Annotated in this window: 52 protein-coding genes (2 of these 52 only partly in view); 14 read left to right on the forward strand and 38 right to left on the reverse strand. The window is 60.1% G+C overall.

From position 1 onward, the window contains the following. Positions 1-917, forward strand: the 3' portion of a protein-coding gene (locus CKW38_RS11730) for a DUF2868 domain-containing protein (RefSeq protein WP_095112812.1). The gene continues 457 nt to the left of window position 1, outside the view; only the last 917 of its 1374 coding nucleotides appear in the window; its start codon lies off the left edge, out of view; the stop codon is at positions 915-917. Next, a complete protein-coding gene (locus CKW38_RS11735) occupies positions 910-2295 on the forward strand; it encodes a GTPase/DUF3482 domain-containing protein (RefSeq protein WP_095112813.1) in 1386 nt (461 codons plus the stop codon). The genes CKW38_RS11730 and CKW38_RS11735 overlap by 8 nt, the downstream gene beginning before the upstream one ends. A gap of 173 nt (positions 2296-2468) precedes the next feature. On the opposite strand, the gene CKW38_RS11740 is transcribed toward CKW38_RS11735, so the two are convergent. The 7 genes from CKW38_RS11740 to CKW38_RS11770 form a co-directional block, all read right to left on the reverse strand. Continuing rightward, entirely contained in the window at positions 2469-3029 is a 561-nt protein-coding gene (locus tag CKW38_RS11740) for a phosphonate degradation HD-domain oxygenase (protein WP_095112814.1), read from the reverse strand. Further along, positions 3026-4162, reverse strand: coding sequence for a TIGR03364 family FAD-dependent oxidoreductase (locus tag CKW38_RS11745; RefSeq protein ID WP_095112815.1), 1137 nt, complete (start codon positions 4160-4162; stop codon positions 3026-3028). Before CKW38_RS11745 ends, CKW38_RS11740 begins: the two co-directional genes overlap by 4 nt. A 142-nt stretch (positions 4163-4304) precedes the next feature. Next, on the reverse strand, positions 4305-5330 hold the full coding sequence (locus CKW38_RS11750; protein ID WP_095112816.1) for a putative 2-aminoethylphosphonate ABC transporter substrate-binding protein: 1026 nt from the start codon (positions 5328-5330) through the stop codon (positions 4305-4307). Between the two features lie 26 nt (positions 5331-5356). Beyond that, positions 5357-7081, reverse strand: a complete 1725-nt coding sequence (locus tag CKW38_RS11755; RefSeq protein WP_007912990.1) for a putative 2-aminoethylphosphonate ABC transporter permease subunit — start codon at positions 7079-7081, stop codon at positions 5357-5359. Further along, positions 7081-8157 (reverse strand): putative 2-aminoethylphosphonate ABC transporter ATP-binding protein, encoded by a 1077-nt coding sequence (locus CKW38_RS11760; RefSeq protein ID WP_095112817.1) that lies wholly within the window; start codon positions 8155-8157, stop codon positions 7081-7083. The genes CKW38_RS11755 and CKW38_RS11760 overlap by 1 nt, the downstream gene beginning before the upstream one ends. Before the next feature lie 221 nt (positions 8158-8378). Next, a complete protein-coding gene (locus CKW38_RS11765; RefSeq protein ID WP_064116303.1) occupies positions 8379-9242 on the reverse strand; it encodes a LysR family transcriptional regulator in 864 nt (287 codons plus the stop codon). 16 nt (positions 9243-9258) lie between these two features. Next, a complete protein-coding gene (locus CKW38_RS11770; protein ID WP_095112818.1) occupies positions 9259-11568 on the reverse strand; it encodes a heavy metal translocating P-type ATPase in 2310 nt (769 codons plus the stop codon). An 84-nt stretch (positions 11569-11652) separates the two neighbouring features. Between CKW38_RS11770 and cadR the strand changes: the two genes are divergently transcribed. After that, entirely contained in the window at positions 11653-12102 is a 450-nt protein-coding gene (cadR, locus tag CKW38_RS11775) for a Cd(II)/Pb(II)-responsive transcriptional regulator (protein ID WP_007912999.1), read from the forward strand. A gap of 118 nt (positions 12103-12220) precedes the next feature. On the opposite strand, the gene CKW38_RS11780 is transcribed toward cadR, so the two are convergent. From CKW38_RS11780 to CKW38_RS11790, 3 genes are all read right to left on the reverse strand, one after another. Next, positions 12221-13192 carry a thymidylate synthase gene (locus CKW38_RS11780; RefSeq protein WP_095112819.1) on the reverse strand — a complete coding sequence of 324 codons (972 nt, stop codon included), beginning with the start codon at positions 13190-13192 and terminating at the stop codon, positions 12221-12223. Between the two features lie 50 nt (positions 13193-13242). Continuing rightward, a complete protein-coding gene (gene lgt, locus CKW38_RS11785) occupies positions 13243-14058 on the reverse strand; it encodes a prolipoprotein diacylglyceryl transferase (RefSeq protein WP_007913003.1) in 816 nt (271 codons plus the stop codon). A 79-nt stretch (positions 14059-14137) separates the two neighbouring features. Further along, positions 14138-14920 (reverse strand): sulfite exporter TauE/SafE family protein, encoded by a 783-nt coding sequence (locus CKW38_RS11790; protein WP_007913005.1) that lies wholly within the window; start codon positions 14918-14920, stop codon positions 14138-14140. A 132-nt stretch (positions 14921-15052) separates the two neighbouring features. Here CKW38_RS11790 and CKW38_RS11795 point away from each other — a divergent pair, with 132 nt between their 5' ends. Continuing rightward, positions 15053-15799, forward strand: a complete 747-nt coding sequence (locus CKW38_RS11795) for an NRDE family protein (protein ID WP_095112820.1) — start codon at positions 15053-15055, stop codon at positions 15797-15799. 276 nt (positions 15800-16075) lie between these two features. On the opposite strand, the gene ptsP is transcribed toward CKW38_RS11795, so the two are convergent. Both ptsP and CKW38_RS11805 read right to left on the reverse strand, forming a co-directional pair. After that, positions 16076-18355 (reverse strand): phosphoenolpyruvate--protein phosphotransferase, encoded by a 2280-nt coding sequence (gene ptsP, locus CKW38_RS11800; RefSeq protein ID WP_007913900.1) that lies wholly within the window; start codon positions 18353-18355, stop codon positions 16076-16078. Between the two features lie 22 nt (positions 18356-18377). Beyond that, a complete protein-coding gene (locus CKW38_RS11805) occupies positions 18378-18857 on the reverse strand; it encodes an RNA pyrophosphohydrolase (protein ID WP_003229203.1) in 480 nt (159 codons plus the stop codon). Between the two features lie 143 nt (positions 18858-19000). Here CKW38_RS11805 and CKW38_RS11810 point away from each other — a divergent pair, with 143 nt between their 5' ends. Next, a complete protein-coding gene (locus CKW38_RS11810; RefSeq protein WP_095112821.1) occupies positions 19001-19657 on the forward strand; it encodes an HAD family phosphatase in 657 nt (218 codons plus the stop codon). 120 nt (positions 19658-19777) lie between these two features. On the opposite strand, the gene CKW38_RS11815 is transcribed toward CKW38_RS11810, so the two are convergent. Beyond that, a complete protein-coding gene (locus CKW38_RS11815) occupies positions 19778-20191 on the reverse strand; it encodes a DUF2269 family protein (protein ID WP_095112822.1) in 414 nt (137 codons plus the stop codon). Between the two features lie 40 nt (positions 20192-20231). Then, positions 20232-21746 carry a threonine ammonia-lyase, biosynthetic gene (ilvA, locus tag CKW38_RS11820; protein WP_007913893.1) on the reverse strand — a complete coding sequence of 505 codons (1515 nt, stop codon included), beginning with the start codon at positions 21744-21746 and terminating at the stop codon, positions 20232-20234. A 147-nt stretch (positions 21747-21893) separates the two neighbouring features. On the opposite strand from ilvA, the gene rpiA reads away from it, so the two are divergent. After that, the gene (rpiA, locus tag CKW38_RS11825) at positions 21894-22568 is read left to right on the forward strand and encodes a ribose-5-phosphate isomerase RpiA (RefSeq protein ID WP_007913886.1); all 675 of its coding nucleotides are present in this window, start codon (positions 21894-21896) and stop codon (positions 22566-22568) included. Positions 22569-22715: 147 nt separating this feature from the next. Here rpiA and CKW38_RS11830 read toward each other — a convergent pair whose 3' ends face one another. The 4 genes from CKW38_RS11830 to CKW38_RS11845 all read right to left on the reverse strand — a co-directional run bounded on the left by CKW38_RS11830 (position 22716) and on the right by CKW38_RS11845 (position 27159). After that, positions 22716-23633 (reverse strand): SdiA-regulated domain-containing protein, encoded by a 918-nt coding sequence (locus tag CKW38_RS11830; protein WP_095112823.1) that lies wholly within the window; start codon positions 23631-23633, stop codon positions 22716-22718. A 242-nt stretch (positions 23634-23875) separates the two neighbouring features. Then, the gene (locus tag CKW38_RS11835) at positions 23876-24799 is read right to left on the reverse strand and encodes an SdiA-regulated domain-containing protein (RefSeq protein WP_095112824.1); all 924 of its coding nucleotides are present in this window, start codon (positions 24797-24799) and stop codon (positions 23876-23878) included. A gap of 258 nt (positions 24800-25057) precedes the next feature. After that, entirely contained in the window at positions 25058-25723 is a 666-nt protein-coding gene (locus CKW38_RS11840; RefSeq protein WP_007913879.1) for a fumarylacetoacetate hydrolase family protein, read from the reverse strand. A gap of 41 nt (positions 25724-25764) precedes the next feature. Further along, on the reverse strand, positions 25765-27159 hold the full coding sequence (locus CKW38_RS11845; protein ID WP_042704915.1) for an FAD-binding oxidoreductase: 1395 nt from the start codon (positions 27157-27159) through the stop codon (positions 25765-25767). Positions 27160-27363: 204 nt separating this feature from the next. On the opposite strand from CKW38_RS11845, the gene serA reads away from it, so the two are divergent. Then, positions 27364-28593 carry a phosphoglycerate dehydrogenase gene (gene serA, locus CKW38_RS11855; protein ID WP_008085296.1) on the forward strand — a complete coding sequence of 410 codons (1230 nt, stop codon included), beginning with the start codon at positions 27364-27366 and terminating at the stop codon, positions 28591-28593. A gap of 62 nt (positions 28594-28655) precedes the next feature. On the opposite strand, the gene CKW38_RS11860 is transcribed toward serA, so the two are convergent. Then, the gene (locus CKW38_RS11860) at positions 28656-29081 is read right to left on the reverse strand and encodes a DUF4399 domain-containing protein (protein ID WP_095112825.1); all 426 of its coding nucleotides are present in this window, start codon (positions 29079-29081) and stop codon (positions 28656-28658) included. Between the two features lie 135 nt (positions 29082-29216). Here CKW38_RS11860 and CKW38_RS11865 point away from each other — a divergent pair, with 135 nt between their 5' ends. Beyond that, entirely contained in the window at positions 29217-29780 is a 564-nt protein-coding gene (locus tag CKW38_RS11865) for a transporter substrate-binding domain-containing protein (RefSeq protein WP_007913873.1), read from the forward strand. A 270-nt stretch (positions 29781-30050) separates the two neighbouring features. Here CKW38_RS11865 and CKW38_RS11870 read toward each other — a convergent pair whose 3' ends face one another. Together CKW38_RS11870 and CKW38_RS11875 are read right to left on the reverse strand one after the other, a co-directional pair. Next, positions 30051-30536, reverse strand: a complete 486-nt coding sequence (locus CKW38_RS11870; protein ID WP_095112826.1) for a DUF523 domain-containing protein — start codon at positions 30534-30536, stop codon at positions 30051-30053. A gap of 1 nt (position 30537) precedes the next feature. After that, the gene (locus CKW38_RS11875) at positions 30538-31170 is read right to left on the reverse strand and encodes a 2OG-Fe(II) oxygenase (protein ID WP_007913869.1); all 633 of its coding nucleotides are present in this window, start codon (positions 31168-31170) and stop codon (positions 30538-30540) included. A gap of 108 nt (positions 31171-31278) precedes the next feature. Here CKW38_RS11875 and CKW38_RS11880 point away from each other — a divergent pair, with 108 nt between their 5' ends. Next, positions 31279-32010 carry a DUF2059 domain-containing protein gene (locus CKW38_RS11880; RefSeq protein ID WP_007913867.1) on the forward strand — a complete coding sequence of 244 codons (732 nt, stop codon included), beginning with the start codon at positions 31279-31281 and terminating at the stop codon, positions 32008-32010. 42 nt (positions 32011-32052) lie between these two features. Here the strand turns inward: CKW38_RS11880 and CKW38_RS11885 are convergent, their stop codons facing one another. Continuing rightward, positions 32053-33000, reverse strand: coding sequence for an alpha/beta hydrolase (locus CKW38_RS11885; protein WP_007913866.1), 948 nt, complete (start codon positions 32998-33000; stop codon positions 32053-32055). A gap of 99 nt (positions 33001-33099) precedes the next feature. Here CKW38_RS11885 and CKW38_RS11890 point away from each other — a divergent pair, with 99 nt between their 5' ends. Then, positions 33100-33678, forward strand: a complete 579-nt coding sequence (locus CKW38_RS11890; RefSeq protein ID WP_095112827.1) for a DUF6436 domain-containing protein — start codon at positions 33100-33102, stop codon at positions 33676-33678. 101 nt (positions 33679-33779) lie between these two features. Then, positions 33780-36188 (forward strand): penicillin acylase family protein, encoded by a 2409-nt coding sequence (locus CKW38_RS11895; RefSeq protein WP_095112828.1) that lies wholly within the window; start codon positions 33780-33782, stop codon positions 36186-36188. Positions 36189-36404: 216 nt separating this feature from the next. Here CKW38_RS11895 and CKW38_RS11900 read toward each other — a convergent pair whose 3' ends face one another. After that, complete coding sequence (locus CKW38_RS11900; RefSeq protein WP_095112829.1) at positions 36405-37370, reverse strand: GlxA family transcriptional regulator; 966 nt, start codon at positions 37368-37370, stop codon at positions 36405-36407. 224 nt (positions 37371-37594) lie between these two features. Here CKW38_RS11900 and CKW38_RS11905 point away from each other — a divergent pair, with 224 nt between their 5' ends. Continuing rightward, positions 37595-38236 (forward strand): HD domain-containing protein, encoded by a 642-nt coding sequence (locus CKW38_RS11905; protein WP_095112830.1) that lies wholly within the window; start codon positions 37595-37597, stop codon positions 38234-38236. A gap of 140 nt (positions 38237-38376) precedes the next feature. Here the strand turns inward: CKW38_RS11905 and CKW38_RS11910 are convergent, their stop codons facing one another. The 7 genes from CKW38_RS11910 to CKW38_RS11940 all read right to left on the reverse strand — a co-directional run bounded on the left by CKW38_RS11910 (position 38377) and on the right by CKW38_RS11940 (position 46740). After that, the gene (locus CKW38_RS11910) at positions 38377-39267 is read right to left on the reverse strand and encodes an ABC transporter permease subunit (RefSeq protein WP_007913861.1); all 891 of its coding nucleotides are present in this window, start codon (positions 39265-39267) and stop codon (positions 38377-38379) included. Beyond that, a complete protein-coding gene (locus CKW38_RS11915; protein WP_176091783.1) occupies positions 39264-40145 on the reverse strand; it encodes an ABC transporter permease subunit in 882 nt (293 codons plus the stop codon). The genes CKW38_RS11910 and CKW38_RS11915 overlap by 4 nt, the downstream gene beginning before the upstream one ends. A 35-nt stretch (positions 40146-40180) precedes the next feature. After that, on the reverse strand, positions 40181-41323 hold the full coding sequence (locus CKW38_RS11920) for an ABC transporter ATP-binding protein (protein ID WP_007913856.1): 1143 nt from the start codon (positions 41321-41323) through the stop codon (positions 40181-40183). A 66-nt stretch (positions 41324-41389) separates the two neighbouring features. Next, a complete protein-coding gene (locus tag CKW38_RS11925; protein ID WP_095112831.1) occupies positions 41390-42487 on the reverse strand; it encodes a polyamine ABC transporter substrate-binding protein in 1098 nt (365 codons plus the stop codon). A 188-nt stretch (positions 42488-42675) separates the two neighbouring features. After that, positions 42676-43788, reverse strand: a complete 1113-nt coding sequence (locus CKW38_RS11930) for a polyamine ABC transporter substrate-binding protein (protein WP_095112832.1) — start codon at positions 43786-43788, stop codon at positions 42676-42678. 172 nt (positions 43789-43960) lie between these two features. Next, a complete protein-coding gene (locus CKW38_RS11935; protein ID WP_007913848.1) occupies positions 43961-45325 on the reverse strand; it encodes an aspartate aminotransferase family protein in 1365 nt (454 codons plus the stop codon). Positions 45326-45381: 56 nt separating this feature from the next. Next, positions 45382-46740: a glutamine synthetase family protein gene (locus CKW38_RS11940; protein ID WP_007913846.1), complete on the reverse strand. Its 1359-nt coding sequence runs from the start codon at positions 46738-46740 to the stop codon at positions 45382-45384. A gap of 729 nt (positions 46741-47469) precedes the next feature. Here CKW38_RS11940 and CKW38_RS11950 point away from each other — a divergent pair. Continuing rightward, complete coding sequence (locus CKW38_RS11950) at positions 47470-48846, forward strand: glutamine synthetase family protein (protein WP_007913842.1); 1377 nt, start codon at positions 47470-47472, stop codon at positions 48844-48846. 228 nt (positions 48847-49074) lie between these two features. Continuing rightward, complete coding sequence (locus CKW38_RS11955; RefSeq protein ID WP_007913840.1) at positions 49075-49701, forward strand: TetR/AcrR family transcriptional regulator; 627 nt, start codon at positions 49075-49077, stop codon at positions 49699-49701. Positions 49702-49868: 167 nt separating this feature from the next. Here CKW38_RS11955 and CKW38_RS11960 read toward each other — a convergent pair whose 3' ends face one another. The 8 genes from CKW38_RS11960 to CKW38_RS11995 form a co-directional block, all read right to left on the reverse strand. Then, the gene (locus tag CKW38_RS11960; protein ID WP_003229256.1) at positions 49869-50084 is read right to left on the reverse strand and encodes a molybdopterin-binding protein; all 216 of its coding nucleotides are present in this window, start codon (positions 50082-50084) and stop codon (positions 49869-49871) included. Positions 50085-50111: 27 nt separating this feature from the next. Beyond that, a complete protein-coding gene (ssuB, locus tag CKW38_RS11965) occupies positions 50112-50918 on the reverse strand; it encodes an aliphatic sulfonates ABC transporter ATP-binding protein (protein ID WP_095112834.1) in 807 nt (268 codons plus the stop codon). Further along, on the reverse strand, positions 50915-51697 hold the full coding sequence (gene ssuC, locus CKW38_RS11970; RefSeq protein WP_003229260.1) for an aliphatic sulfonate ABC transporter permease SsuC: 783 nt from the start codon (positions 51695-51697) through the stop codon (positions 50915-50917). Before ssuC ends, ssuB begins: the two co-directional genes overlap by 4 nt. Before the next feature lie 8 nt (positions 51698-51705). Then, positions 51706-52854, reverse strand: coding sequence for an FMNH2-dependent alkanesulfonate monooxygenase (gene ssuD, locus CKW38_RS11975; protein WP_007939251.1), 1149 nt, complete (start codon positions 52852-52854; stop codon positions 51706-51708). A gap of 25 nt (positions 52855-52879) precedes the next feature. Next, positions 52880-53845 carry a sulfonate ABC transporter substrate-binding protein gene (locus CKW38_RS11980; protein WP_007913834.1) on the reverse strand — a complete coding sequence of 322 codons (966 nt, stop codon included), beginning with the start codon at positions 53843-53845 and terminating at the stop codon, positions 52880-52882. Between the two features lie 90 nt (positions 53846-53935). Next, positions 53936-54529 carry an NADPH-dependent FMN reductase gene (gene ssuE / locus CKW38_RS11985; RefSeq protein ID WP_034151973.1) on the reverse strand — a complete coding sequence of 198 codons (594 nt, stop codon included), beginning with the start codon at positions 54527-54529 and terminating at the stop codon, positions 53936-53938. 334 nt (positions 54530-54863) lie between these two features. Then, on the reverse strand, positions 54864-55502 hold the full coding sequence (locus CKW38_RS11990; protein WP_007913831.1) for a peroxiredoxin: 639 nt from the start codon (positions 55500-55502) through the stop codon (positions 54864-54866). A gap of 297 nt (positions 55503-55799) precedes the next feature. Further along, positions 55800-56868, reverse strand: the 3' portion of a protein-coding gene (locus CKW38_RS11995) for an OprD family porin (protein ID WP_007913829.1). The gene runs 275 nt beyond the window's last position; 1069 of the gene's 1344 nt are visible here — the last part of the coding sequence; the start codon falls outside the window, past its right edge; its stop codon occupies positions 55800-55802.

Below are 56868 nucleotides of genomic sequence, written 5' to 3' on the forward strand. Positions count from 1 at the left end.
CGCCGGCACTGCTCTTGATGCTGCAACGCAAGAAGCTCAATCGCTGGGCGCTCGGTACGCTGGTCAACGGTTTGTGGCTGCTGGCGATGTTCAGCGCATTGATTCTGCTGCTGACGCTGATGGCGACCCGGCGCTACGGCTTCGTCTGGGAAACCACGCTTCTCAGCGCCGACACCTTTATCCACGTCACCCACGCGCTCGGTTATCTGCCATCGCTGCTCGGCTTCAACGTGCCAACGGTGGAGATGATCCGCGCCAGCGGCGACGGCGCGCTCGATATTGAAAGCGCTCGACAGGCCTGGGCAACCTGGCTGGTCGGCGTGTTGGTGGTCTACGGCGTGCTGCCGCGCCTGCTGCTGACGCTGTTGTGTTTCTGGCGCTGGAACAGCGGTAAAACCGCGCTGCGTCTGGACTTGAACCTGCCCGGCTACGCGCAATTGCGTGAACGTCTGATGCCAACCAGCGAGCGCCTCGGCGTCAATGATCCGGAGCCTGCGCAAATGCATCGCGTCGAAAGTGGCGTCGGCGAACTCGCCAGCGAAGGTGCGTTGCTGGTCGCCATCGAACTCGACGAACAACGCCCATGGCCGCCCGCGCTGCCGAAAAATGTCAGCAACGCCGGCATCCTCGACAGCCGCGAGTCACGGCACAAACTCCTCGAACAATTGAGCCGCTTTCCGCCAGCACGCCTGGCGATTGCCTGCGATCCACGGCGCTCGCCGGATCGTGGCAGCCTCGCGCTAATCGCCGAGCTGGCGCGCAGCGCTGGCGAAACCCGCGTGTGGCTGCTGCAAGCGCCGCCCGGCGAAGCACTGGACGCCGAACGTCTCGGCGATTGGCACGTTGCACTGCAACAACTTGAGCTGCCGTTCGCCGATTGCGCGCCGTTGAACTGGCTGGAGACTGGCCATGACTGATGCCTGGAAAGCGCCGCTGAAGCTCGCAGTGGTCGGCCACACCAACGTCGGCAAGACCTCACTGTTACGCACGCTGACCCGCGATGTCGGCTTCGGCGAAGTCTCCCATCGCCCGAGCACCACGCGGCATGTCGAAGGCGCGCGGTTGTCGGTGGACGGCGAGCCGCTGCTCGACCTCTACGACACGCCCGGCCTGGAAGACGCCATCGCCCTGCTGGATTTTCTCGAACGCCTGGAACGTCCCGGCGAACGTCTCGATGGCCCGGCGCGATTGGCGCGGTTTCTCGATGGCAGCGAGGCGCGCCAGCGTTTCGAACAGGAAGCCAAAGTGCTGCGGCAATTGCTCGCCTCCGACGCCGGTTTGTATGTGATCGACGCCCGCGAGCCGGTACTGGCCAAGTACCGCGACGAACTGGAAGTGCTCGCCAGTTGCGGCAAGCCGCTGCTGCCGGTGCTGAATTTCGTCAGCAGCGCCAATCATCGCGAGCCGGACTGGCGTGAGGCGTTGGCAAGGCTCGGACTGCACGCGCTGGTACGTTTTGACAGCGTTGCGCCGCCCGAGGATGGCGAGCGCCGGTTGTACGAAAGCCTTGCGCTGCTGCTGGAGAATGCCCGGCCGCAACTGGAGCGATTGATTGCCGATCAGCAGGCTCAGCGCCTCGCCCGTCAGCAAAGTGCGGCGCGGTTGATTGCTGAATTGTTGATCGACTGCGCCGCGTGCCGACGCAGTGTGGTCAGTGAAGCTGCGCAGGAACAGCAAGCCATCAGCGAGCTGCGCAAGGCTGTGCGCCAGCGCGAGCAGAAGTGTGTCGAGGCGTTGTTAAAACTGTATGCGTTTCGTCCGCAGGACGCGGCGTCGAGTGATTTGCCGTTGCTCGATGGACGTTGGGGCGATGACTTGTTCAACCCTGAGACCTTGAAGCAACTCGGCGTACGGGTGGGCGGCGGGATTGCTGCAGGTGCGGCGGCAGGAGCTGGTGTGGATTTGCTGGTTGGCGGGATTACCCTTGGTGCGGCGGCGTTGGCGGGGGCGATTGCCGGTGGTGCGCTGCAAACGGCGCGCAGTTATGGCAGTCGCTTGCTGGGCAAGATCAAGGGGCAGCGCGAACTGACGGTGGATGACGGTGTGTTGCGGCTGTTGGCGTTGCGCCAGCGGCAGTTGGTGTTGGCGCTGGATCAACGTGGGCATGCGGCGATGGATGCGGTTCAGGTGGCGACTCCGCAGGATAAGACCTGGCGCGAGGGCAAGTTGCCCGAGGCGCTGAACAAGGCACGGGCGCATCCGCAGTGGTCGTCGTTGAATCCGCAGGCGAAGTTGAATCAGGCGGAAAGGCAGGAGCAGATTGAGGCGTTGGTTGCTCGGGTGCTTGAGCTTTAGATCGCTACCCCCTCACCCCAGCCCTCTCCCCAAAGGGGTAGAGGGGGAAAGGGAGCAGATCTCCAGGCTTTTCAAACCTGAGTTCGACTGGATATCTCAGGTCGATGTATCACCTGAGAACAACACCGTAGGCTCCCTCTCCCTCCGGGAGAGGGCTGGGGTGAGGGCGACAATCACACAGCAGACAACAATCTCGCAGCCTTACGCTTCAAAACCCCAAGATCAATCACCGGCACCGCCCTCTCCTTGGCCAACTCATCCCACTGCCGCATCCGCAAACTCACCGCACACAACGGATCACGCTCAAACGCATCCGCCTCAGCCGCGGTCATCACCCCGCCCTGATACTCCAGCGTCCGCCGACTCGCCTCACTCAAGCGCTCGAAATATCCCGGCTCACGCAACGTCAGATACCGCTTAGCCTGCACGTGATACTCCACCAGCCGCGCCATGCGCTCGCTGAAACCGGCCTCACGCAAATAATCCGCGCCCAGCCGTTCATGACTGACCACGCCATAACCGCCCATATTCTCCGCGCCCTCGGCACACAAATGGCCGATGTCATGAAAGAACGCCGCCAGCACCACTTCGTCATCGAAGCCTTCGGCGATCGCCAGTTCGGCGGTCTGGGACATGTGTTCGATCTGCGACACCGGTTCGCCGATGTAATCACTGGTGCCAAAGCGTTCGTACAGCCCGAATACCCGCGCGACGACTTGCTCGTGAGCTGTCATTCAATTTCCTCCAGCAACTGCGCAACATTGCGCTCGGCCAGCGCCGGGCCGACGCTCATGCCGACACCGGTGTGCATCAGCGCCACACTCAATCCCGCTGCCGGGCGCAGCAACGAAAACGGCCCCGGCCCCCGGGAACCATAGACGCCCTGCCAGCGCTCGACCACTTGCACCTTGCATCCCAGCGTCTGCTCGGCGAGTTCAAGCATCCAGTTATCCACTTGCTCGGCGTTGAACGGTGAAGGGTCGCTGCCGTAATGGTGCGAGTCGCCGATGATCAGCTCGCCGTACGGCGTCGGGCTGATCAGCAGGTGAATGCCGTTGTCGTGCAGGTGCGGTTGCTCACGCAGGATCTGCGCCTGCACCGCCGCCGCTTCCGGCAGATCGGCGAAAGCGCCGTAGTGCACGCAACTCAAACCGGTGAGCAAGGCGTGTTGCAGATTGAGATCGACCTGCGGTTTGGCGCGGAGCATTTGCAGACGGCAGATTTGCGGATTGAGCGCAGCGATCGGCTCGGCCAGCAGGGTTTGATAATCGTGGCCGGAGCAGACGATGATCTGCTTCGCCGTGAAGCTGCCGGCGGTGCTGTGCAGGTGGCCGGGTTCGACGTCGCGCACCAACGTGGAAAAATGAAAATCCACGCCAAGGTCGCGGCGCAGATAATCGATCAGTGCCGGAATCGCTTCTCGCGAATACAGCTGTTGATCGTCCATGCCGTGCAACGCGGCGCGGTGGTGGCGGAACTGGCCGTGATACAGATCGCGCAAGGCAGCGCCGCGCAGCAACTGGATGTTGTAACCGTGTTCCACGGCGCGACCGTTGCAGAAGGCTTCGAGCAGATGTTCTTCGGCTTCAGTGCGGGCGAACAGATAGGAACCGTTGCGCTTGATTTGCAAACCGGCGAGCTGCGCCCAATCACCCCAGATCTCGCGGCTGGCCTTGGCCAGTTCGAGCATGGTGCCCGGAGGCTGGCCGGTGACCAGGGCCTGGCCGAAGTTGCGCACCGAGGCGCCGAGGGGCGTGGCTGTGCGTTCAAAAACGGCGACTTTTAGGCCGCGTTTGGCGGCGGCATAGGCGTGCGATAGGCCGAGAATGCCAGCGCCTACGATGAGCAGGTCTTTGTGTTGTGTCATTTAGAGGTGCTCTGAAAGAGAGGCCGTCATCGCTGGCAAGCCAGCTCCCACAGGTATCGAGGTGTTCCCAAAATTCGTGTTCACCGCAAAACCCTGTGGGAGCTCGCTTGCCAGCGATGAGGCCCGGTCAGACTACGAAGATTTACTTGGCCGCAACTTTCTCGGACTTGCCGTCATAACGTTTGCGCCACTCGGTCAAAATCTCGTCGCGATTCTTCGAGGCCCAGGCAAAGTCGTTCTTGATCAGGCGCTGCTCGTAATCCGCCGGCAATTCGGTCTGCGGCTTGGCGATACCCGGTTGCGCGAGGACAGCGAAGTTCTCCTTGTACAGATCCATCGCCTCAGCACTCGCCGAGAAGTCCGCCAGTTTCTTCGCCGCGTCTTCATGCGGCGTGCCTTTGATCACCGCAGTCGCTTCGATCTCCCAGCCCAGACCTTCTTTCGGCAGGATGATGTCAAGTGGCGCACCCTGACGCTTCAGCTGTACCGCCGGATATTCAAAGGAAATCCCGATCGGGAACTCGCCCGCCGCCGCCAGTTTGCAAGGCTTGGAACCGGAGTGAACGTACTGGCCGATGTTCTGGTGCAGACCGTCCATATACTCCCAGCCCTGCTTCTCGCCGAAGGTTTGCAGCCAGGCACTGACGTCGAGGAAACCGGTGCCGGACGACGCCGGATTCGGCATGACGATCTTGCCCTTGTACTCAGGTTTGGTCAGGTCCTGCCAGCTCACTGGCTTGCTCAGGCCCTGCTTCTCGGCTTCGACGGTGTTGAAGCAAATGGTCGCGGCCCAGACGTCCATACCGACCCAGGCTGGCGGGTTGGCAGCGTCGCGGTAATTCGCGCCGATCTTGCCGAGGTCCTTCGGCGCGTAGCTTTGCAGCATGCCTTGCTGGTCGAGGATTGCCAGGCTCGAAGCGGCCAGGCCCCACACCGCGTCAGCCTGTGGACGGGCCTTTTCGGCGAGCAGTTTGGCGGTGATGATCCCGGTGGAATCACGCACCCATTTGATTTCGACGTCCGGGTTGGCCTTTTCGAAGGCTTCTTTGTAGGACTTCAGCTGCTCGGCTTCGAGGGCGGTGTATACCGTCAACTCGGTTTTTGCCGCGAAGGCATTCAGGCTGAAAGTAGCGAGCACAGCAGCGGCCAGGGCCATAGGCTTGAACATGATCGTTTTCCTGTAAGTGAGTTGAATCAGTGACCGGGCGCGGTTTGCCGCCAGGCTTGAGAACGGCGCAGCAAGCCGCGCGAAGCCCACGCCAGCAGCAAGGACACACCCGCCGAGGTGAACAGAATCAGGGTCGACATCGCTGCCGCGCCGCCGACGTTGCCGGCGTCATCCATGTTCAGCACCGCCACCGCCGCGAGGATGGTGTCGGGGCTGTAGAGGAAGATCGCCGCGGAAACGGTGGTCATCGCCGAGACGAACAGGTAGCGCACAATGTCGAGCAGCGCCGGCAGGCAGATCGGCACGGTGACACGCAGGTAATGCCGATACAGCGGCGCCTTCAGCGACAGTGCAGCCGCTTCGAACTCGGCGTCGAGTTGGCGCAACGCGGTGGTTGCAGTCATTTGTGCAGTGGTCAGGTAGTGCGCAATGGTGCAGACGATCAGCAGCGTCATCGTCCCGTACAGCACGTGCAGCGGGTTGCCAGTGAGGTTGAAGAAGAAGACGTAACCCAAGCCGAGCACCAGCCCCGGCACCGCCATCGGCACAAAACTGAGCATGCGCAACGCCAGGTTGAGGCCGCGTTGGCTGCGGGTTTTCTCCATCAGGTAAGCGCCGGTAAAGATCAGCACGCTGCCGATCAGTGCCGTGCCCAACGCCATTTTCAAACTGTTGCTGTAGGCCAGCCAGCCACCGCCAGCGGTTTCGTTGAACTGGTAATGATTGAGCGACAGCGAAAGGTTGTACGGCCAGAACTTTACCAAGGAGGAGAACACCGCCATGCCGAACACCAGAATCAACGCGGCGCTGATCAGCAAGACAATCGCCAGATAGCAGCCATCGCGCAACTTCGACGGCGCCGGTTTGAACACCTGAGCGCGACCGCTCATGGAATCGCCGTGACGCCGACGCAACCAGGCATCGACACCGAAGCTGAACAGCGCCGGCAGCAACAGCACCATGCCGATCAACGCGCCGCGACCGAATTGTTGTTGGCCGACCACGGCTTTGTAGGCCTCCAGCGCCAGCACTTGATAGTCGCCACCGACCACCACCGGCACACCGAAATCGGTGATGGTCAGGGTAAACACCAGACAGAACGCGGCAAACACAGCCTGACGCGTCGCTGGCCAGGTGATGCTGCGAAACGCCTTGGCCGGACTGGCGCCCATGCTCGACGCCGCATCGAACAGTCGCGCATCGGCCAACGACAACGCCGAGAGCAAAATCATCAACGCATGGGGAAAGGTGTAAATCACCTCACCCAGCACAATCCCCCAGAACCCGTAGATGTTGTCCGAGAGCAACCCGCGCAACATGCCCTGGTTGCCGAACAGATAGACCAGCGCAATGCCCGGCAACATCGACGGCGCCATCAGCGGCAGCAGGGAAATCCCGCGCCAGATGCCCTTGGCCGGAATCATCGTGCGTTGCAGCGCGTAGGCAAACAGGTAGGCCAGCGGTACGACGATGGCCGCGACGCTGAGGGAAACTTTCAGGCTGTTGCCGAGCAGCCAGTGGAAATTCTCGCTGGTCACCAACTCCTTCGCCGCGACCCAGCCACCGCCCTGCCCGGCCTCACTGCTGAAGCCACGCCAGAAGATCGCCAGCAACGGCAGCAATACCGCGACGCCGAGTAACAGCAGCAAGAGCACTTTGCCGCCGACGACAAAAATGCGATCGCCGATCTCGGCTTTCGAAGTCTGGCGCACCTGCTTGTGCGGTAGCGGCAGCGCGAGGTTGCTGTTCATCAGGCAAACACCTGCAGGCTGCGCGGCGGCAAGGCGACCATGATTTGCTGGGCGCCGAGGCGCGGCATGGCTTCCGGGGCGAGTTCGGCGAGCAAGGCGTGGCCGGGCAACTGATCGAGTTCGAAGCTCATGCGGCAGCGATTGCCGAGAAAGGTGATCTCGCGGACTTTGGCCGGGAACAGGTTCTCTTCGTGCACCGGTGGATTGACGTTGATCGCTTCCGGGCGGCAAAACAAACGGCCCGAGGCGCGCTGAATGCTGCCATCGCTGAGGCGCAGGTTCATCCCGCCGACCTGCGCGTGAGTGTCGCTGCTGCGTTGGAACGGCAACCAGTTGCCTTGGCCGACAAACTCGGCCACGAACGGCGTGGCCGGGCGGTTGTAGATTTCCTGCGGGGTGGCGTACTGCTCGACGCGGCCGTTGTTCATCACGGCGATACGGTCGGCCATCAGCATGGCTTCGTCCTGATTGTGCGTGACCATCAGTGTGGTGATGCCGAGGTTGCGCTGCAGTTGGCGCAGTTCAGTACACAGATGCTCGCGGACGCGGGCGTCGAGGGCCGACATCGGTTCGTCGAGCAACAGCAGCGACGGTGCCGGCGCCAAGGCCCGAGCTAGAGCAACGCGCTGTTGCTGGCCGCCGGACAACTGGCCGGGGTACTTTTTCTCGCTGCCGGTGAGGCCGACCAGTTCCAGCATCTGCCCGACGCGGCGGCGCACTTCATCGCGACCGCTGCCGGCAAGGCCGTAGGCAATATTCGCCTCGACGGTCAGATTGGGGAACAGTGCGTAGGACTGGAACAGAATCCCGTAGTCGCGGGCTTGCGGGGCCAGGTGCGAGACGTCGCGCTCGCCGAGGTACAGCTCGCCGCTGTCCTGTTTTTCCAGACCGGCGATGCAGCGCAGCAAGGTGGTTTTGCCGCAGCCCGACGGGCCGAGCAGGCACACCAGTTCACCGGCGGCGACGTCGAGGGAGACGTTATCCAGCGCAGTGAACGCGCCGAAGCGTTTCTGCACGCCGCGCACTTTCATGGGTGCGCCGGGGTTGGTCAGGGCAGTTGCGATGGCAGGATTCATGGACAGACCTCATCAAGCAGATGGGGCCAATCCTAGAGTTGTAATGCGTCCGTCATGTGGCAGTGAGGCAAAAACGGCCGATAGTGGTATTCGGGGATTTTGGTTCACCAGAGATCGTTCCCACGCTCTGCGTGGGAATGCCTCATCGGACGCTCCGCGTTCGGCTGTTGGGACGCAGAGCGTCCCGGGCTGCATTCCCACGCGGAGCGTGGGAACGATCATTACGCGGGGGACATTTCCTGTGCCAAGCCGAGGAACGCCGCCGGCAACCGCGCGCCCTTGCGCTCCTTCAGGCAATACAGATACTCAGGAATCTGCGGCGCATTCTCGATCGTCAGCACGCGCAACTGCGGATCATGCGGCACTTCCTGCCGGGCAATAATGCTGATGCCGATATTGCGCAACACCGCCTCACGAATCGACTCACGGCTGCCGATCTCCAGTAACGGCCCGAAGCTCACCCCGGCACTCGCCAGCAACTCTTCCGTCAGCCGCCGCGTGGTCGAACCCGACTCACGCATCAACAACGTATGCCCGGCCAGTGCGCTCAACGCCACATGCTCCTGCGCCGCCAGCGGATGATTGCGATGCACCGCCAGTACCAGCGGATCAGTGCCAAGCACCCGCCGAATCAACCGCGCGTCATCGAGCAATTGCGACGACGCAGCGATGTCCACCCGGTAATCCTCCAGCGCTTCGAGCACCTGCTGCGAGTTACCGATTTCCACCGACACTTCCACCTGCGGCAAACGCTCGCGGAAGGTTTTCACCAGATCGAGAATGTAATACGGCGCCGTCGCGGCGATGCGCAATGTGCCCTGCACCTGACCGCTGTTGCGCAGGAAAAACTCGATGTCGGCCTCCTGCTGCAGCAGCGTCTTGACCATCGGCAGCAACCGCGCGCCTTCGTCGCTGACGCTCAGACGCCGGCCGCCACGGTAGAACAGCTCCACCGAATACTGACTTTCCAGATTGCGGATCTGCGTGGTCACGGTCGGTTGGCTGAGGCCGAGTTTTTTCGCCGCCAGCGTAATGCTGCCCAGACGGGCGACCATGTAAAACGCTTTCAGCTCGGCACTCAGCACAACCATCCCTCATCGTTTATTTGCGCAGCAGGCGCAAACCGTTGAACACCACCAACAGGCTCACGCCCATGTCAGCGAACACCGCCATCCACATGGTGGCGAGCCCGGCGAAGGTTACCGCAAGAAAGATAGCCTTGATCACCAGCGCCAGCGCGATGTTCTGTTTCAGGATGCTCGCGGTGTTGCGCGACAGGCTGATGAACGCCGGGATCTTGCGCAGATCGTCGTCCATCAGGGCGACATCGGCGGTTTCGATCGCCGTATCGGTACCGGCAGCGGCCATGGCGAAACCGATCTCGGCGCGGGCCAGTGCCGGGGCATCGTTGATACCGTCGCCGACCATGCCGACGCGATGACCCTGCTTGTACAGGTCTTCGATGGCTTGCAGTTTGTCGGTCGGCAGCAAGTCACCACGGGCCTCGTCGATACCGACCTGCGCAGCAATCGCTTGGGCGGTGTGAACGTTGTCGCCGGTGAGCATCAGGGTTTTCACCCCGAGTTCATGCAACTGGCGGATCGCTTCGCGGCTGGTTTCCTTGACGGTGTCGGCCACCGCGAACAGCGCCAGCGGCCCGGAACTGTCGAGCAGCAGCACCACGGATTTGCCCTGTTTCTCCAGCGCGAAGAGCTTTTCTTCCAGTGCTGGCGAACACAAACCGAGTTCTTCGACCAAGCGATGGTTGCCCAAGTGGTAGGTCTGGCCGTTGATGTCGCCTTTGACGCCACGCCCGCCCAACGCTTCGAAGTTATCCACAATCAGCGTGGCGAAGTTTTTATCCACAGCGGCGTTGGCGATGGCCAGCGACACCGGGTGATCGGAGCGTCCGGCCAACGCAGCAGCGATAGCCGGCGCGGAGGCATCGGCGGTTGGGTCCAGCGACAGGTAATCGGTTTGCACCGGTTTGCCGTGGGTGATCGTGCCGGTTTTATCCAGCGCCAGATAATCGAGCTTGAAACCACCCTCCAGGTACACGCCGCCCTTGACCAGAATGCCTTTGCGCGCCGCTGCCGCGAGGCCGCTGACGATGGTCACCGGGGTGGAAATCACCAGTGCACATGGGCACGCGACCACCAGCAACACCAGCGCGCGGTAGATCCAGTCGAACCACACGGCGCCCATGAACAGCGGCGGAATGATCGCCACGGCCAAGGCAAAGACGAACACCACGGGCGTGTAGATTTTCGAAAACTGATCGACGAAACGCTGGGTCGGGGCGCGCGCACCTTGGGCCTGTTCGACGGCGTGGATGATGCGCGCCAGAGTCGAATTGTTCGCCGCTGCGGTCACCGTGTATTCCAGCGAACCGGCCTGGTTGATGGTGCCGGCGAAGACTTTATCGCCGACGGTTTTTTCTACCGGCAGGCTTTCCCCGGTGATCGGCGCCTGGTCGATGGTCGAACTGCCGCTGACCACTTCACCGTCCAGCGCAATGCGCTCGCCGGGCTTTACCCGCACACGGGCACCGAGCTCGACGCTTTTCACATCCTGCTCAATCCAGCCGCCGTCAGCCTGCAACACCGTGGCTTGCTCCGGCGTCATCTGCATCAGACCACTGATCGCGTTGCGCGCACGGTCGAGCGAGCGCGCTTCGATCAGCTCGGCGACGGTGAACAGGAACATCACCATCGCCGCTTCCGGCCATTGGCCAATGAGGATTGCACCGGTGACCGCGATGCTCATCAGTGCGTTGATGTTGAGGTTGCGGTTCTTCAGGGCGATCCAGCCCTTTTTATAGGTGGTCAGGCCACCGCTGAGGATCGACACCAGCGCGATGATCGCCACCACCCAGGTCGGAGCGGCATTGGTGAAGTGAATGACTTCAGCGGCGAGCGCGCCGACACCGGACAACGCCAGCGGCCACCAGTGTTTTTTTACCGGTGCCGGGGCTGGCGCTTCGACGCCCGCCTCCAGCGGTTCGGCGTGCATGCCGAGGGATTTGATTGCTTCGGTGATCGGCTCGGTGCCCGGCAGGTTATGGGTCACGCCGAGTACGCGGTTGATCAGATTGAATTCGAGCTGCTGCACGCCGGCGAGTTTGCCGAGTTTATTCTGAATCAGTGTCTGCTCGGTCGGGCAGTCCATCGCCTCGATACGGAAACTGCTCAGCCGCGCGTCGGCGCTGGTTTTCTCGCTCAGTTGCACCAACGCAGGCGCGGCAGCTGTCGACGAGCAGCAGGAATCTTCGTGCGCATGAACCGGTGCCGGTGCTGCGGCTTTCGATCCGCAGCAGGCATCGCCGCCATGTGAATGCTTATGCACAGGCTGCAATTTATGACTGTGGTCGTGGCCGTCGCCGGGCTTGTGGGTATGCTGGGAATCGCTCATTGGTCGCGTCCATGAAGGTGCCTGTTGCCAAGTAAAGACCCTGTAGCCACTATAGGGTCAAGCACCCTTTTGGAGATTGTCGTCATGAAGATCGGAGAACTGGCCAAACTCACCGACTGCGCCGTGGAAACCATCCGCTACTACGAGCGCGAAAACCTCCTGCCGGAACCGGCGCGCAGCGACGGCAACTACCGCGTCTACACCCAGGCCCACGCCGAACGCCTGACGTTCATCCGCAACTGCCGCACCCTCGACATGACCCTCGAAGAAATCCGCAGCCTGCTCGCCTTGCGCGACAGCCCGCAGGATCAGTGTGAGAGCGTCAATGCGTTGATCGACGAGCATATCCAGCATGTGAAGGCGCGGATTGATGGGTTGCTGGCGTTGCAGACACAGTTGCTCGACCTGCGCCAACGCTGTGGCGAAGGGCCGATGGCCGATCAATGCGGGATTTTGCAGCGGCTGGAAGTGAGTGGCGGGGTTGTCGCGACGGAAGTGGAACACTCCCACGTAGGCCGCAGCCACGGCCATTGACGTTGGCGCTCGTTCCCATGCTCCGCGTGGGAATGCCGCCATGGACGCTCCGCGTCCTAAGTGACGCGGAGCGTCACGGGATTCATTCCCACGCAGAGCGTGGGAACGATCCTGCTGACTAGACCGCCATTGGCGCGGTCATTGGCGCGTGATGCTCATAGCCTTCCAGCGAGAAATCGCTCGGCTCGACCAGCTCCAACCATTCCGGCTGATACACGCCAGTCTCGGCAAACTCCGGCACGCGGTCGGAGATTTTCAGTTTCGGCATGGCGAACGGCTCGCGCTTGAGCTGTTCGTTGAGCATGTCCAGATGGTTCTCGTAGACGTGTGCATCACCGATGAAATAGGTGAACCAGCGCGGCGTGTAGCCGGTCAGGCGACCGATCAGGCTCAGCAGCGCGGCGCCTTCGGTGAGGTTGAACGGCGTGCCCAGACCCAGATCGTTGGAGCGGATGTAGAGGGTCAGAGAAATCTCTTTGGTCTCGACATTCGGGTGGAACTGGTACAGCAGATGGCACGGCGGCAGCGCCATTTCATCCAGCTGAGCGACGTTCCAGCCGTGGAACAGGATGCGGCGGCTGCCTGGATCGTTGATGATCGTGTCGACGCACTGACGCACCTGATCGATGGCTTTGTACAACACCACGTAAGCCTGGCCGTCTTCTTCGCCCTGAGCGATCTGCTTGTAGCCGTTGGCCAGGGTTTGTTCGATGGCGGCGGTGTTGCTCAGCGGGATCTGCTTGTACGCCGGCCATTTGCGCCATTGCACGCCGTAGATTTCGCCGAGGTCGTCGTCACCCTGACGGAACGGGTTGGCCAGCCACTGCGCGTTTTCGTTGGCGTTCTGGTCCCAGACCTTGCAGCCCAGCGCCCGGAATTCGGCGGCGTTGTTGACGCCACGGAGAAAACCGCACATCTCGCCGATGGCCGATTTGAAGGCCATCTTGCGCGTGGTGATCGCCGGAAAACCTTCCTGCAGATCGAAACGCAGCATCGCTCCCGGAAAACTGATGGTGTTGATGCCGGTGCGGTTGGCCTGTTTGGTGCCGTTCTGGATAACGTGCGAGACCAGTTCGAGATATTGCTTCATGAGTTACCTGTGTCCTTTGAGCCCCGGCGTCGCGCGCCGGGGTTCGTAGTTTAAGCCGTCGGCGCGAGCGGTGCTGCCGGCGCGCGACGATAGGCCAGCCAGATCAGGAACAGCCCGCCGACGATCATCGGCACGCAGAGCACCTGGCCCATGGTCAGCCAGTTCCAGGCCAGATAGCCCAGTTGTGCATCCGGCACGCGAACGAATTCGACGATAAAACGGAAGATGCCGTAGAACAGCGCGAACATGCCGGAAACGGCCATGGTCGGACGCGGTTTGCGCGAGAAAATCCACAGAATCAGGAACAGCGCGACGCCTTCGAGCGCGAACTGATACAGCTGCGACGGGTGACGCGGCAATTGCGCCGGGTCGCTGAATGGCGGGAAGACCATGGCCCATGGCACGTCGGTGGCCTTGCCCCACAACTCGGCGTTGATGAAGTTACCGATGCGCCCGGCGCCCAGACCGATCGGCACCATTGGCGCGACGAAGTCCATCAACTGGAAGAACGACTTGCCGTTGCGCTTGCCGAACCACAACGCGGCCAGCATCACACCGATGAACCCGCCGTGGAACGACATGCCGCCCTTCCACACTTCGAAAATCAGTGTCGGGTTGGCCAGGTAGGCGCTCAGATCGTAGAACAGCACATAGCCCAGGCGCCCGCCGACGATCACGCCCATCGACATCCAGAAGACCATGTCGGAGAGTTTCTCCTTGGTCCAGGTCGGGTCGAAACGGTTGAGCCGGCGCGACGCCAGCAGCCACGCACCGCCGATGCCGATCAGGTACATCAGACCGTACCAGTGGATTTTCAGCGGACCGATGGCCAGGGCCACCGGGTCGATCTGCGGGTAAGGCAGCATTGCGACTCCTCGTTAGAGTTGAAACCAAAATTCCCGGGCGACGCTGCCACCTCAGGATTAAGCCAGGATTGCGACGCGATTAAAGCAGGAAGCTCACGCCCACGCTGAACAGCAAAGCGGCGAACAGCCGTTTCAGCAAGCGCGGCGATAAGCGATGCGCCAAACGCGCGCCGATGCGGGCGAAGATCATGCTGGTCAGGGCAATGCCCAACAACGCCGGCAAATACACAAAACCGAGACTATGGGCCGGCAACAACGGATCGTGCCACCCCAGAATCATGAAACTTAATGCACTGACCAAGGCGATCGGCAGGCCACAGGCCGACGAGGTCGCCACCGCTTGCTGCATCGGCACACTGCGCCAGGTCAGGAACGGCACGGTCAGCGAGCCGCCACCGACGCCGAAAATCGCCGAGGCCCAGCCAATCACACTGCCGGCCACGGTCAGACCGAGTTTACCCGGCACCGTTCGGCTGGCCTTGGGTTTGATGTCCAGTGCCAGTTGCACCGAGATGATCAAGGCAAACACGCCGATGATCTTTTGCAGGTGCGGGCCGGAGATCGCTTCTGCAGTCAATGCGCCGAAGCCTGCACCGAGCAGGATGCCGACAGCCATCCACATGAAGATCGGCCAGCGCACTGCGCCTCGTCGATGATGCTCACGCACGGCGTTGACCGAGGTGAAGATGATCGTCGCCAGCGACGTGCCGACCGCCAGATGGGTGAGGATCGACTGATCAAAGCCCTGCAAGGTGAAACTGAACACCAGCACCGGGACAATAATAATCCCGCCGCCAACCCCGAACAGCCCGGCCAGCACGCCCGCACAGGCGCCCAGCGCCAGATAGAGCAGAAATTCCATGACCGTCTCCCCAGACCGCATCCGCAAAACCGGAGCGGCATGGTAACGGATGCACACCCTTTGGCTCCACTGGCGATGGATGCACGGACGCGGGATGCGTAGAGTGAGCAAAAAACACACAAGGACCACCTTATGTGCCTGATTGTTTTCGCCTGGCGCCCGGGCCATGCCCAGCCGCTGATCGTCGCGGCCAACCGCGACGAATTCTACGCCCGGCCGAGCCTGCCTCTGGCGCAGTGGACGGAGGCGCCGCATGTGCATGCCGGACGTGATCTGGAGGCCGGCGGAACCTGGCTGGGGATAGGTGCCAGCGGGCGCTTTGCTGCGCTGACCAATATTCGTGATCCGCAGCAGCCAACGGCACGCAAGTCGCGGGGTGAGCTGGTGGCGCGGTTTCTGACTGGCGATGCGTCGATTGATGATTATTTGAGCGAAGTGGTCGGGCATTTGGCGGAATATGCCGGGTTCAATCTGTTGCTCGGCAATAGTCATGAGCTGTGGCACTTCAATGCGCGGCTGTCGGAGCCGGTGATGCTGGAATCGGGCGTCTACGGGGTATCCAATGCCGGGCTGGACACGCCGTGGCCGAAGTTGCTCAAGGCCAAGGCTGGGTTGAGTGCGGTGCTGGATGATCCGCAACCGCAGCACTTGCTCGATTTGCTAAGCGATGCCCAGACCGCGCCGGAAGCGGAATTGCCGGATACCGGGGTGGGTCTGGCCACTGAAACATTGCTGTCGAGTGTGTTTATTGCCAGCCAGAGCTATGGAACGCGGGCGAGTACGGCGTTGATCGTGCAGGCGGATGGGACGCGACGGATAGTCGAGCGGAGTTTTGGGCCGTATGGCGGGCATTTGGGCGAAGTGGAGATAACAGCTTAAGAGCAGACCCTCACCCCAGCCCTCTCCCAAAGGGAGAGGGGGCCGACCGAGGTGTCTTGAGCCGTACATCGACCTGAAAGACCGAGTCGATTATGGCTTTAGCGCAGCACTTTCACCCCCGCGTGAATCGATTATGGATTCAGCACAGCACTTTCATCCCGGTGTGAATCGATTATGGATTCAGCAAGGCAGCTTCAGGTCGGCGGAGTTCTGCAGCATCCCCGGATCAGTCCCCTCTCCCTTTGGGAGAGGGTTAGGGTGAGGGGCTTTTGATCTTCAGAGCGCCTTGACCACCGCCGGCGGATGCATCTTCGACAACCCAAGGTTCTTCAGCGCCAATTGCAGCGAACTGTGGATAACCTGCGGGTTATCAATGGTCATCAGCTCCGCCAACAACTCCTGAGCCTTGCTCAGATTGACCTGACGCAACATCCACTTCACCTTCGGCAAGTTGGTGGCGTTCATCGACAAACTGTCGAACCCCATCGCCATCAACAGCACCGCCGCCGCCGGATCACCGGCCATTTCGCCGCAGATACTCACCGGTTTGCCTTCGGCATGGGCATCGCGTACCACGGTTTGCAGGGCTTGCAGTACTGCCGGATGCAGGTAATCGTAAAGATCGGCCACACGCGGGTTGTTACGGTCGACCGCCAGCAAATACTGAGTCAAGTCGTTGGAGCCGACGGACAGGAAGTCGACCATCCGCGCCAGTTCCTTGGTCTGGTACACCGCTGCCGGAATCTCGATCATCACGCCAATCGGCGGCATCGGCACATCGGTGCCTTCGTCGCGTACTTCGCCCCAGGCGCGGTGGATCAGGTGCAGGGCTTCTTCGAGTTCGTGAGTGCCGGAGATCATCGGCAGCAGAATCCGCAGGTTGTTCAGGCCTTCGCTGGCCTTGAGCATCGCGCGGGTCTGCACCAGGAAGATTTCCGGGTGGTCGAGAGTCACACGAATGCCGCGCCAGCCGAGGAACGGGTTGTCTTCCTTGATCGGGAAGTACGACAGCGACTTGTCACCGCCGATGTCGAGGCTGCGCATGGTCACCGGTTGCGGGTGGAACGCGGCGAGCTGCTCGCGGTAGATCGCCAGTTGTTCCTTCTCGCTCGGGAAGCGCTGGTTGATCATGAACGGCACTTCGGTGCGGTACAGGCCGACACCTTCGGCGCCACGCTTCTGCGCCCGCGCCACATCGGCGAGCAAACCGGTGTTGACCCACAGCGGCATGCGGTGACCGTCGAGGGTCACGCATGGCAAGTCACGCAGGGTGTCGAGGCCCAGCGCCAGTTGTTTCTCTTCTTCGACGACTTCAGCGAACTGCTTGCGCAGCACTTCGCTTGGGTTGGTGTAGACCTCGCCGCGTGTGCCGTCGACGATCATTTCGATGCCGTCGACCTTGGCGTACGGCAGGTCGACCAGACCCATCACCGTCGGGATACCCATGGCCCGGGCCAGGATCGCCACGTGGGAGTTACCCGAACCGAGTACCGAGACCAGACCGACCAGCGTGCCTTCCGGCACCTCGCCGAGCATCGCCGGCGTCAGTTCTTCGCTGACCAGAATGGTTTTTTCCGGGTAGACCAGATTCTGCTGACGCTCTTCCTGCAAATAAGCGAGCAGGCGGCGACCGAGGTCTTTGACGTCCGAGGCACGCTCACGCAGGTAGGCGTCGTCCATCAGTTCGAAACGGTTGACGTGCTCAGTGACCACCTGACGCAGCGCGCCCTGGGCCCACTGACCGGTCTTGATCACGGTGGTGATTTCGCTGCCCAGCGAGGCATCGTCGAGCATCATCAGGTAGACGTCGAACAGCGCGCGCTCTTCCGGGCGCAGTTGCGTCGCCAGCTTGGCGGACAACGCGCGCATGTCGGCGCGCACGCCTTCGATGGCGGTCTTGAACAGCGCCAGTTCGGCGTTGATGTCGGTGATGGTCTTGTCCGGCACCACGTCCAGATCGGCCGGCGGCAGCATGACCACCGCCGTACCGACCGCCGCACCCGGCGAACCCGGCACGCCGACGAACTTGGCTTCCTGAATGCCTTTGCCCTGACGGCCCAGACCACGGATCGAACCAGTGGCCTCGGCGTGGGCGATAACGCCGGCAAGCTGCGCGCTCATGGTCACGAGGAAGGCTTCTTCACCTTCGTCGAACTGGCGGCGTTCTTTTTGCTGGATAACCAACACGCCGACGACGCGGCGGTGGTGAATGATCGGTGCGCCGAGGAACGAGGCATAACGCTCTTCACCGGTTTCGGCGAAGTAGCGGTAGCGCGGGTGATCCGCAGCGTTTTCGAGGTTCAGGGGTTCTTCACGCGTGCCGACCAGACCGACCAGACCTTCGTTGGGTGCCATGCTGACCTTGCCGATCGAGCGCTTGTTCAAGCCCTCGGTGGCCATCAGGACGAAGCGGTTGGTCTCGGGATCAAGCAGGTAGACCGAGCAGACCTGGCTGCCCATGGCCTCTTTGACGCGCAACACAATAATCCCCAACGCCGCCTTGAGATCCTTGGCGGAGTTAACTTCCTGGACGATCTTGCGCAGCGTATTGAGCATGGCTCGGGGTCGAACTCCGTCGTCAGTCGCGCGCTAAAAGGCGCGGGGCAAGCTCTTTGAGGGCGCGGCGATACACCTCGCGCTTGAATGTCACCACCTGGCCCAACGGATACCAATAGCTGACCCAGCGCCAGCCATCGAACTCCGGTTTACCGGTCAAATCCATCCGCACCCGTTGCTCGTTGGAGATCAGGCGCAGGAGAAACCATTTCTGTTTCTGGCCGATGCACAGCGGTTGGCTGTGCGTACGCACCAGACGTTGCGGCAAACGATAGCGCAACCAGCCCCGAGTACAGGCCAGTATTTCAACATCTTCACGTTCCAGGCCAACTTCTTCGTTCAGCTCGCGGTACAAGGCGTCTTCCGGCGTCTCTTCAGGGTTGATTCCCCCTTGCGGAAACTGCCAGGCATCTTGATTGATACGGCGAGCCCATAGCACCTGGCCGGCGTCATTCGTCAGAATGATCCCGACATTGGGGCGGAAACCATCGGGGTCGATCACGGCAACAACCTCGCAAACGCATGTCGCCGCATTGTTCCACAAAGGTTGATAAGGCGGCAACGAGGCTTCCTACCTTATGTGCACTCTTGTGAAAAGACCGTATTCTTGTCGCCTTTTTACAGACTTATCAGCGGGTAACTGCAATGCGCCTGGCTCTATTCGATTTGGACAACACCCTTCTGGGCGGCGACAGCGATCACGCCTGGGGCGACTATCTGTGTGAACGCGGCTTCCTCGACCCGATTGCGTACAAGGCTCGCAACGACGAGTTCTATCAGGATTACCTGGCCGGCAAACTGGATAACGCCGCGTACCTGAACTTCTGCCTGGAGATCCTCGGCCGCACCGAAATGGCCGTGCTCGATCAATGGCACAACGATTACATGCGCGACTGCATCGAACCGATCATCTTGCCCAAGGCGCTGGAACTGCTGAAAAAGCACCGCGATGCTGGCGACAAACTGGTGATCATCACCGCGACCAACCGCTTCGTCACCGCGCCGATTGCTGTGCGCCTGGGCGTTGAAACCCTGATCGCAACCGAGTGTGAAATGGTTGATGGCCGTTATAGCGGGCGCAGCATCGACATTCCGTGCTTTCGCGAAGGCAAGGTGACGCGGCTGAATCGTTGGCTGGAAGAGACCGGATATTCTCTGGATGACAGCTATTTCTATAGCGATTCGATGAATGATTTGCCGTTGCTGGAGCAGGTGGCGAATCCGGTTGCTGTCGATCCGGATCCGAATCTGCGCGCCGAAGCAGAGAAGCGTGGCTGGCCGGTGATTAGTCTGCGCGGCTAATTACGCCATCGCTGGCAAGCCAGCTCCCACAGGTTTTTCGGCTGTCCACAATATCCGTGTTCACTGAAGATCCCTGTGGGAGCTGGCTTGCCAGCGATTGGCTCGACTCGGTATATAGCCTTAAACAGGCTTGGCCCCCATCAACCCCGCAATGGCGAGAAACCCGACGCCGCTGACAATCGCCAGCGCCAACGTGAATTTCCAGTTACCAACCCCGCTAGTCCACAGCCGATTAAGCCGCACCAACAGCCACACTGCACTCAACGTGGCCACGGCATAGATCACGCTGGACCCCAGAATCCAGAACTGCCCCAGTGGCCAGCCGATCAGATGTACCAACCACCAGCCGGTGAAAGGCATGCTCAGCATACCGATCAGCATCAAACACCAGATAAACAGCCAGGGCCGCTGCATCGTGCTGGCCGGCCCTTCGCTGCGATTACGCCAGGAAAGAGCAGCGAGCCCCAACCCGCTGGCGAGGATCACCACGGTCGCCGCGACATGAAGGACTTTCAGGGTGGTCAGGGTTTCCATGAATTTCTCTTCCTTGGGCCATGCCCATCAGCGTAGCCGCTCAGCCAAGAAACAGCTGATAGGCCGGGTTGTCGCTTTCATCCCAGTACGGGTAGCCGATTTCCTCAAGCGCCGCCGGCACCAGATGACGCTCGTCGTGCGGCACTTGCAGGCCGGCGACCACGCGGCCATCGGCAGCGCCGTGGTTGCGGTAATGGAACATCGAAATGTTCCAGCGCCCACCGAGTTTATTAAGGAAGTTGAACAGCGCACCCGGACGCTCCGGGAACTCGAAGCGGAACACCACTTCATCAATCACATGCGCCGCGTGACCGCCGACCATGTGGCGGATGTGCAGCTTGGCCAGTTCGTTGTCAGTCAGGTCGAGCACTGGGAAACCCTGCTCGGCCAAGCTCGCCAGCAATGCGCTGCGCGGGTCGTTTTCCGGGTGAGTCTGCACACCAACGAAGATGTGCGCTTCGCTGCCGGTGTTGTAGCGATAGTTGAATTCGGTGATCTGGCGCTTGCCGATGGCTTCGCAGAACGCCTTGAAGCTGCCGGCCTTCTCGGGGATGGTCACGGCGATGATCGCTTCACGGCCCTCGCCCAGTTCGGCGCGCTCGGCAACGTGACGCAGGCGGTCGAAGTTGACATTGGCACCGGAGTCGATGGCGACGAAGGTCTGGCCGCTGACACCGCGTTGCTCGACGTACCTCTTGATCCCGGCCACGCCCAACGCGCCGGCAGGTTCGGTGATCGAGCGGGTATCGTCGTAGATATCTTTAATTGCTGCACAGATCTCGTCGGTGCTGACAGTAATCACTTCATCGACATAGTCTTTGCAGATGTCGAAGGTGTGCTGACCGATCTGCGCCACGGCCACGCCGTCGGCAAAGATGCCCACGGTCGGCAGCACCACGCGCTCGCCGGCAGCCATCGCCGCTTGCAGGCAGTTGGAGTCGTCCGGCTCGACGCCGATGACTTTGATGTCCGGACGCAGGTATTTCACGTACGCGGCGATACCGGCGATCAAACCACCGCCACCGACCGGAACGAAAATCGCGTCCAGCGGCTGCGGGTGCTGGCGCAGAATTTCCATCGCCACGGTGCCCTGCCCGGCAATGGTGTGCGGATCGTCATACGGGTGGATGTAGACGTAGCCTTTTTCGTCGACCAGTTTCAGCGAGTAGGCCAGCGCTTCCGGAAACGAATCGCCGTGCAGCACGACTTTGCCGCCGCGCGAGCGCACGCCTTCGACTTTGATCTCGGGGGTGGTCTTGGGCATGACGATGGTGGCTTTGACGCCCAGCACTTTCGCCGCCAGGGCCAGACCCTGCGCATGATTGCCCGCCGACGCGGTGACCACGCCACGCGCGCGCTCTTCATCGCTCAGTTGCGTCAGCTTGTTGTAGGCGCCGCGAATCTTGAACGAGAACACCGGCTGCAAGTCTTCACGCTTGAGCCAGATGTCATTGCCCAGCCGCTCGGAGAGCTGGCGAGCGTTCTGCAGCGGGGTTTCTACGGCAACGTCATAAACGCGCGAGGTGAGGATCTTTTTGACGTACTGTTCGAGCATCGGAAAGCATCACTGAGCGGTTGAGCGGGACCGGGGAGTCTAACCCGGCTTTTGCCCGCACGACCACACGAATCCAGAGGTTTTAGCCGCGCTTGCGGCTATAATGCCGGCCTTTCCGTTCTCACCTTGCCCGCTTCCGGAGCCCGCATGACCCAGGATCAACTCAAACAGGCAGTGGCTCAGGCCGCCGTCGACTTCATCCTTCCGAAACTCGACGACAAGAGCATCGTCGGGGTCGGCACCGGCTCCACCGCCAACTGCTTCATCGACGCTCTGGCCCAGCACAAGGGCGCGTTCGATGGCGCAGTTGCCAGTTCCGAAGCCACTGCCGCGCGTCTGAAGGGCCACGGGATTCCAGTGTATGAGCTGAACACCGTCAGCGACCTGGAGTTCTACGTTGATGGCGCCGATGAAAGCGACGCGCACCTGAACCTGATCAAGGGCGGCGGCGCCGCTCTGACCCGCGAGAAGATCGTTGCCGCCGTGGCCAAGACCTTCATCTGCATCGCCGACGCCAGCAAACTGGTGCCGGTGCTGGGCGAATTCCCGCTGCCAGTCGAAGTGATCCCGATGGCCCGCAGCCACGTCGCCCGCCAATTGGTGAAACTGGGCGGCGACCCGGTGTACCGCGAAGGCGTTTTGACCGACAACGGCAACATCATTCTGGATGTGTTCAACCTGCAGATCACCAACCCGGTGGAGCTGGAAGCGCAGATCAATGCGATTGTCGGCGTGGTCACCAACGGCTTGTTCGCGGCGCGTCCGGCGGATCTGTTGTTGCTGGGTACTAGCGAAGGCGTGAAAACCCTCAAGGCTGAGTAACTCCAGTCATCCACACATCTGTGGGCAGACGGATAACCCTGTAGGAGTGAGCCTGCTCGCGATAGCGGTGTGTCAGTTGAGATAAATGTCGACTGACACAGCGCTATCGCGAGCAGGCTCACTCCTACAATGGTTCTGTGGTGCTGGTTAGTTCGGTGTTGGTTTTTTGAAGACGTAAAACAGATTCGGCTCACTCACCAGATACAACGTCCCGTCATCATCCATCGCAATGCCTTCCGCCTGCGGTACGGTTTTCTTCAAACCCTGCCGCCCGCCACTGATGGACATCGTGCTCAGCGGCCGCCCGCCGACATCCAGCTCCAGAATCAGCCGCGACTCATCCGACAGTGCCAGCAAATGCCCGCTGCGCTCGTCGTACTGCAAACTCGACAGATCGCGCACAAACATCCCGGCGTCACGCTTGGGATCGTTGATCACATGCACCGCGTAGGACTTCTCCGGATTGAAATGCGGAAAGCCGTGCACTTCGTAGATCAGCATCGGGTTACGCTCTTTCGCGACAAATAAGCGCTTGCCTACCGAGTCATACGCCAGGCCTTCAAAACCTTTGTTGCTGGCCATATGCACGCCGAGGGTCATCTGCTCGGCGTCCGCCGCGTCGAGGAATGTGGTGTCTGCCTCCAGGTGAATCTTGATCAGCCGCTGCTGGCGCTCGTCGGTGATCACATAGGTGTCGGCGCTGATGTACTCGACGGCTTCCGGGTCGCCAAAACCAATCAGTGCGATACGCCGCAGGATCTGGCCTTCGAGCGACAGTTCGACCAGCTCGGAATTTTTGTTGGTCACAGTAAACAGGCTATTGCGCACCGGATCGAAGGTCAGCGCCGAAACATCGTCGTCCAGCCCTTCAATCACCCGCGCTTCAATCTCGACTCGATACTGGTCCAACGCAATGGATTCACTGCTCAGCGGTTGCCACAACGTGTGCAGATTGAACCAGGCGCGCTCGAACAGGCGCATGTATTGGCCGATCGCAATCAACGCGATCAGGGCAATCACCGACAGGAAAATAATCAGAGGCTTGGGGCGGGCAAGTCGACGCATTCGGATGAGCTCGGGATCAAAACAGGCGGATGAAATATCACGCCCGTCTGAACTGAAGCTTAATGGCCACTTGCCTCAAACCACAAGCCAACCCCTGTAGGAGCTGCCGCAGGCTGCGATCTGATCGTTCCCACGCTCTGCGTGGGAACGCAGCCGGGGACGCTCTGCGTCCCACAGTCAAAAGATCGTCCGAACGCGGCCCGAACCTTCGGCAGCTCCTACATTGGAATCGGTAAAGGCTGCTATTTCTGTTTTTCGAAGCGATAGAACAGGTTCGGCTCGCTGACCATGTACAGCGTGCCCGCTTCGTCCATGGTCACGCCTTCGGCGCGGGGGATAGTGTTTTTCAGACCGTTGAAGCCGCCAAGCAGGGTCATGAAGCTGACCTGCTCGCCCTTCTCGTCCAGTTCCAGCAGTAGGTGTGAGTCGGCGGACAGCACCAGGGTGTGCTGGGTGCGCGGGTCAATCGCCAAGGCCGAGAGGTTGCGAATATCCAGTTCATCACTGGCAAGTTTCTGCTTTTCACCCTTGAGGATCTGGCTGCCATCGCTTTTCCAGGTAAACAGCGCCGGCGGGCGCTCCTCGCCCAACAGCAATTGCTGGTTGTGCGCATCCCAGGTAATAGCTTCGAAGGCTTTGTTCTGGTCTTTCGACGGGCCGAGATCGTATTTCGGGAAGTCGGCGATGTTCAATTCGCGGGTGTCGCCGTCGACTTTGACGATCGACAGCAGGTGCTGGCGCTCATCGACGATGGCCATCAGGCCGTTTTCCATCATCGTCAGGCCTTCCGGATTGCTCCAGCCCACCAGCGGCATCTTGCGCAGCACATCACCTTGCAAGGTCAGCTCGGCGAGAAACGGGTTCTTGCCCATCACCGAGAAAAGCGTTTTGGTCTGCGGGTTGTATGCCAGATCCGAAGCCTCGTCCTTCTCCATCCCCTTGAGCGGCTTGGCATCTATCACCACTCGATAGTCCGGCAGCCAGATGCTTTCCTTCTGCTCGGCCTGGCTTTCGAAGCTTTCCTGCAGCCAGAGCACCCCGCGATCATCCCAATGCATGGCAAACGCCAAGGCATAAGCGGCGGCAACCACCAGCAAGAGCCAGACATACCAGCGCAGGGAGAAACGTGAGCGGCGGGTGGGTTTGAGCTGAGTTTGAGATGACATCGATGGACGCGTTCCGAAAATTCAGGCTATGGGTAATAGCACAAAGAGGCCGGCTCAGACGCCAGAATGAGAGGAATTATCCGTACAGGATGTGAAAAAAACGGCAAATGGCGGGATTGCCCTGCGCCATTGTGGGAGAGATCACAAATCCCTGTAGGAGTGAGCCTGCTCGCGATGGCGTCAGGTCAGTCGAAACAATCGTTGACTGACAGACCGCTATCGCGAGCAGGCTCACTCCTGCAAGGGGACCGCGTTAAATCAGCGCACGCTGCTGGTGAAGCTGCTCGCGCCGACCAGCTCGAGGACGATGTCGTCGCCCACGTTCAGCGGGCCAACACCCACCGGCGTACCGGTGAGGATCACATCACCGGCCTGCAGCGAGAAGCAGCCGGCCATGTGCTGGATCATCGGCACGATCGGATTGAGCATCGCACTGCTGTTGCCGTCCTGGCGGACTTCGCCGTTGATGGTCAGACGAATACCGATGTCGGTCAGGTCAGCAAAGGTGCTGCCGACCACGAACGGCGCAAGCACCGCCGCGCCGTCGAACGACTTGGCGATTTCCCACGGCAGGCCCTTGGCTTTCAGCTCGGCCTGCTTGTCGCGCAGGGTCAGGTCCAGCGCCGGGGCGAAACCGGAAATGGCGTCGAGCACTTCTTCACGGCTCGGTTTGGTCGACAACGGCTTGCCGATCAACACGGCGATTTCCGCTTCGTAGTGCACCGAACCGCGCTCGGTCGGAATGGCGAAACCGCCTTCCAGCTCGACCACGCAACTGCCTGGTTTGATGAACAGTAACGGCTCGGTAGGCACCGGGTTGTCCAGTTCCTTGGCGTGTTCGGCGTAATTACGGCCAATGCACACGACTTTCCCGATCGGGAAGTGGATGCGCGTGCCGTCGACGTACTGGTGCTGATAGCTCATTTACCGACTCCTGCCTTCATTGATTCATCAAAGATTGCCGATCAAACCGCAAAAATCTTGCCCGGGTTCATGATGCCGTTCGGGTCGAACACCGCTTTTACCGCTTTCATGTACTCGATCTCGACCGGGGAACGGCTGTAGGTCAAGTAATCGCGCTTGGTCATGCCCACGCCATGTTCAGCGGAAATCGAACCGTTGTACTTCTCGACGGTTTCGAACACCCACTTGTTGACGGTCGCGCACTTGGCGAAGAACTCGTCCTTGCTCAGGTTATCCGGCTTGAGAATGTTCAAGTGCAGGTTGCCGTCGCCGATGTGGCCGAACCAGACGATTTCGAAGTCCGGATAGTGTTCGCCGACGATCGCGTCGATTTCCTTTAGAAATGCCGGCACTTTCGACACGGTGACCGAGATGTCGTTCTTGTACGGCGTCCAGTGCGAGATGGTTTCGGAGATGTATTCGCGCAGTTTCCACAAGTTCTGCAACTGCGTTTCGCTCTGGCTCATCACGCCGTCCAGCACCCAGCCCTGCTCGACGCAATGCTCGAAGGTTTCCAGTGCACTGTTGGCCACTTCTTCGGTGGTCGCTTCGAATTCCAGCAGTGCGTAGAACGGGCAATCGGTTTCGAAAGGTGCCGGCACGTCACCACGGCCCATGACTTTGGCCAGAGCTTTGTCGGAGAAGAATTCGAACGCGGTCAGGTCAAGCTTGCCCTGGAAGGCGTGCAACACCGGCATGATCGAGTCGAAATCAGCGGTGCCGAGGACCATCGCGGTGAGGTTTTTCGGCGCACGATCGAGGCGCATGGTCGCTTCGACGACAAAACCGAGGGTGCCTTCAGCACCGATAAACAGCTGACGCAAGTCGTAGCCGGTGGCGTTCTTGATCAGGTCTTTGTTCAGTTCCAGCACATCACCCTTGCCGGTGACCACCTTCATGCCGGCGACCCAGTTGCGGGTCATGCCGTAGCGAATCACCTTGATCCCGCCGGCATTGGTGCCAATATTGCCGCCAATCTGGCTGGAACCTGCCGAAGCGAAATCGACCGGGTAGTACAAGCCTTTCTCTTCGGCGACGTTCTGCAAATGCTCGGTGACCACGCCCGGCTGACAAACGGCGGTGCGGTCGGTGAGGTTCACGTCGAGAATCTGATTCATGTAATCGAACGACACGACCACTTCGCCATTCGCCGCCACGGCAGCGGCGGAAAGCCCGGTGCGCCCGCCCGATGGCACCAGTGCGACCTTGTGCGAGTTGGCCCAACGGACCACCGCCTGCACCTGCTCAATGGTCTTGGGAAACACGATGGCACTTGGCGCCGGGGCGAAGTGTTTGGTCCAATCCTTGCCGTACGCATTCAGGGAGTCGGCGTCGGTCAGGACCTTGCCAGGCTCGACCAGGGTCTTCAGTTCATCAATCAGGGCAGGATTGGTCATCGACAGAACTCTCGAACAATTCATGGTCATCCTGAGAACGCTTCACGTCGCAGGAATGAGTGTTTAGCGGGGAGGCTATGCTAGCATATCGACCCCGCAGGACAGCGCCCAAGGCCAGATCCGCGGAGACGACATTCTTGTCGTCCGGGTCAGCGTCTGTTGACCATTTCCTGCCATTTTTCTCCGGGATACAGGTTTACGCAGATGAGCAAGACTTCTCTCGATAAGAGCAAGATCAAGTTCCTTCTTCTCGAAGGCGTCCACCAATCGGCTGTCGACGTCCTCAAGGCGGCGGGCTACACCAGCATCGAATACCTGACAGGTTCCTTGCCGGAAGCCCAGCTCAAGGAAAAGATCGCTGACGCTCACTTCATCGGCATTCGTTCGCGCACCCAACTGACCGAAGAGATCTTCGATCACGCGAAGAAGCTGGTCGCGGTCGGCTGTTTCTGCATCGGCACCAACCAGGTTGACCTGAGTGCTGCCCGTGAGCGCGGTATTGCCGTGTTCAACGCGCCGTACTCCAACACCCGCTCCGTAGCGGAACTGGTGCTGGCCGAAGCGATCCTGCTGCTGCGCGGCATCCCGGAGAAAAACGCTTCCTGCCACCGTGGCGGCTGGATCAAATCCGCAGCCAACTCCTTCGAGATCCGTGGCAAGAAACTGGGTATCGTCGGCTACGGCTCGATCGGTACGCAGCTGTCGGTTCTGGCTGAAGGTCTGGGCATGCAGGTGTACTTCTACGACACCGTGACCAAGCTGCCACTGGGCAACGCCACTCAGATCGGTAGCCTGACCGAGCTGCTGGGCATGTCCGACATCGTCACCCTGCACGTTCCGGAAACCGCTGCGACCCAGTGGATGATCGGCGAGAAGGAAATCCGCGCCATCAAAAAGGGCGGCATCCTGATCAACGCGGCGCGCGGTACCGTGGTCGAGCTGGACGCCCTGGCGGACGCGATCAAGGACAAGCACCTGATCGGCGCGGCCATCGACGTGTTCCCGGTGGAGCCACGCTCCAACGACGAAGAGTTCGAAAGCCCGCTGCGTGGCCTCGACAACGTGATCCTGACTCCGCACATCGGTGGTTCGACCGCCGAAGCGCAAGCCAACATCGGTCTGGAAGTGGCAGAAAAACTGGTCAAGTACAGCGACAACGGTACTTCGGTATCGTCGGTGAACTTCCCGGAAGTGGCCCTGCCGGCTCACCCTGGCAAGCACCGCCTGCTACACATCCACGAGAACATCCCGGGTGTGATGAGCGAGATCAACAAGGTCTTCGCCGAAAACGGCATCAACATCTCCGGTCAGTTCCTGCAGACCAACGAGAAGGTTGGCTACGTGGTGATCGACGTCGACGCCGAGTACTCGGACCTGGCGCAAGAGAAGCTGCAGCACATCAACGGCACTATCCGTAGCCGCGTGTTGTTCTGATTTAGCGTTGAGCGACAAAAAAGGGAGCCTTCGGGCTCCCTTTTTCATGCACGGCGAAAAGGTTATTCGACGTTGACGGTGATTTTTTTCGAGACGATTGGCGGGTCGAACGCCATGTGACCGCTGTCGCCAAGTTCCAGCTGCAAGGTGTGTTGGCCCGGGGCGAGCTTGATGTCAGCCTGGGTCTGCGCCTTGCCGAAGTGCATATGATTGGCATCGGTAGGGACGACCGAACCGGCAGGAACGATTTCCTTGGCGTCGATCAGCAGGTGATGGTGACCGGTGTTTTTGGTGACGTCACCGGCCGGCGCCAGGGCGACGCCCTTGGTACCGAATTTGACGGTAAAGGTCTGCGAAACCGTGGCCCCGTCCTCGGGAGAAACGATGAACACTTCGGCGCCTTTTGGTGCCGGTGTCGCCGCACTGGCCAGCACCGAAACACCCATCAGCACACCCGCCAACGCTGCACGTGACATAAAGCTTTTCATTTTCTTCTCCAGTTTTTCCGTAAAATCCGCACGGTCATGACAACTTCATGACCATTCGTTGTCGAAGGCACTCGACAACCATAGCAAAGCGAGCCTGAATCAGAGCGTCGCGATAATGATTTCAAAGGAGTGACCATGCGTTTTCTGCCTGGCCTGATCTGCCTGCTACCCCTTTTGAGCCCTTTGGCTCACGCCGAACTGATTGATGACGTCAACGACCGTGGCGAGCTGCGCATAGCCCTTGAGGCTAATACACCGCCGTTCAATTACAAGGAAGGCGACACACTCACGGGGTTCGAGGTCGAGCTTGGGCAACTGCTGGCCCGGGAGCTGGATGTACGCGCTGACTTCATCGTCACGGATGAGGCAGACCTGCTCCAGGGCGTTGAAAGCGGCAAGTACGACGTTGCGCTCAACCACATAGCACTGACATCCGAACTCAAGGATCGTTTCGACTTCAGCGAGTCTTACGGCAAGGTCGATTCGCAGTTGCTGGCGAAAAAAGACGAGCAGCCACGGCCGATGGTGCTGGTGCAGGCGTTGACGGAAGAGAAGCCGAAAGTGGCAGAGCCGGTGGAATTGGCGATTCCGTTTCAGAAGGGTAATCCGGCGTTTCAGGCCAGCCTTGCGAGCGCGATGCAGCGGATCAAGGCGGATGGACGTTTGGCAGCGCTGACTGAGAAGTGGTTGAAACCTTAAAAGCCCCTCACCCTAACCCTCCCGAAACGTCGGACCGCCCGTAGGTAGAGGGGACTGATTTGGGGTTGCTTTAGAGATACGCCGACCTGGGATGGCTATACCGAATCCGAAATCGACTGGTCATGGCTTTGTCGATTCCATAATCGATCGGTCATGGCTGTGTCGAATCCATAGTCGATAAGGTCTTCCAGGTCGATGCAAGACGTCAGACACCTCGGTCGGCCCCCTCTCCCTCCGGGAGAGGGCTGGGGTGAGGGCAACGATTCCGGATCAGCCCAAAGCCGCCAGAGCCACCGCCGCCTCAGGCAATTCAAGCTCACTGAAAACCTGCACACCATGACGCTTGAGCAACGCGGCCGTCACGCCCTCACCAGAGATTTTGACCCCGCTGAACGTCCCGTCATACGTCAGCAGATTCCCGCAAGAAGGACTGTTGGCCTTAAGCACCGCCACGCGGATGCCATATTTCTGCACCAGTTCCAGTGCCTGCCGCGCACCATCGAGAAACTGCGCACTGACATTTTCGCCCTCAGTGGTGATCACCGCCGCGACACCATCGAGCACTTCACCGCCCTGCCCGCCCGGGATCTCCGCCGCCGCCCGTGGCGTTGGCAAACCACCCGCAACCTCCGGACACAACGGCACCACCCGCCCTTCGGCAATCCACTGTTCAAGCAAATCAAACGGCCCGCTCGCACCACCGTCATAACGCACGCGATGACCCAACAGGCAGCGACTGACCAGAATCCTGTGCATCTCAGAACGGCTCGTTGCCACGGCGACGAAACCAGCCAGTCAGCGACAGGCGCTCGCGGTTCGCCGGCAGCACTTCATGAGGCACCTCACCAGAGAGAAACACCACCAGACACCCGCCAGTAGGCTGCACGTCATGCACGCGCTCATCATTCAGGTACATGCGCAACTGACCGCCATCCTCCGGCAGCCACGCGTCATTGAGATAGACCACCACCGACACCATGCGCTTGTCATCGTCGCGAAAACGGTCGACATGCCGGCGATAAAAAGCGCCGGGCGGATACAAGGCGAAATGGCACTCAAAATCCTCAAGACCGAGAAACAGGCCACGGTTGAGCGCCTCACGCAGGCTTTCCATCAAATTCAGATAGCGGTCGCTGGCCTCGGCCTGACCGGGATCGATCCACTGAATGTGGTCGCCACGAATCCCTTCGCGGATCTCCGAAAACGGCCCACGCCCCACCGCCGCCGGCGCCAGTTCACCCTCGGCTTCACGTTTGCGGCACTCGGCCGCCAGCTCGCGGGTCAAACCGGCGGGCAGGAATATGTTCTGCTGCGACCAGCCGTGTTCGGCCAGGTCATCGACAATGCGTAACAGCAGTGGGTGTTCAGAGGATATTTGCATGGCGCGCATAGTATGTCGGCGGCAACAAATCCGACAGAGCCACGCGGCGGCTTGCTACGAATTCTCGACAAGTACCGGCACCGCACGGAGAATAGTCCGCTGCTGACAGGAGTCCCTATGCGCCGTTTGCTTTTTTCACTGTTGATGTTCTGCGTTTTGCCCGCCTGGGCGGACGGCCACGATCAGTTGTACAAGGTCGCCGGCTGGCCAGATCAACGTGCGCATTTCAATGACGCCCTGACGGCCGCACAGCAGCGCTATCAGAACAGCCTGCCGCCGGCGGTGTTTCAAGCATTGGTGAACAACAGTAATCAGCGCTTCGCCCCGCAGGCCGTCGATCAACGCGCCGAAGCGCAACTGCGGCAGAAGCTTGCCGACCCGAAACCGGCGCTGACCTTCTTTCAATCACCGCTGGGCAAGAAAATCGTCGCAGCCGAATTGCTGGCGACCCGGCGCGATCAATTGGCGAAAAATGCCAAGGGTCTGCCAAAGATGCAGGCCAGCGACAGCCGTCTGCTGATCATCGGCCACCTCGCGCAAGCCTTGCCGGCCCGTGAAGCTGGCGCCGAAGTGAGCTTGGCGATTGCTGGTGTGGCGGCGGACAGCTTGAGTTCGATGATTCCGGGGCTGCTCGGTGGTGGTCAGGCGCAAGGTATGCTCAACGGTCAGCGCCAGCGTTTGATGGATCAGATTGGCGCGGACATGAACAACACGCTGCTCTACGTCTATCGCGATTTGTCGGATGAAGAGCTGGAAGAGTTTGCGACGTTTGCCGAGTCGACTGAAGGCAAGGCCTACTATCAGGCGGCGCTGGCGGCGATTCGCGCAGGGTTGGCGGTCGGGCAATGAGCTTCAGCGCCTGACTTGCCAGCGATGGGGCCTTCAGCTTCACTAGAGATTCCGGCCTCTGATGCGCTTGCTGAGAAACTCGAAATACTCCTCCCGCATCTCCGCCGTCTCATTCGCCAGATGATGCCGCGCCTCGGCTAACAACAAGATCTGCGGCCGATCAAACTTCCATTTCAACACCTGTAGATTGTGCTGCCAGTCGACGGTCATGTCTGCCTGCCCCTGAATGATCAGTGGCCGCCGCGGACTCTTCTTCGCGTGCTCGACGCGAATGATCCAGCGCGATAACGCCCCCACCCATTTCGTCGGCAAGCGTCGTGGCTGCAGCGGATCGGCCTGCAGAAACGGCAGGAAATCCGGGTCGTTGGAATTCTCGCTGAAGCGTCGCGCGACACCCCTGACGAAAGGCCTGAGCAGGTAATAACTCAGCTGCGACCAGCCCCACGCCCGTGGCCGCACCAGCGGCGCCATCAAAATCACCTGGCCCTGCGCCGGGCTGTTTTCAGCATGGTTGAGCAGGTGATCGACCACAATCGCCCCGCCAGTGCTCTGCCCGCACAAATGCCACGGCTGCGGCAGGGCGATCGACTGCGCCTCGGCGAACAACGCTTGCAGGACGTCCTGATACTCGGAGAAATCGCGAATGCTCGCGCGCGGCCCGCTCGACAGACCATGCCCCGGCAAATCGCAGGCGATCACCGCGAAGTCCTGATCCAGCGCCCACTCGATCACATGCCGATACAGCCCGGTGTGATCGTAGTAGCCGTGCAGCAGAAACAGCGTCGCCTTGACCTTCTCCGGCCACCAGCAATGGCTGACCACTTCATAACCATCGACTTCGAAACGGCCCATGCCACGCCAGACATCGCGATGGGGAAAATCGGTTTGATAAAACTGCTGGTACGCCTTCGCCTCGTCCGACAACGGCTGCCACTCGGCCAAAGGCTTGAGGCTGGCGCGGATTTGATCGGGGTCGAAAGTGGCAGACATAAGGCAATTCCAAAGCGGTAAACAGACTTTATCGGCCTGCGATATTCATCTGTAGTGACAGACATGGCAAGCTAGCCGACCTTTCGAGGATCGAAAACCATGCGTTCGCCCTACCGCACCGCACTGTTTGCCAGCCTGCTCGCGATGATTTGCGCCGGGGTGCTGTGGGCGGCGTATGACTGGTTTCAAGGGCGTTATCTGCGAGCGTTCAGCGAACACACGGCGGTATTTTCCGGTGATCCGCTGCGCCTGCCGGACAACCTCGCCGGCCCTGGCAAGATTCGCCTGGTGCACTTCTGGGACCCGGCCTGCCCGTGCAACGTCGGCAACCAACAGCACCTGACCGAGATGGTCGAGCAGTTCAGCGCCAGGGGCGTGGAGTTCTTCGCTGTGCAGAAGGCTGGCAGCCACGGTCAGTTGCCGGCAACCCTCAGCAGCCTGAAAACCATCACGATATTGCCCGGCTCCGAACAGGTTCCAGCCAGTCCGGCCGTGGCGATCTGGGACCGCAGCGGCAAACTGGCCTACTTCGGTCCGTACAGCGAAGGCCTCACCTGCAATTCCAGCAACAGCTTTATCGAACCGATTTTGAATGCCCTGACGGAAGATCGCCCGGTCAATGCCACGCACACCCTGGCGGTCGGGTGTTACTGCCCGTGGCCGGTGGAGACGCAGTAAGGCATTCCGGACTTTTCAAGGACAGCGCTGCACGGCACAGAAGGTCTGTGCTAATTGTTTGCAGCCCGACGGGCGGCATCCCGCCTGCACAAGGAGTCACCATGAAGCGCGTGTTCACCGTACTTGCCCTGCTCATCGTTGTTCTGCTTGTCGGCGTCGGCGGATATGTCTACAGCAAACAACCGACGCGCCAGGGTCAGGTCGAGCTGCGCAACCTGCAGGGTTCGGTGACCGTGCGCTACGACGAACGCGGCGTGCCGCACATTCGCGCCGAGAACGAAACCGACCTCTACCGTGCCCTTGGCTATGTGCATGCCCAGGATCGCCTGTTCCAGATGGAAGCCATGCGCCGCCTCGCTCGCGGCGAACTGGCCGAAGTGCTCGGGCCGAAGCTGCTCGACACCGACAAACTGTTCCGCAGCCTGCGCATCCGTGAGCGCGCCGCCAGTTACGTCGCCAGTCTCGATAAACAGTCACCGGCGTGGAAGGGCCTGCAAGCCTATCTGGATGGCATCAATCAATATCAGGACAGCCACGCTGCACCGATCGAGTTTGATGTGCTGGGCATCCCCAAACGGCCGTTCACGGCGGAAGACAGCATCAGCGTCGCCGGCTACATGGCCTATAGCTTTGCCGCGGCGTTTCGCACCGAACCGCTGCTGACCTACGTGCGCGATCAGCTCGGCGCCGATTACCTCAACGTTTTCGACCTCGACTGGCAGCCCAAAGGCGTGCTGGTCAACGGTCACGCCAAGCCTGCGCCGGCCCTCGCCGCTGGCGACTGGAAGGACCTCAACGCCCTCGCCCGCCTCAGCGAACAGGCGTTGATCGACAACGGTCTGCCGCAGTTCGAAGGAAGTAACGCTTGGGTCATCGCGGGCAGCCGCAGCCAGAGCGGCAAGCCATTGCTGGCGGGTGATCCGCACATTCGTTTCTCGGTGCCGTCGGTGTGGTACGAAGCGCAATTGTCGGCGCCCGGCTTCGAGTTGTACGGCCATCATCAGGCGCTGGTGCCGTTTGCGTTTCTCGGTCACAACCTCGATTTCGGCTGGAGCCTGACCATGTTCCAGAACGACGATCTCGATCTGATCGCCGAGAAGGTCAACCCGGATAATCCGAATCAGGTCTGGTATCGCGGCCAGTGGACCGACATGGTAGTCACGCAACAGCAGATCAACGTGAAGGGGCAGTCGCCGGTGACCCTGACCCTGCGCCAATCGCCCCACGGCCCTATCGTCAACGATGCGCTCGGCAACGCTGCCGGCAAAACGCCGATTGCCATGTGGTGGGCCTTTCTCGAAACACCGAACCCGATCCTCGAAGGCTTCTACCAGCTCAATCGCGCCGACACCCTGGCCAAGGCCCGCGCCGCTGCCGCAAAAGTCCAGGCGCCGGGGCTGAACCTGGTTTACGCCAACGCCAAGGGCGACATCGCCTGGTGGGCTTCGGCATTGCTGCCCAAGCGCCCGGCCGGGGTGCGGCCGGAATTCATGCTCGACGGCAGCAGCAATCAGGCCGACAAGGACGGTTTCTACCCGTTCAGCGCCAACCCGCAGGAAGAAAACCCGGCGCGCGGCTACATCGTCTCGGCCAACTTCCAGCCCGTGTCGCCGACGGGAATGGAGATTCCCGGTTACTACAACCTCGCCGATCGCGGTCAGCAACTGAACCGGCAGCTCAGCGACAAGAGCGTGAAGTGGACCAACGAGGCCAATCAGAAGCTGCAACTGGGCACCACCACCGGTTACGGCCCGCGCTTGCTCGCGCCGTTGCTGCCGGTGCTGCGTGAGGTGGTCAGCGATCCGGCGCAACTGAAACTGGTCGAGCAACTGGCGCAGTGGCCAGGCGACTATCCGCTGGATTCGGTCAGCGCGACGGTATTCAACCAGTTCCTCTACGACCTGGCCGATGCGGCGATGCGTGATGAGTTGGGCAATGACTTCTTCGAGACATTACTGTCGACGCGGGTGATCGATGCGGCGCTGCCGAAACTGGCGGCGAATGCCGATTCACCGTGGTGGGACAACCGCAGCACGCCGAACAAGGAGACCCGCGCCGATATCGTCCGCGCGGCGTGGCAGGCGAGCATGCAGCACTTGAAGCTGACCCTCGGCGATAACTCTGCCGAGTGGAAATGGGGCGCTGCGCACACGCTGACTCACGGCCATCCGTTGGGACAGCAGAAGCCGCTGGATCGGATTTTCAACGTTGGGCCGTTTGCGGCGCCGGGCAGTCATGAAGTGCCGAACAACCTTTCAGCGAAGATCGGCCCGGCGCCATGGCCGGTGACGTATGGGCCGTCGACGCGGCGCTTGGTGGATTTTGCCGATCCGGCGCATGGGTTAACGATTAACCCGGTTGGGCAGAGCGGTGTGCCGTTCGACAGTCACTATGACGATCAGGCTGAGGCGTATGTCGACGGGATGTATGTGCAGGCGCATTTCAATGACGAAGAGGTGACGGCGAATACGCGCAGTACCTTGAAGCTGTTGCCGATGCGGGCACCGTAAAAGCCCCTCACCCTAGCCCTCCCGAAACGTCGGACCGCCCAGAAGGAGAGGGGACTGATTGGGGGATGCTCAAGGTTTACAGCGACCTGACACTGCTTTACCGAATCCATAATCGCTAAGGTCTTTCAGGTCGATGTATCACGCCAGACACTGCGGTCGGCCCCCTCTCCCTCTGGGCGGTCCGACGTTTCGGGAGGGCTGGGGTGAGGGTAAGGGTCAAAGCATCACCGCAAAATTCAGCCGAAACTGCTGCGGCGTAACCCCCAGCCGGCGATTAAACACCGCACGCATATGCTGCGCATCACGAAACCCACACTGATACGCCACAGTCTTCAACGGCGCCGCCGTGCTCTCCAGCATCACCCGCGCCGCATCCACCCGCGCCCGCTCGACAAACTCCGCCGGCGTCACCTTCGCCTCACGAGCAAACACCCGAGAAAAGTTACGCGCACTCATGTTCGCCGCATTGGCCAGATCGGCGATCGTCAGATCACCCGTGAGATTGGCCAACACATACAACTGCACCATCGCCACCGCCGACGTCGGCTCTGCATGCGGCGTGAGGAACGGGCTGAACTGCGACTGGCCACCAGACCGCTGGGTGAACACCACCAGCCGTTTAGCCACGCTCAGCGCCACTTCAGCACCGTGATCACGCGCCAGCAGGTAGAGCGACAGATCAATCCCCGCCGTGACCCCGGCCGAGGTATAGAGCGTGCCGTCCTCGACATACAAGCGATCAGCCTCGACCTGCGTCGTCGGACACAACTGCGCCAACGCCTCGGCGTCATTCCAGTGCGTAGTCACGGTGCGCCCCTCCAGCAACCCCGCGCGCGCGAGCGTGAACGCGCCGTTGCAGATCGAACCAAAACGCTGCGCCCGTGCACAGGCCTCACGCAGCCAACCGTCGAACGTCGCGCCGAAATCCATGAACGGCAATTGTGGCCCACCGGCGACCAGCAGCAGATCGTAGGCGTCGAGTGCTTCGCTGAAATGCCGATGGGCATTCAGGTTCAAACCGTTGGAGCAGGCCATCGGGCCGCGTTCGACGCCGATCACTTCGAGCCGATAGTGATCCTCGGCCGCCAGGAAGCGATTGGCCTCGGCGAACACATCCATCGGGCCGCTGACATCCAGTGACTGCACTCCGGCGAACACGACGATGGCGACGGTTTTGCTCATGGCTGTGGATTCCCCCTTTAAGAGCAAAAGATCGCAGCCTGCGGCAGCTCCTACAGGTGTCCGCGTTCCCATGTAGGAGCTGCCGAAGGCTGCGATCTTTTAGCTTGGCACGATTTGCAGGTCGATTGGCAAGGATCGCAGCCATGCATCGATTGTCCCCTTTCAGCGTCGGGAACAGACTTTCCCCAGCAGCGCCACGACGGCGTTCACTGAGGAAACTCCCCATGAGCACGACCATTGCCGGCATCAAAATCCCCGACAGCGCCCTCGTCCGGGCCACCACCGAGTACATCCGCGACATCGAGTCCGATCTGCTCTACCACCACTCGCGGCGGGTATTTTTGTTCGGCGCACTGAGCGGTGAACGCCAACAACTGGCCTACGATCCGGTGCTACTGTACGTCGGCGCGATGTTCCACGACCTCGGTCTGGTCGAAGGTCATCGCAGTGATGACGAGCGTTTCGAAGTGGACGGTGCCAACGCGGCGGCGGCGTTTCTCAAACCGTACGGGCTCAGCGATGACGATATCGAACAGGTGTGGCTGTCGATTGCCCTGCACACCACGCCGGGCGTACCGAAGCATCTGCGTCCGACCGTGGCGCTGGTCACTGCAGGTGTCGAGATGGATGTACTCGGAATGGACTACGCCGCGTTCAGCACTGTGCAGCGCGAAGCGGTGGTGCATGCGCACCCGCGCGGGGAAGGCTTCAAGGAGTGCATCATCTGCGCGTTTGCCGAGGGTTTGCGCCATCGTCCGCAGACCACGTTCGGAAATGTGAAGACCGATGTGCTGAAGGATCAGGAGCCGGGGTTCAAGCCGATGAACTTTGTCGAGGTCATCCGCCACTCACCCTGGACTGCCTAAAACCCATGTAGGAGTGAGCCTGCTCGCGATGGCGTCCTGTCAGTTGGAAATTTCCTGACTGACACTCCGCTATCGCGAGCAGGCTCACTCCTACAGTTTGAATTGGGTTGACCTCGAGAATGAGGCCAACCCATTAGTGCTTACGCGGCTTCCGGGCTTGGTGCGCGACGCACGTCCGGCTGCTTCCACGAATCGGCAGCGCTTTCTTCGATGGCTTGCTGGATGGCTTTCTTGCGCGCTTCTTCGGCACGGCGGCTGAAGAACCAGACCATGAAGGTCACGATCGACACGGCCAACAGAATCAGACTCGCCACAGCGTTGATCTCAGGCTTCACACCCAGACGCACCGCCGAGAACACTTCCATCGGCAGGGTTGTCGACCCCGGACCGGAGACGAAGCTCGCCAGCACCAGGTCATCCAGCGACAGCGCGAACGACATCATGCCGCCCGCCGCCAGCGATGGCGCGATCATCGGGATGGTGATCAGGAAGAACACCTTCCACGGCCGCGCACCGAGGTCCATCGCCGCTTCTTCGATCGACAGGTCGAGCTCACGCAGACGCGCCGACACCACCACCGCCACATACGCCGCACAGAACGTGGTGTGGGCGATCCAGATGGTGACGATGCCACGTTCCTGCGGCCAGCCGATCATCTGCGCCATGGCCACGAACAACAGCAACAGCGACAGACCGGTGATCACTTCCGGCATTACCAATGGCGCCGTCACCAGACCGCCGAACAGCGTACGGCCCTTGAAGCGAGTGATGCGCGTCAGCACGAACGCCGCCAGTGTGCCCAGCGCCACCGCAGCAACTGCGGTGTAGCAGGCGATTTCCAGCGAGCGCAGCACCGAGCCCATCAGTTGGGTGTTGTCGAGCAACCCGACGTACCACTTGATCGACCAGCCGCCCCACACCGTTACCAGTTTCGAGGCGTTGAACGAGTAGATCACCAGGATCAGCATCGGCAGGTAGATGAACAACAAACCGATAACCAGCATCAGGCTGGAGAAACGGATGCGCTTCATTCTTTGCCCTCCATTTCTTTGGCCTGACTGCGGTTGAACAGAATGATCGGCACAATCAGGATCGCCAGCATCACCACTGCCAGCGCGGATGCCACCGGCCAGTCACGGTTATTGAAGAACTCTTGCCAGAGCACTTTACCGATCATCAGGGTTTCCGGACCGCCGAGCAGTTCCGGGATCACGAACTCACCGACCACCGGGATGAACACCAGCATGCAGCCGGCAATAATGCCGTTCTTGGACAGCGGGATGGTGATTTTCCAGAAACTGTTGAAGGTGCTCGAACCCAGGTCCGATGCGGCTTCGAGCAGACTGTTGTCGTGCTTCACCAGGTTGGCGTATAGCGGCAGGATCATGAACGGCAGGTACGAGTAAACGACACCGATGTACACCGCAAGGTTGGTGTTGAGGATCTGCAGTGGCTCATCGATGAAACCCATGCTCATCAGGAAACCGTTGAGCAAACCGTTGTTGCTGAGGATGCCCATCCACGCGTAAACGCGGATCAGGATCGCCGTCCAGGTCGGCATCATGATCAGCAGCACCAGCACCGTTTGCAGCTCTTTACGGGCGGTGGCGATGGCGTAGGCCATCGGGTAGCCGATCACCAGACAGAGGATGGTGCTGATCAGCGCCATCTTCAGCGAGCCGAGGTAAGCGGCGATGTACAACTCGTCGCCCGCCAGCATCGCGTAGTTGCCCAGGTTCAGCAGCAGTTGCAGCTTCTGCTCGGCGTACGTGTAGATCTCGGTGTATGGCGGGATGGCCACGTCGGCTTCGGCGAAGCTGATCTTCAGGACGATGAAGAACGGCAGCATGAAGAACAGGAACAGCCAGATGAACGGGACCCCGATGACCAGTTGGCGGCCATTGGGGATTATTCGGTTGATGCGGCGTTTGAATTTGCGCATGTTCATGAGCGAAGTACCACGCCGCTGTCGTCTTCCCACCACACGTAAACCTGATCGCCCCAGGTCGGACGCGCGCCACGGCGCTCGGCGTTGGCGACGAACGACTGCACCAGTTTGCCGCTCGGCAGTTCAACGTAGAACACCGAGTGCCCGCCGAGGTAGGCGATGTCGTGCACCTTGCCGCTCGACCAGTTGTATTCGCAAGTCGGTTGATCGGCGGTGACCAGCAATTTCTCCGGACGGATCGCGTAGGTTACGGACTTGTCCTGCACCGAGGTGCTGATGCCGTGGCCGACGTAGATCTGCCGGTCGAGGTCTTTGCAGGTGATGGTCGCGTGGCCCTCAGCGTCGTCGATCACTTCGCCTTCGAAGATGTTGACGTTGCCGATGAATTCGCAGACCAGACGGCTGGTCGGGGTTTCGTAGATGTCGATCGGGCTGCCGATCTGGGCGATCCAGCCCAGGTGCATGATCGCGATGCGCTCGGCCATGGTCATGGCCTCTTCCTGGTCGTGGGTCACCATTACGCAAGTCACACCGACGCGCTCGATGATTTCCACCAGTTCCAGCTGCATTTGTGAACGCAGTTTCTTGTCCAGTGCGCCCATCGGCTCGTCGAGCAGCAGCAGTTTCGGCCGCTTGGCCAGCGAACGTGCCAGTGCCACACGCTGACGCTGACCGCCGGACAGTTGATGCGGCTTGCGCTTGGCGTACTGGCTCATCTGCACAAGCTTGAGCATCTCGGCCACGCGGGCATCGACTTCAGCGGCCGGGATCTTGTCCTGTTTGAGGCCGAAGGCGATGTTCTGCGCCACGGTCATGTGCGGGAACAAGGCGTACGACTGGAACATCATGTTGATCGGTCGCTCGTACGGCGGCATGTCGGTGATGTCGACGCCGTCGAGGAAAATGCGCCCCTCCGTGGGCCGTTCGAACCCTGCCAGCATCCGCAGCAGAGTGGATTTGCCCGATCCCGAACCGCCGAGCAGGGCGAAGATTTCGCCTTTCTTGATTTCCAGGGACACATCGTCCACGGCAATCGTCTCGTCGAACTTCTTCGTGACCCGGTCGATTTTGACCAACACCTGTTTCGGTGTCTGGTCGCCCTCGAGGGCTTTCTTATAGGCGCCGGAGGCAACTGCCATTTACGAAACTCCCAGAAAAAAACAATGCAGTTCGCCCCGCAAGGCGAACCCAGGATGGTGTGTGCCTTACATCCCCGACTTGACCTTGGTCCAGCTGCGGGTCATCAGGCGCTGAATGTTCGGTGGCAACTCGATCGACACATAAGCCTTGTCGATAACGGCCTGCGGCGGATACACCGACGCATCGGTGCGGATGGATTGCTCCATCAACTTGTCCGCACCCGGATTAGGGTTGGCATAACCGACGTAATCACTGACCTGAGCGATCACCTCAGGTTTCAGCAGATAGTTGATGAAGGCATGGGCCTGCTTCACGTTCGACGAATCCTTGGGGATTGCCAGCATGTCGAACCACAGCGCACCACCTTCTTTCGGCACCGCGTAGGCGATGTTCACGCCCTTCTTGGCTTCGGCTGCGCGGTTCTTCGCCTGGAAGATATCGCCAGAGAAACCGATGGCCACGCAGATGTCGCCGTTGGCCAGATCACCGATGTATTTCGAGGAGTGGAAGTAGGTCACGTAAGGACGCACCGCGAGCAATTTGTCGGTGGCTTTTTCGTAATCCTTCGGATTGGTGCTGTTGGCATTCAGGCCCAGATAGTTGAGCACGGTCGGCATCATTTCATCCGCCGAATCGAGGAATGCCACACCGCAGCTTTGCAGCTTCTTGATGTTCTCAGGCTCGAACAAAACACCCCACGAATCGATCTTGTCGACACCCAGAACGGCCTTCACTTTATCGACGTTGTAACCGATGCCGTTGGTGCCCCACAGGTACGGCACGGCGTACAGGTTGCCCGGATCGTTCTGTTCCAGACGCTTGAGCAGCGCCGGGTCGAGATTGGAATAATTTGGCAACTGCGACTTGTCGAGTTTCTGGAACGCGCCGGCCTTGATCTGCTTGCCGAGGAAGTGGTTCGACGGCACGACCACGTCGTAACCGGTACGCCCGGCCAGCAGTTTGCCTTCCAGGGTTTCGTTGGAATCGAACACGTCATAGACCGGTTTGATCCCGGTCTCTTTCTGGAAGTCGGCCAGGGTGGTCTCGCCGATGTAATCGGACCAGTTATAAATATGCACCGTACCGGCGGCCTGGGCTCCGACAGCAACTGTCAGGCCGGCAGTGGCCAGCAGGGCTTTGCGCAAAGAAGAAAAAATAGGCAAGTGGAGGTCCTCTAAATTAGTTGGGCCCAAGTTGCCCCGCGCTGCATGACAGCCGTGGCTGCCCGGCAACAAAACCGGCGCGCAACTTACCCTCGAAAAACCGTTCCTGCAAAACTTCCTGTCATTTAATTGATCCGCTGGCCGCCTTCGCGGGAGACGACGGCCAGCGGTTGTTGCTTCAAACCGGCTTATTTACCGGATTTGATCTTGGTCCAGCTGCGAGTGATCAAACGCAAGGTCGCTGCGTCCAGGTCGCTAATCGCGTAGAGCTGCTTCTTCACTTCAGCCGATGGGTAGATGCTCGGATCGCTGGTGATGTCTTTGTCGACCAGTGGCGTAGCAGCTTTGTTGCCGTTCGGGAAACGCACGGCGTTGGTGATGCCGGCCATCACTTGCGGCTCAAGCAGGTAGTTCATGAACTTGTAGGCGGCTTCGACGTTTTCGGCATCCTTGGGAATGGCGACCATGTCGTAGAACGTGCCAGCACCTTCTTTTGGAATGGTGTATGCCAGCTTGACCTTGTCACCGGCTTCCTGGGCGCGGGTCTTGGATTGTTCCAGGTCACCCGAGTAACCGACGGCGACGCAGATGTTGCCGTTGGCCAGGTCGGAGATGTACTTGGAGGAATGGAAGTAGGCAACCGAAGGACGAATTTTCAGGAACAGGTCTTCGGCGGCCTTCAGGTCAGCCTTGTCCTTGCTGTTGGTCGGCTTGCCCAGATAGTGCAACGCCGCCGGAATCATTTCGGTCGGTGCGTCGAGGAAGCTTACGCCGCAGCTTTTGAGCTTCTCGATGTTTTCAGGCTTGAACACCACGTCCCAGGAATCGATCTTGTCGATGCCCAGCGCGGCCTTGACCTTGGCCGGGTTGTAGCCGATACCGATCGAGCCCCACATGTACGGGAACGCGTGCTTGTTGCCTTGGTCGCTGGCATCGCCAACAGCCTTGAGCAGGTCTTCGTCGAGGTTCTTCCAGTTCGGCAGCTTGGACTTGTCCAGCTCTTGGTAAACACCGGCCTTGATCTGCTTGGCGAGGAAGTTATTGGAAGGCACCACGATGTCGTAACCGGACTTGCCGGCCAGCAGCTTGGCTTCCAGGGTTTCGTTGCTGTCGAAGACGTCATAGACGACTTTGATCCCGGTGGCTTTTTCGAAGTTGGCCACGGTGTCCGGGGCGATGTAGTCGGACCAGTTGTAGACGTGCAACACCTTGTCGTCCGCCTGAACCGCAGCCGCCATGACTCCCATCAGGGACATGGCGAGCAGAGTCTTGCCAGCGAGCTTTTTGCCTAATGCCTTCATGCGTTAATGCTCCAAATTTTTCTTTTTTGAACCACTTTGTTCAGCGGCCGAACCCGGACAACTGGAACCGCGGCTAGTCTGGCAAGATCCGAGGCGGTCTTTCAAGAAAAGACCAGCCTTTCTGACAGCTTTAAGCGCGAGCGCCACGGCTCCCCCGCTCAAAGCCTAGCACTTAGCCCTGCAACGCACTGAGGGTCAGGTCCAGACACTTGCGTGCCTTTGTAACCAGCTCATCGATTTCCGCTTTGCTGATCACCAGCGGCGGCGCAATGATCATGGTGTCGCCCACAGCGCGCATGATCAGGCCGTTGTCGAAGCAGAACTGGCGGCAGATCATGCCGACGCCCTTGCCTTCGTAACGCTTGCGCGTGGCCTTGTCCTGCACCAGCTCGATCGCGCCCAACAGACCGACTCCGCGAACTTCACCCACCAACGGGTGATCGTTCAGTTCCCGCAGACGTTTCTGCAAATACGGTGCCGTTTCGTTGTGCGCGTTCTCGATAATTTTTTCATCACGCAAGATGCGGATGTTTTCCAGGCCCACCGCTGCTGCCACCGGGTGACCGGAGTAAGTGAAGCCGTGATTGAAATCGCCGCCTTCATTGAGCACCGCCACCACGGAGTCGCGAACGATCAGGCCACCCATCGGGATGTAGCCGGAGGTCAGGCCTTTGGCGATGGTCATCATGTCCGGCTTGAGATCGTAAAAATCACTGCCGAACCACTCACCGGTACGGCCGAAACCACAGATCACTTCATCCGCGACGAAGAGGATGTCGTACTTGGCGAGGATTTCCTTGATGCGCGGCCAGTAGCTGTCGGGCGGAATGATCACGCCGCCGGCGCCCTGGATCGGCTCGGCAATAAAGGCACCGACGTTGTCGACGCCGACTTCGAGAATCTTCTCTTCCAGCTGATTGGCCGCCCAGATACCGAACTCTTCCGGGGACATATCGCCGCCTTCGGCGAACCAGTACGGCTGCGCGATGTGGACGATGCCCGGGATCGGCAAGTCGCCTTGTTCATGCATATACGTCATGCCACCGAGACTCGCGCCGGCCACGGTCGAACCGTGATAACCGTTCTTGCGGCTGATGATGACTTTCTTGTTCGGCTGGCCTTTGATCGCCCAGTAGTGCCGGACCATGCGCAGCATGGTGTCGTTGCCTTCGGAGCCGGAACCGGTGAAGAACACGTGGTTCATGCCTTGCGGTGCCACGTCGGCAATGGCCTTGGCCAGTTCCAGCGCCGGCGGGTGCGCGGTCTGGAAGAACAGGTTGTAGTACGGCAGTTCGCGCATCTGTTTGGCAGCCGCGTCGGCCAGCTCATCGCGACCATAACCGATGGCCACACACCACAGACCGGCCATGCCGTCGAGAATCTTGTTGCCTTCGCTGTCCCACAGGTAAACGCCCTTGGCGTTGGTGATGATCCGCGGGCCTTTCTCTTTCAGCTGCTTGAAGTCGCTGAACGGGGCCAGGTGATGATCATTGCTGAGTGCTTGCCACTCGCGGGTTTGCGGGTTGTTGCTGGTCATGCCAATTCTCCTTGTTATCGGTGAAGGCGCGGCCGGTGAGGACCGCGCCCGGCGTATCAGACGGCGAAGAGCAGGTACTCACGCTCCCAGGAACTGATCACGCGCTTGAAGTTTTCATGCTCGGCCCGTTTTACCGCGACGTAGCCTGTGATGAAGGTTTTGCCCAAGTACTTCTCGATGGTCGCGCTGTTTTCCATACGCTCCAGCGCATCTTCGATGGTCAGCGGCAGGCGCAGGTTGCGGCGCTCATAACCACGGCCCACCACCGGCGCGCTCGGGTTGAGGCCTTCAACCATGCCGATGTAACCGCAGAGCAGGCTCGCGGCAATCGCCAGGTATGGGTTGGCGTCAGCGCCCGGCAGGCGGTTTTCCACACGGCGGTTCTGCGGGCCGGCATCCGGTACGCGCAGGCCGACGGTGCGGTTTTCTTCGCCCCACTCGACGTTCACCGGTGCCGAGGTGTCCGGCAGGAAGCGGCGGAACGAGTTGACGTTCGGTGCGAACAACGGCAACAGCTCAGGAATCAGTTTCTGCAAACCACCGATGTGGTGCAGGAACAACTGGCTCATGGTCCCGTCTTCATTAGAGAAGACGTTCTTGCCGGTCTCGATGTCGATGATGCTCTGGTGCAAGTGCATCGCACTGCCCGGCTCGCCGGTCATCGGTTTGGCCATAAATGTCGCGGCTACATCGTGCTTGAGCGCGGCTTCGCGCATGGTGCGTTTGAACACCAGGATCTGGTCGGCCAGCGACAGTGCGTCGCCGTGACGGAAGTTGATTTCCATCTGCGCCGTGCCGTCTTCGTGGATCAGCGTGTCGAGATCCAGCTCCTGCAGTTCGCACCAGTCGTAGACGTCCTCGAACAGAGGGTCGAATTCGTTCGCCGCTTCGATCGAGAACGACTGACGACCGATTTCCGGACGGCCCGAGCGACCAATCGGCGGCTGCAACGGATAGTCAGGGTCGTCGCTGCGCTTGGTCAGGTAGAACTCCATCTCCGGCGCCACGATCGGCTGCCAGCCTTTGTCAGCATAGAGTTTGAGGACTTTCTTGAGGACGTTGCGCGGCGACAGCTCGATCGGGTTGCCTTGCTTGTCGTAGGTGTCGTGGATCACCTGCGCGGTCGGCTCGATGGCCCACGGCACCATGTACACGGCGTTCTGGTCGGGGCGGCAGATCATGTCGATGTCGGCCGGGTCGAGCAGTTCGTAATAGATGTCGTCTTCGACGTAGTCGCCGGTCACGGTCTGCAACAGCACGCTTTCTGGCAGACGCATGCCTTTTTCGGCGATGAACTTGTTGGTCGGCGAGATCTTGCCCCGGGTGATACCGGTCAAGTCGGCGATCATGCATTCGACTTCTGTGATCTTGTGGTCTTTCAACCAATCGGTGAGCTGGTCGAGGTTGTTACTCATAAATGCCTCTGGGCTGAGTCTCCTGACAGAATGTCAGGCAAAGTTTGACGCTTGGAGCGTCGCGTTAAAGGGGGCTTGCTCGCGCAGTACCGGCTTACGCCCGGCACCGCGCATAGACAATGAAAGAGGAGCTTACCTGCCCTTTACGCTGGCGTTGCATTTCCTGTGCACAGTCCAGGCGTGCAGAATCATGAGCACGGCTGGGCAAGCGGCACAGGCTTTGAGGATGAAAGCGATCTATATTGGAAGGGGACGCCATAAACAGGATGCTTTCCCGTACGTCCAGAATATCGGACCCTGGCGCTTGAACGGCCATGGACGGGAATATCGTCGGCAACTGGCGAGCCATGCTGGCTGCGCTACGGACGGATTGGTCGCCACTGATGTGATGAGCATGCAGACCGGACTGTTGCGAGCAGTCGGTGATGCCGATTAACGGCAGGCGAGACATGAAGCACCCCGGTATTATTGCTGTTATGGGTTTGATCCGAGCTTAGCCTTGTTCATTTTTTTACACAACACCCCCGTAAAAAATACAACACGGCCTGCTCAAGCCCGCGGGTGCACAGTCTTCCAGGGACAAAAAAACGCCCGAAAGTGCCCCATAAATGCCCTTGCAGCGCTTTTTTAGGGCAAAAAAGGCCTCGCTTGACTTCGGCAGGCCGTTCGGGTTGACTGAAACCAGAAAAGATCAATGATTGATATTTTTAACAACAAAGGTGTTGCATCATGTCGGTACCCCCGCGTGCCGTTCAGCTTAACGAAGCGAACGCGTTCCTTAAGGAACATCCTGAGGTTCTGTACGTTGACCTTCTGATTGCGGATATGAATGGTGTGGTGCGCGGCAAGCGCATCGAACGCACCAGCCTCCACAAGGTTTACGAGAAAGGCATCAACCTGCCGGCCTCTCTATTTGCTCTGGATATCAATGGCTCTACGGTGGAAAGCACCGGCCTGGGCCTGGACATCGGCGACGCCGATCGTATCTGCTATCCAATCCCCGATACCCTGTGCAACGAGCCATGGCAGAAACGCCCGACCGCGCAACTGTTGATGACCATGCACGAACTCGAAGGCGACCCATTCTTCGCCGATCCGCGCGAAGTGCTCCGTCAAGTTGTTGCAAAGTTTGACGAGCTGGGCCTGACCATCTGCGCCGCATTCGAACTCGAGTTCTACCTGATCGACCAGGAAAACGTGAACGGCCGCCCTCAGCCGCCACGCTCGCCGATCTCCGGCAAACGCCCGCACTCGACGCAGGTCTACCTGATCGACGACCTCGACGAATACGTCGACTGCCTCCAGGACATTCTGGAAGGTGCCAAAGAGCAAGGCATCCCTGCCGACGCCATCGTCAAGGAAAGTGCCCCGGCGCAGTTCGAAGTGAACCTGCACCACGTCGCCGACCCGATCAAGGCCTGCGACTACGCGGTACTGCTCAAGCGTCTGATCAAGAACATCGCCTACGACCATGAAATGGACACCACCTTCATGGCCAAGCCTTATCCGGGTCAGGCCGGTAATGGTCTGCACGTACACATTTCGATTCTGGATAAAGAAGGCAAAAACATTTTTGCCAGCGAGGATCCCGAGCAGAACGCCGCGCTGCGTCACGCGATCGGCGGTGTGCTCGAGACCCTGCCCGCGCAGATGGCTTTCCTCTGCCCGAACGTCAACTCGTACCGCCGTTTCGGCGCGCAGTTCTATGTACCGAACTCGCCTTGCTGGGGTCTGGACAACCGCACCGTGGCGATTCGCGTACCGACCGGCTCGTCCGATGCCGTGCGTATCGAACACCGCGTCGCCGGTGCCGACGCCAACCCTTACCTGCTGATGGCTTCGGTACTGGCCGGCGTGCACCACGGTCTGACCAACAAGATCGAGCCGGGCGCGCCAGTCGAAGGCAACAGCTACGAGCAGAACGAGCAAAGCCTGCCGAACAACTTGCGCGATGCCCTGCGTGAGCTGGACGACAGCGAGGTGATGGCCAAGTACATCGATCCGAAGTACATCGATATCTTCGTCGCCTGCAAGGAAAGCGAGCTGGAAGAGTTCGAACACTCCATCTCCGACCTTGAGTACAACTGGTATCTGCATACCGTTTAAGCGGTTGCAGCTTCAGGAAAGAACGCCGTTGGCTGATTTAGCCAACGGCGTTTTTTTATGGCCGCCTGCGGCGGATCGCTGGCAAGCCAGCTCCCACAGGGATTTTCTGCGCACATAAATCCCGGTTCACTGAAGATCACTGTGGGAGCTGGCTTGCCAGCGATGGCGGCCGACAAGACAACACAGGAACCGGCTCGTACAATGCCCGCTGCCCCGCAGGAGACTTCCATGACGCGACCCGCCCCCGTCCGCAAACCCCGTGCCCGCAGCCAGGCGCGCATCGATTCGATACTCGACGCCGCGCGCACATTGCTGGCCGCCGAGGGTGTGGCGAGTCTGTCGATCTATAGCGTCGCCGAGCGCGCGCAGATTCCGCCCTCCTCCGTGTACCACTTCTTCGCCAGTGTGCCGGCGCTGCTTGAGGCACTGACGGCAGATGTACACGCGGCGTTCCGCGCCTGCCTGCAAGCGCCGATCGATCATGACGCGCTGCGTGACTGGCGAGATCTGTCGCGACTGGTCGAGCAACGGATGCTGGAGATCTACGACGAAGATGCGGCGGCGCGCCAGTTGATCCTCGCCCAACACGGCTTGACCGAAGTGACCCAGGCTGACCGTCAGCACGACATAGAACTGGGCGACCTGATGCACAAGCTGTTCGATCATCACTTCGAGTTGCCGAGGCTGCCGGAGGATGTCGATGTATTCGCCCTGGCGATGGAGTTGGGTGACCGGGTTTATGCGCGCTCGGTGCAGCAACATGGGCAAATCACGCCGCGCATGGCCGAGGAAGGGATGCGGGTCTTTGATGCCTATATCGGCCTGTATCTGCCGCCGTATCTGCCCAAGCGTTGAGCCATGATCGTTCCCACGCTCTGCGTGGGAATGCAGCCCGTGACGCTCCGCGCCACTGGACGCGGAGCGTCCCAAGAGGCATTCCCACGCGGAGCATGGGAACGATCGCCAGGCACAAAAAACCCCGAAGGGCTCACGCCCTTCGGGGTTGTTTTTTACTCACCGGCTTACAACTTGGCGATCGACACCTCGGTGGATTTCACAAAGGCGATCACTTCGCTGCCGACCACCAGTTCCAGCTCCTTTACCGAGCGGGTGGTGATCACCGAAGTGACGATGCCGGAAGCGGTCTGCACGTCGATTTCCGACAGCACGTCGCCGAGGACGATTTCCTTGATCGAGCCTTTGAACTGGTTACGGACGTTGATGGCTTTGATAGTCATGGCAATGATTCCTGTCGTTTGCTTGAGTTATTGAGCCCAACGCAGTTGCGTAGGCAGTGGTGAAACAGGTTCCGGCGCCGGCGGTTCGCCGGGCAGGGAGAGAACACGGTTAAGCACTTCGGTTTCCAGCGCTGCCAGCCGATGCGAACCACGTACCCGAGGGCGCGGCAGTTCGACATGCAGGTCGAGGCCGACTTCGCCGTCCTCGATCAGAATCACCCGGTCGGCAATCGCCACCGCTTCGCTGACGTCGTGGGTCACCAGCAGCACGGTGAAGCCGTGTTGCTGCCAGAGACGTTCGATCAATTGCTGCATTTCAATGCGGGTCAGCGCGTCCAGTGCGCCGAGCGGTTCGTCGAGCAATAGCAGACGCGGTTGATGGATCAGCGCACGGGCCAGCGCAACGCGTTGCTTTTGTCCGCCCGACAACGCTGCCGGCCATTCATTGGCGCGATCCGCCAGCCCCACCGCGTCCAGTGCTTCGAGAGCTTTCGGGCGCCAGTTGCCTTTAAGGCCCAAGCCGACGTTGTCGATGATCTTTTTCCACGGCAGCAGACGCGCTTCCTGGAACATCAATCGGGTGTCTTCCCGCGCATCGCTCAGCGGCGCAGAGCCGGCCAGCAAGTCACCGCCCGTTGGTTGATCGAGGCCGGCGAGCAAGCGCAGCAAGGTACTTTTGCCGCAACCACTGCGACCGACCACAGCGACGAATTGCCCTGCCGGAATGTGCAGATCGATGTCACGCAGCACCTGCCGCGTGCCGAAGGTTTTCTGCAGGTTGCGCACCGCCAGCGGAATCCCGCGCAGCAGGCGTGGAGGTTGTTGAGCAGTCATGCCGCACCTCCTTTGGCAACCTGATAGGCCGGGTGCCAACGCAACCACACACGTTCAAGTCCACGCGCCGCAAGGTCAGCGAGTTTGCCGAGCACCGCGTAAAGCAGGATCGCCAGCACCACCACGTCGGTCTGCAAAAACTCGCGGGCGTTCATCGCCAGATAGCCAATGCCGGAGCTGGCGGAAATGGTTTCGGCGACGATCAGCGTCAGCCACATAAAGCCCAGGGCGAAGCGCACACCGACCAGAATCGAAGGCAGTGCACCCGGCAGAATCACCTGCCAGAACAGGCTGAACCCGCTCAAGCCATAACTGCGCGCCATCTCCACCAGCGCCGGGTCGACGTTGCGGATGCCGTGATAGGTATTCAGGTAAATCGGGAACAACGTACCCAGCGCCACCAGAAAGATCTTCGCCGACTCGTCGATGCCGAACCACAGGATCACCAGCGGAATCAGCGCCAGATGCGGCACGTTGCGGATCATCTGCACCGAGCTGTCGAGCAGGCGTTCGCCCCACTTCGACAGGCCGGTGATGAAACCCAAGACCAGCCCGATGCTGCCGCCGATGGTGAAACCGAGCGCCGCGCGCCAGCCACTGATCGCCAGGTGCGTCCAGATTTCGCCGCTGCGCACCAGGCTCACGCCGGCCTCGATCACCGCCACCGGTGCCGGCAGAATCCGCGTCGACAACCAACCGGCCGACACCGACAACTGCCACACCGCCAGCAACAACACCGGCAACGCCCAGGGCGCGAGGCTGTGGATGATTTTCTTCATGGCGCGCCTCAGCTCTGCGACGCGGCTTTGGGAAGAATATCGTTGGCGACCATCTCGCCGAACGGGCTGACATAACCGGCGCTTTTCGGCAGTTCCGGACGCTCGATGTCGAGGTGCGGAAACAGCAGTTCAGCGACGCGATACGATTCTTCGAGGTGTGGATAACCGGAGAAGATAAAGGTGTCGATGCCCAGATCGGCGTACTCCTTCACGCGCGCTGCGACGGTCGGGCCATCGCCAACCAGTGCCGTACCGGCACCGCCGCGTACTAGGCCAACACCGGCCCACAGGTTCGGGCTGACTTCGAGATTGTCGCGACTGCCGCCGTGCAGCGCGGCCATGCGTTGCTGGCCGACCGAATCGAAACGCGCCAGCGAAGCCTGAGCGCGAGCGATGGTGTCGTCGTCCAGGTGCGAGATCAGCCGATCTGCCGCTTGCCATGCTTCTGCGTTGGTTTCGCGAACGATTACGTGCAGACGAATGCCGAAGCGCACGGTGCGGCCAAGCTTGGCGGCCTTGGCGCGGACCTGTTCGATCTTCTCCGCGACCGCTGCGGGCGGTTCGCCCCAGGTCAGGACCATTTCCACTTGTTCAGCAGCCAGATCCTGCGCGGCTTCCGACGAGCCACCGAAGTACAGCGGCGGACGTGGTTGCTGGATTGGTGGATAGAGCAATTTCGCGCCTTTGACGCTGATGTGTTGTCCGTCGTAATCCACGGTTTCGCCTTCGAGCACACGACGCCAGATGCGGGTGAATTCCACCGAGGCTTGATAGCGTTCTTCGTGGCTGAGGAACAGACCATCGCCGGCCAATTCTTCCGGGTCACCGCCAGTCACCAGATTGAACAGCGCACGGCCGCCGGACAGACGATCCAGCGTGGCGGCCTGCCGCGCTGCCACCGTCGGGGAAATGATCCCGGGGCGCAGGGCAACGAGGAATTTCAAACGCTGGGTCACCGGGATCAGCGACGCTGCCACCAGCCACGAGTCTTCGCAGGAACGGCCGGTGGGGATCAGCACACCGCCGAAGCCCAGACGATCCGCCGCTTGCGCGACCTGTTGCAGATAACCGTGGTCGACGGCGCGGGCGCCTTCGGCGGTGCCAAGGTAATGGCCGTCGCCGTGGGTGGGCAGGAACCAGAAGATATTGAGGCTCATGGAGTGGTCTCCTTAGGAATTCGAATTACTGCGCTTTAGCCACAGCGGCCGGTGGGGTCCAGATCACATCCTTGATGCTCAATGGCTTGGGAATCAGCTTGAGCTGGAAGAACGTGTCAGCGATTTTCTGTTGCGCGGCGACCACCTCCGGGGTCAGGAACAACGCGCCGTAGCCCTGGCGTTTCACCGAGGTCAAGGTGATGTCCGCCGGCAGGCCGAGCAGTGGCGCGACTTGTTGGGTCACGTCTTCAGGATTGGCTTTCGACCACTCGCCGACTGCACGCACTTCCTCGACGAGGGTCTTGATCACCTCGGGATTTTTCTGTGCGTAAGGCTTGGTCGCGAGATAGAACTGGTGGTTGTCGACGATGCCTTTGCCGTCGCGCAGGGTGTGTGCTTGCAGTTGTTTCTCGGCGGCAGCCTGGTACGGATCCCAGATAACCCAGGCGTCGACGCTGCCACGTTCGAACGCGGCGCGAGCATCGGCGGGCGGCAGGAATACGGTCTGGATGTCGCTGTATTTGAGGCCGGCGTCTTCCAGTGCGCGCACCAGCAGGTAATGGACGTTGGAACCTTTGTTCAGGGCGACTTTCTTGCCTTTGAGATCGGCCACCGATTTGATCGGCGAGTCTTTCGGCACAAGGATCGCTTCGCTGTTGGGCGCTGGTGGTTCATAAGCGACGTAAAGCAAATCGGCGCCGGCAGCCTGGGCGAAGACTGGCGGGGTTTCGCCGGTGACACCGAAGTCGATCGAGCCGACGTTCAGGCCTTCGAGCAGTTGCGGGCCACCGGGGAATTCAGTCCATTGCACGTCGACGCCTTGGGCGGCCAGACGCTTTTCCAAAGTGCCTTTGGCTTTGAGCAGCACCAGCGTGCCGTACTTCTGATAACCGATCCGCAATGTCTCGGCTTGAGCTTGAGTGATGGCGCCGAAGGTAACAGCCGCAGCAAACAGAGCGACCAGACCACGACGCAAAAATACAGTGCGCATAGCGCTCTCCTTTTTGCTGTTGGGTTTTGGCTGCACCTGCTTGGCCGTTGTCGGCGAAGTAAGGTGAGTTACATCAAATTCTGGTGAGGCTTAAATGCTCCAGCGAGCACTCAATAAACGTTCATTCAACAGGCCCGGTTCCAGCGGTTTCGGGCGGCGGGCCATGGCACCGACAAACTGATCCAGCGCTTCATGCAGACGCTGCTCCAGCGCCGGTGCCAGTTGCGCCGCAGCACTGCCTTCGCCGTAAGCGATCTGGCTGTCCTCGGCGAAAATCCCCTGAAGCATTTCCTGGGCTTTCAACGCCGACAAAACAGGCTTGAGCGCGTAGTCGACCACCAGCATGTGGGCGATGCTGCCGCCAGTGGCCATCGGCAAGACAATCTTGTGGTTCAGGGCGCGCTCGGGCAACAGATCCAGCAGGGTTTTCAGGGCACCGGAGAACGACGCTTTGTAAACCGGCGTGGCGATCAGCAGGCCGTCGGCATTTTCAATCTGTTGCAGCAGGTCGAGCACCTTCGGGCTGTCGAAGCGGGCATGGAGCAAATCCTCGGCCGGGAAATCCCGTACCTGATAACTCACCACTTCCACGCCTTGCTGCTGCAACCAACGTTGCGAGCGCTCCAGCAGCACTCCGGAACGGGAGCGCAGGCTGGGACTGCCACCGAGTGAGACGACCAGCATTGAGACCATTCCTTAAGTGTTACAGGCGATTCGCGGGTTGCGATCTCGCTTCGATGGAGTGACCTTACCAGCTGATTTATATATCCATAAATCATATTTATTCATTTGGTTATTCGTTTTGGAGATATGCGATTCAGGTTATTCAAGGCGAAAAAAAAGGCCGTCGAAACGGCCTGAAATCCCCTGCTTAGTAGCTACCACTGATCGTTCCCACGCTCTGCGTGGGAATGAATCCATGGACGCTCCGCGTCCACTGTGACGCGGAGCGTCACGGACGGCATTCCCACGCGGACGGTTCGACGCCTCGACGTGGGAACGAGTCTGCCCAAGAAGATCATTTGTTCGGCTGTGGCGTCAGACGCAGATACGGTTTCACCGCGCGATAACCCTTCGGAAAGCGCTGCTTGATCTCTTCTTCATCTTTCAACGAAGGCACGATCACCACCTCTTCACCGTCCTGCCAGTTGGCCGGGGTGGCCACCTTGTAGTTGTCGGTGAGCTGCAGCGAATCGATCACCCGCAAAATCTCGTGGAAGTTACGGCCGGTGCTCGCCGGGTAGGTGATGGTCAGGCGGATCTTTTTGTTCGGGTCGATCACGAACAGCGAACGCACGGTCAGCGTATCGTTGGCGTTCGGGTGAATGAGGTCATACAGATCAGAGACTTTGCGATCGGCATCGGCCAGGATCGGGAAGTTGACGACGGTGTTCTGGGTTTCGTTGATGTCTTCGATCCACTTGTGGTGCGAATCCACCGGGTCGACCGACAGCGCGATGGCTTTGACACCGCGTTTGCTGAACTCATCCTTGAGCTTGGCGGTGAAGCCCAGCTCAGTGGTGCACACCGGGGTGAAGTCCGCCGGGTGGGAGAACAGCACGCCCCAGCTATCGCCCAGCCATTCGTGGAAACGAATCTTGCCGGCGCTGGAATCCTGTTCGAAATCGGGGGCGATGTCGCCGAGTCTGAGGCTCATGGTGCTGCTCCTGATGAGTTGTTCGAGACCTCAACTGTAGCCCGGGATTTGCCATCGTGAAAAAGAATAAATAACTAGATATCTAGATCATTATTGAATATTAAACATCTGTTCACTGGACGCTCGACGGCATCCCGACGAACATCGCTCACAAGGTTCGAGAAGGCCTTGAGTTGCTGTAAAGAGGGGAATTTCGGGGCAGGCTTACGGGGGTGAGCCTGACTCGAAAACGCAAAAGCCCCGTCCGGCGCGATGCCGGACGGGGCTTTTTTTACATCCGCGAATCGAGACGCGCTATTACAGCAGCGGGATCGAGTAGCTGACGATCAGGCGGTTTTCGTCCTGCGAACGGGTGCTCGGCAGATCGGTGCGCCATACAGCGTTTTTCCACATCAGGCCGACGTTCTTGAACGGACCTTCCGGTACAACGTAACCGATGGTGAAGTCGCGTTCCCACTCGGAACTGTTCGAACCGTTCTCACGACCGTTGGTGCCAACGGTATCGATCGAATCACCTTTGAGGTAAACGACACCGGCGGTCAGGCCAGGTACGCCGACTTTAGCGAAGTCATACGAGTAGCGAGCTTGCCAGGTTTTCTCGCCGGCACGGCCGAACTTCTGGATCTGCATGTCGGTGATGGTGTAGTTCGACGAGCCGTCGCCCTGGTTCAGCCAAGGGAAGTCGCTGCTGCCATTGGAAACCTGGTAACCGCCACCGAAGGTGTGGCCTTCAACGGTGTACAGGAACAGGCCGCTGTACAGGTTGTTGTCGACTTCACCGCGACCGTTACGCACGCCGGTGTAGTTACCGGTGCTGTAGTAGGCTGGATCGGTACCGTTTTTGCCGTCATCGGAGCTGTTGAAGTAACGGAAATCGGATTTCAATACGCCGGGGCCGATTGCCCAGTTGTGAACCAGACCCAGGAAGTGCTGCTTGTAGAAGTCTTCCAGGTTGCCGTAGTAGTACTGGGCAGTCAGGTCTTTGGTGATCTTGTAGTCACCACCGGCGTAGATGAATTTGTTGCTGTCACGGAACGCAGTACCACGGGTGTTTGCACCGCTGATGGACAGGTTTTCGTTGTTGCTGGAGTTACGACCTTTCGCAGCTTCGATCTGACCGCCGACCAGAGTCAGGTCCTTGATTTCGCCGGAAGTGATCTGGCCACCCTGCCAGGTTTGTGGCAGCAGACGACCGTCGTTGGTCACGATGACCGGGTTCTTCGGCTGCAGAGTACCCAGCTTCAGTTCAGTCTGGGAGATCTTGGCTTTGGCAGTCAGACCCAGGCTGGAGAAGTTGTCCACCGCTTTGCCGTTGGACTCGCTCGGGAACACAGTGCCGCCGTAAGCGGTACCGCTGTTGCCGTTA

The sequence above is a fragment of the Pseudomonas sp. Irchel 3H7 genome, from assembly GCF_900187605.1.
GTDB lineage: Bacteria > Pseudomonadota > Gammaproteobacteria > Pseudomonadales > Pseudomonadaceae > Aquipseudomonas.

Bases quoted from the DNA above. Each gene is read 5' to 3' on its own strand.
- CKW38_RS11735 (WP_095112813.1), top strand. From the start codon at position 910: ATGACTGATGCCTGGAAAGCGCCGCTGAAGCTCGCAGTGGTCGGCCAC.
- serA (WP_008085296.1), top strand. From the start codon at position 27,364: ATGAGCAAGACTTCTCTCGATAAGAGCAAGATCAAGTTCCTTCTTCTC.
- ssuE (WP_034151973.1), bottom strand. From the start codon at position 54,529: ATGCTGGTCGTCTCACTCGGTGGCAGTCCCAGCCTGCGCTCCCGTTCC.
- CKW38_RS11900 (WP_095112829.1), bottom strand. From the start codon at position 37,370: ATGAGCAAAACCGTCGCCATCGTCGTGTTCGCCGGAGTGCAGTCACTG.
- CKW38_RS11845 (WP_042704915.1), bottom strand. From the start codon at position 27,159: ATGACCAATCCTGCCCTGATTGATGAACTGAAGACCCTGGTCGAGCCT.
- CKW38_RS11990 (WP_007913831.1), bottom strand. From the start codon at position 55,502: ATGAGCCTCAGACTCGGCGACATCGCCCCCGATTTCGAACAGGATTCC.
- CKW38_RS11930 (WP_095112832.1), bottom strand. From the start codon at position 43,788: ATGAAGGCATTAGGCAAAAAGCTCGCTGGCAAGACTCTGCTCGCCATG.
- CKW38_RS11835 (WP_095112824.1), bottom strand. From the start codon at position 24,799: ATGTCATCTCAAACTCAGCTCAAACCCACCCGCCGCTCACGTTTCTCC.
- CKW38_RS11955 (WP_007913840.1), top strand. From the start codon at position 49,075: ATGACGCGACCCGCCCCCGTCCGCAAACCCCGTGCCCGCAGCCAGGCG.
- ilvA (WP_007913893.1), bottom strand. From the start codon at position 21,746: ATGCTCGAACAGTACGTCAAAAAGATCCTCACCTCGCGCGTTTATGAC.
- CKW38_RS11745 (WP_095112815.1), bottom strand. From the start codon at position 4,162: ATGACACAACACAAAGACCTGCTCATCGTAGGCGCTGGCATTCTCGGC.
- CKW38_RS11950 (WP_007913842.1), top strand. From the start codon at position 47,470: ATGTCGGTACCCCCGCGTGCCGTTCAGCTTAACGAAGCGAACGCGTTC.
- CKW38_RS11960 (WP_003229256.1), bottom strand. From the start codon at position 50,084: ATGACTATCAAAGCCATCAACGTCCGTAACCAGTTCAAAGGCTCGATC.
- ssuB (WP_095112834.1), bottom strand. From the start codon at position 50,918: ATGACTGCTCAACAACCTCCACGCCTGCTGCGCGGGATTCCGCTGGCG.
- CKW38_RS11865 (WP_007913873.1), top strand. From the start codon at position 29,217: ATGCGTTTTCTGCCTGGCCTGATCTGCCTGCTACCCCTTTTGAGCCCT.
- CKW38_RS11840 (WP_007913879.1), bottom strand. From the start codon at position 25,723: ATGAGCTATCAGCACCAGTACGTCGACGGCACGCGCATCCACTTCCCG.
- rpiA (WP_007913886.1), top strand. From the start codon at position 21,894: ATGACCCAGGATCAACTCAAACAGGCAGTGGCTCAGGCCGCCGTCGAC.
- CKW38_RS11895 (WP_095112828.1), top strand. From the start codon at position 33,780: ATGAAGCGCGTGTTCACCGTACTTGCCCTGCTCATCGTTGTTCTGCTT.
- CKW38_RS11890 (WP_095112827.1), top strand. From the start codon at position 33,100: ATGCGTTCGCCCTACCGCACCGCACTGTTTGCCAGCCTGCTCGCGATG.
- ssuC (WP_003229260.1), bottom strand. From the start codon at position 51,697: ATGAAGAAAATCATCCACAGCCTCGCGCCCTGGGCGTTGCCGGTGTTG.
- CKW38_RS11760 (WP_095112817.1), bottom strand. From the start codon at position 8,157: ATGAATCCTGCCATCGCAACTGCCCTGACCAACCCCGGCGCACCCATG.
- CKW38_RS11910 (WP_007913861.1), bottom strand. From the start codon at position 39,267: ATGAAGCGCATCCGTTTCTCCAGCCTGATGCTGGTTATCGGTTTGTTG.
- CKW38_RS11860 (WP_095112825.1), bottom strand. From the start codon at position 29,081: ATGAAAAGCTTTATGTCACGTGCAGCGTTGGCGGGTGTGCTGATGGGT.
- CKW38_RS11815 (WP_095112822.1), bottom strand. From the start codon at position 20,191: ATGGAAACCCTGACCACCCTGAAAGTCCTTCATGTCGCGGCGACCGTG.
- CKW38_RS11795 (WP_095112820.1), top strand. From the start codon at position 15,053: ATGTGCCTGATTGTTTTCGCCTGGCGCCCGGGCCATGCCCAGCCGCTG.
- CKW38_RS11830 (WP_095112823.1), bottom strand. From the start codon at position 23,633: ATGCGTCGACTTGCCCGCCCCAAGCCTCTGATTATTTTCCTGTCGGTG.
- CKW38_RS11770 (WP_095112818.1), bottom strand. From the start codon at position 11,568: ATGAGCGATTCCCAGCATACCCACAAGCCCGGCGACGGCCACGACCAC.
- CKW38_RS11905 (WP_095112830.1), top strand. From the start codon at position 37,595: ATGAGCACGACCATTGCCGGCATCAAAATCCCCGACAGCGCCCTCGTC.
- CKW38_RS11940 (WP_007913846.1), bottom strand. From the start codon at position 46,740: ATGAGTAACAACCTCGACCAGCTCACCGATTGGTTGAAAGACCACAAG.
- CKW38_RS11870 (WP_095112826.1), bottom strand. From the start codon at position 30,536: ATGCACAGGATTCTGGTCAGTCGCTGCCTGTTGGGTCATCGCGTGCGT.
- CKW38_RS11755 (WP_007912990.1), bottom strand. From the start codon at position 7,081: ATGAACAGCAACCTCGCGCTGCCGCTACCGCACAAGCAGGTGCGCCAG.
- CKW38_RS11935 (WP_007913848.1), bottom strand. From the start codon at position 45,325: ATGACCAGCAACAACCCGCAAACCCGCGAGTGGCAAGCACTCAGCAAT.
- CKW38_RS11880 (WP_007913867.1), top strand. From the start codon at position 31,279: ATGCGCCGTTTGCTTTTTTCACTGTTGATGTTCTGCGTTTTGCCCGCC.
- CKW38_RS11750 (WP_095112816.1), bottom strand. From the start codon at position 5,330: ATGTTCAAGCCTATGGCCCTGGCCGCTGCTGTGCTCGCTACTTTCAGC.
- ssuD (WP_007939251.1), bottom strand. From the start codon at position 52,854: ATGAGCCTCAATATCTTCTGGTTCCTGCCCACCCACGGCGACGGCCAT.
- CKW38_RS11790 (WP_007913005.1), bottom strand. From the start codon at position 14,920: ATGGAATTTCTGCTCTATCTGGCGCTGGGCGCCTGTGCGGGCGTGCTG.
- CKW38_RS11920 (WP_007913856.1), bottom strand. From the start codon at position 41,323: ATGGCAGTTGCCTCCGGCGCCTATAAGAAAGCCCTCGAGGGCGACCAG.
- CKW38_RS11885 (WP_007913866.1), bottom strand. From the start codon at position 33,000: ATGTCTGCCACTTTCGACCCCGATCAAATCCGCGCCAGCCTCAAGCCT.
- lgt (WP_007913003.1), bottom strand. From the start codon at position 14,058: ATGCTGCCTTACCCGCAGATCGACCCGGTGGCCCTGGCCATCGGTCCG.
- CKW38_RS11810 (WP_095112821.1), top strand. From the start codon at position 19,001: ATGCGCCTGGCTCTATTCGATTTGGACAACACCCTTCTGGGCGGCGAC.
- CKW38_RS11780 (WP_095112819.1), bottom strand. From the start codon at position 13,192: ATGAAGCAATATCTCGAACTGGTCTCGCACGTTATCCAGAACGGCACC.
- cadR (WP_007912999.1), top strand. From the start codon at position 11,653: ATGAAGATCGGAGAACTGGCCAAACTCACCGACTGCGCCGTGGAAACC.
- CKW38_RS11875 (WP_007913869.1), bottom strand. From the start codon at position 31,170: ATGCGCGCCATGCAAATATCCTCTGAACACCCACTGCTGTTACGCATT.
- CKW38_RS11980 (WP_007913834.1), bottom strand. From the start codon at position 53,845: ATGCGCACTGTATTTTTGCGTCGTGGTCTGGTCGCTCTGTTTGCTGCG.
- CKW38_RS11740 (WP_095112814.1), bottom strand. From the start codon at position 3,029: ATGACAGCTCACGAGCAAGTCGTCGCGCGGGTATTCGGGCTGTACGAA.
- ptsP (WP_007913900.1), bottom strand. From the start codon at position 18,355: ATGCTCAATACGCTGCGCAAGATCGTCCAGGAAGTTAACTCCGCCAAG.